We start from the raw sequence: 57,671 nt of genomic DNA on the forward strand, positions 1-57,671 counted from the left end.
GAAATCACCAACTAATGACTTTTGAATGGTTGATTCAAGACTATCTAGAACATATGGAGCACCATATTCAAAAGCAAATTTTATAACGCATTACTCATCACCGGAGGACACAACTATGTTAGCCGCACTACTTCACGGAATCGCCTTAGCCTTTGGATTAATTCTTCCGCTAGGCGCACAAAATGTTTTTGTATTTAACCAAGGAGCTTCACAGCCACAATTTAAAAAGGCCATCCCAGTTATTATTACGGCTGCTTTGTGTGACACCCTTCTAATTTTATTAGCCGTGTTAGGTGTTTCCGTTCTTGTGTTTGCCATCCCTGTTCTGCAGACCGCTTTATTTGCTGTGGGACTTGTATTCCTTTTGTATATGGGATGGTCCATCTGGAGAAGCACACCTACCTCTTCATCCCAAGACGCAGCACCTCTATCTTCAAAAAAACAGATCTTATTTGCGATGTCCGTTTCTTTATTAAATCCACATGCGATCCTAGATACGATTGGGGTTATCGGCACCAGCTCCCTTAGTTACACTGGCATAGACAAAGTTACATTCGCCGTTTCGACTATCCTTGTTTCTTGGATTTGGTTCTTTGGGCTTGCTGTGGCAGGAAAGACCGTAGGACAAATAGATTCAAGCGGCAAAATCATGCTGATCATTAATAAGATCTCTGCGATTATTATTTGGGTCGTTGCAGCATATATTGCTTACAAGCTTTTTCAGATGTAATAGAACAAAGGCCACCCCTATAGGGATGGCCTTTTGTTAATATCTATACATATTCTTGTTCCTACATTCAGTTCATTTTTATGAATCATAAGCCGTACACCAAATCGTCGTATAATTAAGTCCAGTTTACACCATAATGTACTAGAATTTTGACTTCTTGTTCGGAATGCTGTACATTACAAAGTGGACGAACAATAATCAAACAAAAATACTATAATGTTCGCATTTAGAGGTGTATATAATGAAAAAAGTATTCGATTATGAAGATATTCAGTTAATTCCTGCAAAATGTATCGTAAATAGCCGTTCTGAGTGTGATACAACAGTCACCTTGGGTGGTCATACTTTTAAATTACCTGTGGTACCTGCAAATATGCAAACCATCATAGATGAGAAGATCGCCAGCTTCTTAGCCCAAAATGGCTACTTCTACATTATGCATCGTTTTGAACCGGAGAAGCGTACGTCTTTCATCAAGGACATGCACACCCGCGGATTAATCGCATCCATTAGTGTCGGAGTCAAAGAAGAAGAATACGATTTCGTTGAACAATTAGCTAACGAACAATTGATTCCGGAATTCATTACGATCGATATTGCACATGGTCATTCCGAGGCTGTCATTCGAATGATCAAACATATTAAACAATATCTACCTGCTAGTTTCGTTATTGCTGGAAACGTGGGAACTCCTGAAGGCGTTAGAGAATTAGAGAACGCTGGGGCCGACGCTACTAAAGTGGGAATTGGACCAGGGAAAGTATGTATCACGAAGATTAAGACAGGATTCGGAACAGGTGGCTGGCAATTAGCCGCACTACGCTTGTGTGCCAAGGCTGCAAGTAAGCCTATTATCGCTGACGGAGGCATTCGGACACACGGCGATATCGCCAAATCCATTAGATTTGGTGCTTCCATGGTCATGATCGGTTCCCTATTTGCTGGGCATGAAGAATCTCCTGGTGATACCATCGAGATCGATGGAAAGCTGTATAAAGAGTACTTTGGCTCCGCTTCTGAATACCAAAAAGGTGAAAAGAAGAATGTTGAGGGCAAAAAAATAGTTGTCGAACACAAAGGCGCTTTAGCAGAAACGTTGAGAGAGATGGAGCAAGATCTTCAGTCCTCGATTTCTTATGCTGGAGGCAATAAATTAGAAGCTATTCGTAAAGTAGATTATGTTATCGTTAAGAATTCCATTTTTAATGGTGACAAGGTCTATTAACAAGCGTTTAAACGAGAAATATAAGAAAGTATCGTGTGAAACTTATACTTACTTATATTTTAAAAAGAGGTGAGTAAGACGACTTAGGTCGTTCTTGCTCACCTTTTTTAAGTTGTTATGATTTCTGCTATACCACTTTGGGGTAATCATCTAATAGGCTATTAGATTGAACAAGAGAGGATAATCCCTATGCGGCAAGCTATGATTATTATTAACCCCTCATCTGGTAAAGAAGAAGCTGGAGAATATGTCAGATATGCAGAAAGAGTTCTAGCTGATCAAGGCTACTTGGTTACGATTAAGGAGACGGCAAAAGAACTAGATGCAACTCGTTATTGTATCACTGCCTGTGAGGAGTATTACGATCTAGTCGTCTCCATTGGCGGGGATGGCACGCTTCACGAGACCATTAATGGTCTTATGAATCAGAAACAACACCCAAAGTTAGGTATAGTCCCTTTAGGAACGGTTAATGATTTTGCCCGCGCGTTACAGATTCCATTGAATCCCGAAATAGCCATTCAAACCCTTGCTTCCTCTAACGTAAAGACAGTTGATATTGGTTGCTTGAATGACCGCTTATTCGGAAATGTTGTTGCTGTAGGTTCAATCGCCGGATCTTTATCCTCCGTATCAATTGAAGAGAAAACCAAGCTCGGCTCATTGGCATATTTGAAAGAAGGCCTAAAACAACTTACAAGCACTTCGCCCCACCCTCTTGTCATTCATTATGACGAGAAGACGTGGCAAGGCGATTCCCCGCTTTTTCTCGCCGTGTTAACCAACTCCGTTGGCGGATTCGAGAATCTGATACCTGATGCTGCGGTTGACGATGGTCTGCTTCACTGTTTTATTATTCAAGACCTCAGTATACTCAATACCATTACAGCCAGTATTTCTTTACTACTTGGCAGCCTTAAGGATCATAAAGACGTTGTCTATTTCACGGCCCAAAATGTGACTGTGAGCTCTCCAGAAGCCGTAAGAACCAATGTGGATGGTGAAGAAGGTCCGATTTTACCAATTACGCTAAGTGTTCTCCCTCGTCATATCCAAGTCATTGTACCGGAAGTAGACTAACAAATAAAAAGCAGTCCGGAACTCAAAAAGTTCCAGACTGCCATTCATTTATGGATACCCCGTTCCATATCTCCTTCTAATCAAATAACTAAGAAGTAAATTCTATTCCGCTACAATAAACTTTTTACTTAATAACCACATTCCGCCGCTAACCCCTAAGAAATAGATGGGCATCGTCAGTAATGAACCATTATGCAGGGCGCTCATTCCCCATGTCGCCAAACTAACTAATAAGTAATATCCCAAACTGAAGATCGCACCTGCTGTTCCCACAACATCCTGAAAATTGACAAGCGCAAGACTTAGACAATTAGGTAAAGCGATACCGGCCCCCATTAACATGACAAAAAGGGTTATTAGAATGCATACCATCAACATCATATTCGGCAACGAGGCAAGGCTGCTTACGATTGTTAATAGCAAAGCCCCACTGGTCATCACTAGACAGCCGATGTGAATTATTTTTTCTGCGGCATAGAGACTCAATAATCTCTTGGACATCATTGCTCCCACTATCGATGCCAAAGCCACAACAATGCCTAGAAAACCATATACTCCCGGTGAAATGTTAAAGTGTTCAATAAATATAAAGGGTGCTTCCGCATAGTAGCTAAATAAAACTCCATTAATGCCCCCGATCAATAACCCAAACACTAGTACACGTGGCAATGAGAGCATTCTTTTAACGATAGGTAGAATAGCCACCTTTTTTCTCGCGGAAACATCAGTCGTTTCTGGCAGCTTCCAAAAAGCATACACAAATAACAACACACTCATCATCACTAATGTAAAGAAAACCGCTCGAAAACCAAAAGCTTGATCCACCCATCCGCCAATAAGCGGCCCTACTGCTGGAGTAAAAGCAATCACCGCCGAGATTTGGGCAAACATGGCATGCCGCTTATTCCCGGATACACTCTCCCGAAGAATGGTTTGCGTAATGATAGAGCCAGTTGCTGCTCCAAACGCTTGAATGAAACGGCTGACCAGAAGTAGAGTAATGGATTCCGAGTAAAAACACATCAAGCTTCCAACACCATATACAATGAGGCCACCCAGCATGGCAGGTCTCCGTCCGATGAAATCAGAGAGCCAACCCCAACACAAAACACCTAAAGCAAATCCGATAAAATATATACTTAATGTTAACTGTACAGAACTATTAGAGACCCCAAGTGCCACCGCAATATCCGGCAACGATGGAGTGTAGATCGTCTCACTAATTTGCGGAAAAGCCACAAGAACAATCATTAAAAGTAAAGATGGTACTGCATATTTTTTCATATTAAATTCGCCCTCCTACAAGCTTATATCCTCGAACAATAACAAGAATATGAGCCTAGCTAGGGAAATGGGGGCATCATTATAGCAAGACGACTATAGATCATCATGTTCGAAATTACCTTTCATTGTTAAGTTATTTTTGTTATATAGGAGGGTTTCAATGATTCAACTAAAATATCATTATATACGGTAATAGAAAAGCTCTCAATCGAAACGCTTCGCCTGAGGGCATATTTATGTTACGAGTTTTGTTCCGATAATCCATGTACAGTTAAAGACTCTAGTCATGTTGTGCCGGAGGAGGCAAAGTTGCCGTCGCACATGGATTAATGTTATCATTCTGATGAAGTTATCTTACTTTAAATATGAAGGAGGAATACCTGATGAAAAAGAGATCGCTAAAATATTTGTCCTTTGGTATTGGGTATTCTACGGCTGTTTTTTTCTAGAATTAATGATGGATAGGATAAGTCTGTCAAAAATTAAAACTAAAAAACAGTGGAGATATATAATCCAGATATCGTTATGTATTCTCTATTTAAAGGAGACTTCATAAAAATGAACTTAAATAATAATATTGTTACAAGATATAATCCAGAGAATATTGCGAAGCCCGTTGGTAACTATAGTCATGTAACAAAAATAAGCAGAAACGCGGAAATGTATGTATTTTCTGGTCAAATTGGCATCGATCAAAACAGTAATATCCCTACAGATTTTAATCAACAAGTAATAAACACGATGAGTAATATTGTGGAAGTCCTCTCTTCTCAAAAGTTGACTCCCGATAACGTAATCAAAATCAACATTTGGGCCACAGAAGAAATCGATTGGGATCATTTCTATGGAATTTGGAATAAAGTATTCGGGATGACGCCTCCTTCAATGACCATTGCTTATGTTAAAGGATTAGGTTTACCTGAATTAAAAATCGAATTAGATGTTTGGGCTGCAGGATAAACTAAATTAAGCAGGACTAATTTAAAATACTGTACGCAAAACGAGCCTTAGAAGCAATTCTAAAGGCTCGTTTTTGTAATCTGACAGCAAAAAGAGCTCAGTCTCCTGAGCCCTTCAAATACATTTCTATCTTTTTATATCTGAAGAATTGTCCCAACCTTCAACGTTCTCGAGCCCCGGAATGCTGTCTTTATAGAAAACAGGATCCTTCCCTTCTCGTTTCTGCTTTTTATAATCCTTCAAGGCGGCAAAGGCCACTTTAGATAATAGCAGGATGGCAATCAAATTCACGATAACCATGAAGCCCATAAATAAGTCGGCCAAATCCCATACCAATTGAACCTTTGCTACGGAACCAAAAATAATCATCGCCAAAACACTGTATCTATAGAATAGTAATACCTTTTTGTTGGAATTCAAAAATTCTATATTGGTTTCACCGTAATAATAATTTCCAATTAACGTGCTGAAAGCAAACAAAAAAATCATAATCGCTAGTGATCCAGATGCCCACGAACCAATATGCTCACTTAATGCGGCTTGTGTCAGCTTGATTCCGTCCAGCCCTGGCTGCTTATAGGCATCAGACAACAAGATAATGAACGCCGTACTCGAACAAATAAGTAACGTATCTGTGAGTACGCCTAGCGCTTGCATTAGCCCTTGCTTCACCGGATGACTCGTGGTTGCCGTTGCCGCGGCATTAGGCGCACTACCCATACCCGCTTCGTTAGAGAACAGTCCACGCTTCACGCCCTGTAGAATTACTGCACCAAGAGAGCCACCAGCGACTTGTTCAAGTCCGAAGGCACTCTTCACTATGAGTGCGATAACTGCCGGGAGTTCTGTAATATTAATCAGCATAATAATAAGAGCAGCCCCAATGTAGATTCCTGCCATTACCACTACAATATATTCGGACATTCTTGCGATACGCTTAACACCGCCAAAGATAACCAGTGCAAAGGCAGCAGCCATTACAAGTCCAAGAATAGCCCGATTGGTGCCAAATGAATTCTCAAAGGCCACTGTGACCGTATTCGATTGGACCGCGTTAAATACAAGCCCGAAGGATAATGTAATCAGAACCGCGAATATCGCTCCCATCCAGCGCTTGTTCAGGCCTTTCTCCATATAATAGGCAGGCCCACCGCGAAATCCAGTCTTATCCTTCACTTTATATACCTGTGCCAAAGTGCTTTCTATAAAACCGGACGCTGATCCAATAATGGCAATCACCCACATCCAGAAGATAGCCCCTGGACCACCTATGGCAATAGCAATTGCGATTCCCGTTATGTTACCTGTCCCTACCCTCGCCGCCATACTAATGCAGAAGGCCTGGAAGGATGAAATACTATCTTTTGACCTTTCATTGGATCCTTTAAGAACCCGAAACATTTCTTTGAACATACCAAACTGTACAAATTTCGATCTTACGGTGAAATAAAGTCCACAAACAATAAGAAGGATCACCAATATTTTCGACCACAAAAAATCATTTGTTACGCTAATCATACTATCTAAAAATTGTTGCATGTAATTCCGCCTCTCCATTCTGTCGATACCAAGTTGCTAAGCTTATAACACATAGTATTTTCAAATATAACAGTCATTATTTCAAATGCCAATAAAAATTGTAACTTTCATAACATCTCTTGTCAGTGGGTTTCGCACACTTTTCAGAATTATGGTAGAAAATACTATTCATATCTGAAGAGAGGATCGAAACCCAGACAATTATTTTGCGAGGTCGAACAGGTCGCTTTCGGGACTGGAGTTCTAGTAGACGGTCTGGACTTCTCGGATGACAAGCTGCTACAAGGCCGGACGTTCTCCTATTCGGATACTCAGCGGCACCGGGTGGGCGCCAACTACATTCAATTACCGATCAATGCTCCAAAGACAAGGGTAGCGACGAATCAGCGGGATGGGCAAATGACTTTGGTCAAGCTGGTGATACCTTTCGCAAGTTCGAGGATTGGGAACGGGATGAATTGATTCATAACCTGGTCGATGCCCTAAAAATATGTGCGCCTGTGATTCAGAATAATATGATCGAGCACTTCACAAAGGCTGATCCAGACTATGGGCGTCGAGTGGCTGAAGGTCTTGCTCAAGCCAAAGCCGACCACAAGCATCTAGGTACTTCAGAGAATCGAGACGGCGCGGAAATTGCGGAGCAATCCGGTAAACAAACCGATGGCTATTAGAAGTTAAATGAAGGGTTAAGGGGCCTGTTATAAGGGTTCTTTAACCTTTTTTTGATTTTGAGAGCTTTCGCTTTGCCATATTCACGTAACATATGAACACTATGATTATTATGTAGCTAAGATCATAGGAGGAACAAACCGTGCAAAATACAACCATATTAATTACCGGTGGAACCGGATCTTGGGGACGACAACTCGTGAAACGGTTATTGGAAAGAGACCCAAAAGAAATCAGAATATTTTCCCGCAATGAGTCACTTCAAGTAGAACTACAACAGGAATATCATCATAATCCCAAACTAACGTTCATCATCGGTGATATACGTGATAAGCAAGAACTGATGCAAGCTTGCCATCAGATAGATTATATCTATCATTTAGCGGCCTTGAAGCATGTTCCGATCTGCGAACAACAACCAGACAGTGCGATGAAGACTAACGTACTCGGAACTCAGCATGTGATTCAAGCCGCTATTAAACACGGCGTAAAAAAAGTAGTCTATGTCTCAACCGATAAAGCAGCGCAACCATCGAGCACCTACGGAATGACAAAATCACTCGGTGAAAAGCTAATGGTCCATGCCAATCTCAGACAAACCAAAACTCAGTTTGTATGTGTGAGAAGTGGCAATGTACTTGGCTCAACGGGTAGCGTGGTGCCTATTTTCAAACAAAGTATTGTGGATGGAGTAGACATTTCCCTTACAGATGCTAGAATGACTCGTTTTTTCTTAACCATAGATGATGCAATTACCCTACTCCTTAAAGCAACAGAAGAAAGCAGAGGCGGAGAAGTCTTTGTGACCAAAATGCCTGCTTGCAGCATTAAGGATCTTGCCCAGGTCTTAATTGACGACTTATCAACTAGCACGATCCAAATCAAGGAAACGGGGATACGTCCCGGTGAAAGCTTAAGTGAGGCCCTAATTTCGGAATTCGAGAGTGCTTCTTCTATTCATCTGGATGATCACTATTATGTGATTCTCCCTCCTTTTCCTATAGAAGGTTTACAAGAAGCCTATGCCTCTTGCCCGCCTGTGGACTTCCAGAGCTATGATTCGAATCATGTGTTGATGAGCAAAGCTGCGATAAAAGAAATGTTACAACAAGGTGGGTTTCTAGCATGAGTACCTCAATCGTATTTACAGGTGGAGGCTCCGCTGGCCATGTATCCGGCAACCTCGTGTTGATCCCTAAGTGTCTAGCAGAGGATTGGGACGTCCATTATATAGGCTCCGAACAAGGGATTGAGCGCAAGCTTTTGTCTGACTACAAGGAGGAAGTGACCTACCATCCCATTTCCACAGGGAAATTGAGACGCTACTTCGATTGGAAGAATGTAACTGATGTATTCAAAATCATGAAGGGCATCTTTCAATCCTACCGACTCCTACGAACCATCAAACCTGGTGTGGTTTTTTCTAAAGGTGGATTTGTTTCTGTACCGGTCGTGATTGGAGCCAAACTCAACAAAGTGCCCATCATTATTTATGAACCAGACTTAAATCTTGGACTAGCTAATAAAATCTCACTTCCGTTTGCCACTCATCTGTGTACAAATTTTCTGGATACTGTAACCAAATCTGCTTCCCTCAAAGCCGTTCATGTCGGTCCGATCTTGAAGGAGCAATTCATATTCGCTGATAAACAACGCGGTTTTGCCTTTTGCGGATTTACCTCTGTTAAGCCTGTTCTTCTCATTATGGGAGGAAGCCAAGGGTCACACAGCATTAACCAAATGGTGAACAATGTACTCGCTGAGTTGATAGACAAATTTCAAGTGGTTCATATTTGCGGGGAGGGAAAGGTCGATTATCACCTCTCTATGTCAGGCTACAAATCGTATGAATTCATTACAAGCTGTGAGCTGCCGCATTTATTAGCTATGGCGGATGTTGTCGTATCCCGTGCAGGCTCAAATTCTATGATGGAGCTTCTTTCTATGCAAAAGCCAATGTTATTAATTCCTCACACGAATGGTGGCAGCCGCTCTGGTCAACTTGCCCAAGCGCAGTATTTTCAACAAATTGGACTCGCTGAAATATTACTTGAAGAAGAGATGACTAATCAAACCTTTGTTCATTCGATTATGACGCTATACGAGAACCGCTCTACTTACAAAGATAAGATGAAGCCTTATGAGAACGGCAGAGGAGCCTATAAGGTAATGAACTTAATCAAACAAGTAAGCGGCGAGGATTTAACAATGATCAAGGCAGGTACGGTTTAGATGGGAATGAAGCTAGCGAATTGGTTACTCCTCTGCTTTATCGCTGTCGTCTGTATTTTGGTTTATTTTGGACAAAGGATCCTATAATAAACATCTCTAAATTGTACCGAACGTTTTTGGAATGGGTATAATTAAAGCATCTATAATCTTAGGGGGAGAAACTCATGGAGAAACATCCGACGTTAGAAATGTATGACTACAATGTATGGGCTAATCTAACGATCATCCATCGCTTAATGGAATTGCCTAAGGACATATACCATAAGGATATTCAGAGCGGTTTTTCTTCGGTAGCGAAGGTTGTGACGCATATTTATGTCGTGGAGAACATTTGGTTTGACTTGATTGAAGGGCGAACTAGGAATGAAGCTAAAGCATCAGCTGCCCAATTAGAGCCCTTATTAGCTATAAAAGATATTGAAGAAATGGATGTCCTCTATCGTGAGCTAACCAGCAAAAATAAAATGGTGCTGGCTAGTCAAATAGATAAGGACCCCACCGTTGTGTTAGATCATCCAACTATGGGATCACTTGAGACATCCATTTCCGGGGCTATTTTCCACATCGTAAACCATGGCAGCTATCACCGTGGAAATATCGGGACTATGCTGCGACAAATGGACCACACCTCAGTGCTGCAGGATTATGTCGCCTATCTTTATAACGAGTCCAAATGATCATCGAACTATTATCTTTGAGGCATCAATTAGCTACTGATTTAAAATATTGGTAGACCTGATTTAGCTTTTTGTCATGTTTACCTTTTGGACTCTCCATATTCCCAAACTCGAAAAACTTCACTTTTTTCATACCGCAATATTGAAATAATGCTTTTCTCATCAGCACCTTATGGGAATTGTTTAACCAATATAAAGGATAAAGGGTTGGCCCCTTCATGCTGGAAATACAAACTACTGACTTCCCTTTCAGCAGCCCCTCCGGGATCAGGCCGCCCTTTTCTCTATAAGCAAAATTAGAGGCAAACATTTGATCAATATACCCGAGCAGCATGGCTGGAGGCCGCCCCCACCAGATTGGATACACAAACACAATTTTGTCGGCCTGACGAATCTGCTCACGATACTTCTCAAACTTGGGATCGATATGCATGTCTCTTCTACGTTTATTTTCGTTAAAGACCAGTACCGGATCAAATTGCTCCTCATATAGATCAAGCACCTCGATGTTCGTGATCTTTCGATTTTCATTACTTCCTTGAATGACCTTATTGAGAAAAGCATAACTTAAACTTTTATGATTCGGATGAGTATAGATGACTAAAACGTTCATTGCTCCACCTCTTTAATTATCATTTGATAACAAAATCGTATCACAACCTACATTTAGTTGTCAAATGATAATTGTATTATGATAATTATTTTGTTAAAGTTTACACTAAGAGGTGATCGTTATGGACAAAGAAGCGTTTTTTCATAAATTAGTAACCTTTACGACGGCAGTCCATGAAGTAACATTCGACATAACCAAAGATGTTAGACCGGAAGGTATTACGCCCGTTCAATATAGTATTCTGGAGTATATTGCGGTCAGCCAGCCTGTTACTCTCAGTCAAATTAGTGATTGTAAGAATATCTCTATGCCGAATACGAGCCGTGAGCTCAAGAAATTAACAGAGAAGAATCTTTGTGAAAAGCTGGATGTCGCAGAAGATCGGCGTAAGCAAATGATACGGTTATCTGACGCTGGACAAGCAATGATGAACAAAGCTTTTGAGCAGATCGGAGAACGTTTCTTGGAACGGATTAAGGATTCTTCTACTGATGAACTGGAAGAAATCAGCCGAGCGCTGGACGTACTTCATTCCAAGGTATTTAATAGCGGTCAATGAGTGGGTTAAAATGAAAACAGAGCAGCGGTTCTCCGTTCTTGGAGAATCGTTGCTCTGTTTTTTGGGTCGTTCATTGGCTGATTGTTGACAGATTATCGGCTAGCTAAAGCCTAAGCAGCTTCCTGACATATACGTTCTTTTCATCCGATACCGCTTCTACGTGCGGTAAGCGTTTTTTGATTTTATAGCTCCACGCACCTAATCAATTGCAAAATGATGATTCACATTTACGATAAAATCGTAATTTCTTTATGCTTGTATGAGCAAGCACGCGAAAAGACTATGCGCTCTGGCTTGGTTTCTTGCGGATGCTCGTAAGTTCAAAAGCCTCTTTAGGAATACCCAGTTCTTGAGCCTTCTTCTTTTTAATCACCATAGCTTGTTGTAAGCTAGTGGCTTGAAATTCAATTGTGGTGCCAAGCGGATCTTCAAATGCATAGTAATTTTTTTTATTGGACATTAACTTAGCGCCTCCTCATCTTATTCTCGAATGATTATGCCTGGCCATATTATCTAAAAAAACTCCTTTGAGAAGAGGTAGAAAACCGCAAAGGCCACATGTATATTATCTCGGTGTTTACCCAATTCTCGGGCCGCTGGAGCAGCATCCTTTTGCAATGACGGATGCCGCATGTAACTGGCATCGGGACTGTGAAGAGGTCACCGGCGAGCGTTAAGTAGTCAAGACCAGAGATACCGCCGGAAATGCTGGAGCCAAGTCGCCTCTTTTGCCTGATCGATGGTGTTAGAGTAGGCGAAAGTTGTCTTTCTGACGATTAAAGCTCCTTTCAAAATAAATTCGGCAGATATGACAAATCCCCCTAATAGTGTGCGTCTCATCCTAGAAAACTATACGCGAAGGCCGACCTCATAAATAAACACCGAACTCCAGTCACATTCTGCCAGTTGCAGAGAGAAACATGAATCAGAACTTTACAACAAGTCAAATAAGCCCCCTCTAACCCTAATAGAAAGGCACTCCTGTTAAGGAATGCCTCGGTAATCATATTTCTAATCCAGTTAAATCCACTATTTCACAAGTCCGCCGATAAAGGACTCAAAATTGTCAGCTAAGCGTGTGATCTTGTATCTGTTATCTCGATCTACATGGATAACCTCGGGTTCGCCATCATTTCCAAACTCGCGGTAATCGAGCATGATTACTTCATTCTCAGAAGGACAATCACAAATCACCACGCCAACCTCAGGATAACGTCCATTTTCAATCACAGTCCGGCTGCCTGAAGCTCCACACAGCGACTTATTCTTATCTCGTCCAATTCCAAGGATCCCTGAAATCGTAATAAATTCTTCTGTTCCCGGAATTGGGTACCGATTGTTATGAGGGATTCCCCCATTATGTAGCTTCATCATTTCAACGTAGTATTTTGGCAGCTTAAAAACCAGCTCTTCTTCCACTGAAGCAATCAATGCATCTGTAGGCGATTCAGAGATATATTCTGAGAACGCATACTCGCTGTCATCCCAAAAGTTGGTAGTGTCGATCGCTACTACAGGCTTCTTTGCAGGTTTGCTCACAGGCTTCTTCGCAGCTTTCTTAGCCAATTTGCGTTTGATCCATCCCAAAAACTCCAAGGTGTCCTCATCATCAGGCTCTAACTCGTCTGCAATTGTAAATGCTTTTAAAGCTTCGTCGTACCGCTTCAGATAATAATAGGAAACTCCGATACGGTAATGCCAAAGCGGGTCCCCTTCACCCTCTTCTTCAATGCTCAAATACTGCTCTAAAGCTTCTTCATATTGCCCGAGATTATTAAGCGCTCTGCCCAAATGACTAGTTAGAACATAATCTCTTTCCTCTTCAGGAATTTCCGTTATTGCATCCACGATTTCTTGAAATTCATCCTCTTCATGCCAAGTATCCAATTTTGCCAATAGTTCATCACTCATCATTAATACCTCCTAGTAACGATCGCTCAAAATACCTATTAGAAATTATACCATTTATAGCCTATGCCCAGCCAATCACGCAAGTCCTCCTGCATATCCATATCCTTGAGGCGGTTATACCTAGGAATAGTAGGTCGTAAGAGGATTACAATCACCACAAAAAAAAAGCGCTGTGTCAGCCACAGTCGCTCTTTGATTAGGTTTATAGTACGAAGGCATAATTTATTTATAAACATCTTTTAGAGGGAACAAAGATAACTTACCATCCTCCATCCGGTATACTTTATCACAATATTCAAGCATACGCTCATCGTGAGTAACCATAATCGCTGCTTTCTGGCGTGACTTCACCTCTTGCGCGATTAGACTAACTACTTCATGGGCCCGTTTAGTATCCAAACTTGCTGTAGGCTCGTCCGCTAAGATGACATTAGGGTTATTTATTAAAGCCCGAGCGATGGCTGTCCGTTGCTTCTCCCCACCTGATAACTCTTCTGGAAGACTTGTTAGCTTCGCGCCGAGACCCAGCTCCTCGAGCAGCTTAGTGGCCAATTGCTTATCCTCTCTAGTTACTGTACTCGACATTCTTTTTACTATTAGCAATTGATCCAAAACATTTAAATAAGGAACCAAATTTGAAGATTGCATAATAAATCCGATTTCTTGTAGTCTTATATTCGACAGTTCTTTGGCAGTAAGCGTAGAAATAGTATGCCCATTCAGCTTAACTTCCCCTTCTGAGGCTTCAAGCATCGCTCCAGCAATAGACAAGAACGTACTTTTACCTGAACCCGACGGTCCAACTACAGCCACGAACTCACCCGGCGCGACCGATAGGGTTACATGATCAAGTGCGGCGATACGATTACTTCCTTCAGCATAGTATTTTGTGACATCATTCATTTGTAATCCCTTAGTCATTATTCAACCCTCCCCAATGCCTGTAGCGGATCAATCTTTGTAATCTTTCGAACGGATACCATCGAACTTAACACAGCGATGATTAGTAAGATTAAAGAATAAGTTACGACAAGATTGGTTTCCAGCTTGAAAGGCATACCCTTCGGCATAATGGCGGCTGTTCCATATGTCAGTAAGATTCCAATTACAATACTAGTCAAAGAAATTATAAATACTTGCGATACAATGGCTTTTCCAAGGAATTTGTTACTAGCACCTATAGCTTTCATAATGCCAAACTGATTGGTCTTCTGCATCGTAATTACATAGAAGAACACTCCAAGCACGAATGCTGAGATCGCCAGCAAAAATGCTAGCATCATTAAAATCGTACCATTCTCTTCCTTGTAACCTGGCATCCCTTGAACAGCTCCTGCGCGGGTAACCGTATCCGTACCTGACAAATTGCTATTCATTACTTCTGGATCAATATCCTTGCCTTGGAGCATAATTGCATTAACCGGACCTGGAACTCCTTTATCTGAACCCGGAGCAGCAAAACTAATCTTCCGCCACTCCTCCATCGGAGTAAATACGGAAGCAACGTGGTTATAGGTCTGATCCTTCACAAACCCGATAATCTTCAATGATTCCGTTGTACCGTCTAACTGAAAAGTATCACCGAGGCTATAGCCCTCATCCTTCATGGTCGAGTTCACAAGTACACCAGTAGAATTCTCAGAAGTTAAGCTCTTCCCTTCCACGATAGCCGGCTCCAAGAAACTTCCTGGATTAATTCCTATAATCGCGATGTCTACCTTATCCTCATTCTTAGTACCTTGCCCTTTCAGCGCTGTTGCCATTGTACTTCCCATCGGTGCTGCAGCCCTAACATTTGGCAATAGCTCCAATTCAGCCAATAACTGCTCAGACAGAAGGGACTTGCTCATCGAAGACTGCGACCCTTCTTCAAAAACTACATAATCAGCCTTCATAGTCTTGAATGTGGATGCAGCTAGTGTAGATAATCCAGTACCTAAACCTGATAAAATGAATACCAACCAAGCAATTAATACAAAAATAATGGTAATCATTGAAAACTTCATTTTACTATGCATCAATTCCTTCATAGCTAAGAACATTATCTTTTTCAGCTCCCTTTATATTAATTGACACATGTGTCAAATTAATAACACCGACACGTTTGTCTCGTTTATTAAACAATATAAATGACACATGTGTCAAATTTTATTCAAAATTAGATCAGCTCTTTGCGCCCCCAATCCACATTTGAAATAACACCTTACCCCAATCAGGTGTTGGGATATTTAGCATGTTAGGTGTATTAATTAGGTTAAAAAAAACACCAATAAGTACAGGAAGTGGGATATCCTGCCGTAGGCTCTTTTCCTGCTGTGCGCGTGCGAATAAACCAGATAACTGAATTTTAAGAGTCTTATGTGCTTCTTCAATAAATTCAAGGTCCCTCGCCGCTGCAGCAGAATTGGCTGTGTTTATTTTGCTGGCATCTCCCAGGAGCTGATGAAGCGAAGATTCTTCAACATAAATGAGAAGTAACTGCTCGAGAGCGTCCATGGGATTTGCCTCGTTAATTGTTAATGCCTTATCTAATACCGCTGCGATTACGCGCTTCATACAAGCGGCAACGATCTCTTCTTTATTAGCATAATATTGATAAATGGTACTTCGGGCGCCGGACAGATGCTGCGAGAGCAGCTTGAGATGAAAGCCATCGTAGCCATGATCCAATACTAATTTTTTTGTCATATCAAGCAGCTCGGCTTCAGTAAAAGATTGTTTTCTACCCATGATTCATCCCCTCTTCATTATTATCAGTTTAGCACACGCAAAAAGTAATGCGTAGGTCATAATAAATAGACAGACTGTCCATAAGCAGTACTCTCACCTGCGGACAGTCCTTTCAAAAATACTTCGATATTCTATTTAACGATATGTTTTGCCCTCACGACTACATCCCGTCTTCAATCCTCTTCATAAACTCTTCAACGGCGCTATAGCCAAGCTGCTTCAGATACCAGTTGTTAGCAGCAGCTTCGATTAGTCCAGCTACGTCACGGCCGGGCTGAAGCTGGATTTCAATATGTGGAATTTGGACACCGAGATAATCTGTGAACTTCGGCTCCAGTTCGAGCTCATTATTCAAGGAATTCTCTCGCCAAGGAGACAACTCGATGTCGAGTACAATTCGCGTCTCATCCTGAAAAGCTCTACGCCCATACTGGCGTACAACATTGATCAGACCAATACTGCGCAGCGCTAGGAATTCGCGGGTCGTCTCATTATGTGTTCCGAGAAGCGTCGCTGGTCCCAGCTTCTTCAGAACCACGATGTCATCTGCCACAAACCGATGACCTCTTCTAATAAGCGTATGTGCGGTTTCGCTTTTTCCGATCCCTGACTTGCCCCTGAGTAGGACACCTATACCAGACACGTTTACACATACCCCATGAATTGAAAGCTCTGGCGCTAGCGCCTTCACTAGATAGGTGTCAATCTTTGCGATGATCTCTGTCGTCGTCTCCTGCGTCCGAAGCAACGGGATGCCCTCTTCTTCGCAGAATAGAGTTAAATAAGGAATCTCCTGCTGACCTGTCGTCACAATAAAGCATGGCGGATGATACTTGACGATATTACCAATATGTAACTTGCGTTCTTCAACGCTCAGCGTTAATAGATAATTGATTTCCTTACAGCCCAATACTTGTACCCGCTTCGTTGGGAAAAAATCAAAGTAACCCACGAACTCCAGACCAGGTCTATGTGCTTTTGACCGAGTGATTTCGCGATCCATGCAGCTAGCACCTGCCAGCACTTCCAGCTTAAACGTCTCCGTAAGGCTTTGAACAGTAGTCGATTTCAATGTTATTCCCTCCTGTGGCTGCGTATCTTGAATACGCAATACGGTTAACGGGATATATTCAACGACAAATGGGATGATTCCTGCAACAACGCTACTGTAGGCTTGCAATGTCATCGTATTGAATACAATTGTTTCTATGGACCGTCACACTGCTCCATACTTTGTATGACTTTTTTGACAAAAAGCCATACTAATTCTCACAGACTATGACTATCCCGAAGGAGAATACTCATGAGAGAACAACAATGGCTAATTCCAGCAACCGAGGGATTGGCTTTCAAGTTGGACAAGGGGCAGATCGTCCGGGTAACCGATGTAGAAGGAGAACAGGTAGCAGATTTCGCTGCTTATAACGCCGTTCGCCCTAATGAACGGATTGACCCCGGTGTAACGATAGATGCTCTAGGTAAGATGAATGTGCTCCCGGGCGACATCCTCTATTCCAACCAATACAGACCGCTGCTTACGATTATTAAGGATACTGTGGGCCGTCATGACTTCATTAACTCTGCATGCCGTCCCGAGATGTATGAGGTGCTATATAATAAAAAGGATCACGCCAGCTGCTACAATAACCTGAATGAAGCGCTGGCGGAGTTTGGCCTTCCCTCTCCCGATCAGCATTATACATTTAATCTTTTTATGAATACTGTCATTGACCCTTCTGGAAAAGTCAGCGTGGACCGGCCGCTTTCTAAAGCCGGGGATTATATTGAGCTGCGGGCTGAGACGGATCTGATCATTGCTATATCAGCTTGTCCCTGCTCCGAAAGTGTCTGCAATGGGTACAAGTGCACACCGATTGCCGTAGATATTTTTTAGAGTATGTCGCAAAGAGAATAGCGCCCACCAGGCTCGTCTTCTAACTGGCTCACTTCTTGAATAGAATGACTTGTACAAATTAACATCTCATTCAAGGAGCGATGACCATGAATAGCTTTATTACCTATATAGTACTCGGCATTTCGTTATCTGCACCGATTGGTCCCATCAATGCAGCCCAACTCGACCGGGGAGCGCGGATGGGATTTTTCCAATCCTGGATGATCGGACTGGGGGCTATGTGTGCGGATTTAGTGTATATGCTACTCATTTACTTTGGACTAGCCCACTTTCTGAATACCCCGTTTATGAAAACCTTCCTGTGGACATTCGGCAGCTTCGTTCTCCTTTATACCGGAATTGACACCTTAAAAAATATCAATGCTATGCCTGGATCCGCCTCACGAGGTGCACAGACCGGCACTAGCGCCTTCCGTTCAGGCTTTTTGATGGCACTAATGAACCCACTCAGCATTCTGTTCTGGTTAGGTATCTACGGCTCCATTCTGGCCAAAAGCATAGAAAATCAACATTTCGATCAGGTGCTGTGGAACAGCATTGGTATTTTTGTCGGCATCCTACTCTGGGATGTAGTGATGGCGATGCTGTCTAGCTTCCTTCATCGGTTCACCGGCCCTTCTATGCTCCGGTTCATTTCCCTTGCCGCGGGAATCTTCCTTCTTGGTTTTGGTATCTACTTCGGTTTTCAGGCTTTTATACAGTTGTTTGGCTAATACGTTTAACAGGTAAGAGCTTTCCTAGGCTTTCACCCATCTCCCTCCCTTCGCATAGGATGTTTTGAACTTAACGAGGAGGGTGTTTTTGGATGGCCCATTTGAACACAAAGGTCTGGCTGGATGAACATCTGGCTGAGTTGCCGTACTGGCAGCAGGATGCTTTTCGTCAATTTACATCTATGATTGCAGATCCCGAAGGCAAATATCCCTGTATTCCGGGACGTCAAGGGTTTCTGTCTAATCATTTGCGTTTTGGCTTCGTAGCTGATCCACGAAGTGAAGGGTCTGCAATAGAGGTCGCTCAATTACTTCGTCAATATGGGGAATGCTCGCGGGATACCGGCAAATATGCTTCCCTTGTTCTATTTTTTGAAACTGCGGAAGATTTGGCGGAAGGTTTCTCCATTGAGGAATATGAGAATTTGTTCTGGTCCATTCTGGGCCGCGTCAGCGCGGTAGACACGGCGCCTTGGCCGAATGAAATTTCTACAGACCCCTCCCATCCTTCGTGGGAGTTCTGTTTTGATGGGCACCCGTATTTCGCGTTCTGCGCAACCCCGGCACATGAGCTGCGGAGAAGCCGCCATACCCCTTACTTTCTCATTGCCTTTCAGCCGCGTTGGGTATTTGAGAATATTAACGATTCTACCGCATTTGGCCGCAATATGAAGAGGCAGATCCGTAAGAAGCTTGCTGACTACGACAGTGTTCCCGCACATCCTTCCCTTCAATGGTATGGGCAGGAGAGCAATTTAGAATGGAAGCAATATTTTCTACGAGATGACGAAAGTGCGCCGTCTAAATGTCCCTATACTTATATGAAGAACAAATTCAAAGCAATAGGAACCAAATTCCACTCTTAAGCGCTTATGAGGTTTGTCCGCGTTTTTTCAAAAGGTGCTCCCTAAACCAGGTAATCAACGCAATGACACAGATCAGAAGGCTGGACCTGAAGCCGAGACGGCCGCTGTGGTGATATGCTCAAAAATTTGCTTTGGCAGAAACAAGCTCAGTGCAATTGTCACGCACAGGCCCAGCATAGTCGAGACCGCATACAATGAAGCCACTAAAATAGAGAACCCGGCCACCATTACCCCGTTCAGTACATATACAAGAATAGGTGTCCTATCGACAGTACTTACAGCAGGGTCACGCCCAGCCGCATAAACCTGCCTGCATTCAGAGCTTCTTTGGAGTCCCGGAGGTCCGACGCCATAAAGCCCATGACCTCAATACACCCAAAAGCATAGAACGCATAAAGTAACCCTTTCCAAGCACCCTCCATCCTTTATTCAACCATGCTGCCGAACTGTGAACCGTATCCCAATTCCCTCTATGCAGGATCCTCAAAAAGGTTCTTTTCGTAGTTATGCCAAGGAGGCTTTTGGCCGCTGGGCCGGCTTTGGCATGGGTTGGATCTATTGGTGCTCAGATACACCAATAATCCGCTTTTACGGATAGCGATGCTGGAGCCAAGGAAGAATCCCGTGCCAATCGTGCAGCCTACACCAAATAGAGTAAGCTGCCACCAGGGCAGCTTGCCAGTTGGAGTACCCATATGTATATCCCCTCCGTCTGGTGTTACTATGCGTTATCGGGTGTTATTTTATTCTGTTATAGGCTTAGGCAAGCAAAAGAAGACCCGACTTCCTGTTTCAACAACAAACAAGTCGGGTCTTCTAAAGTTAGAAATGGTCAGCGTCCTAGTTATTTACGGGCATCTCAGGAGATCCGGCAGCCGGAACATAGGCATCCAGCATCTGCTGTATTACTGAACCCTGAAGCTGCGGAACCTGATAATAGGCATGTTTGTTCTGATAAAGGAACAACTCATATCCCATTTCAATAAAATGCTGCACCTGTGAAGCCAGCACCCGACGCAGCGCTGGGTTTGTCACTTCGGGTGAAGACATGGCCAGCAGTGAGGCATGGGATTTGATTAGACCCAGCATATACCCGCTGACGCCCGCATCTTTCACATCCGCCAGTGACGAGTTAGGCTTCTTGGGCGGGGCCGGCTGGAGGCCGTAAACCGGCTGTGTCATATTCGGGATAAGATAGGTAGCCGTTTCCTGGTCTGGCTTTTGCCCTGTCTTAAAGCATTGGCAGGTCAAGTTGTACTGATCCAGCATGAAATTGTACTGCCGATCCAAGATAGACAAAAGCTCTTGATCCTGTACAAAGGTTCTGAACATCATGAACTGGTCCAGTAAATTGATCTGGCAGGACATTACCTCGTGCACATCGAACATTTCGTGGGCGCCGTGGCCTAGCTGCTGTCCGCCCATCTTCATGCTTCCTGACTGTAATTGCTGCTGCAAAGTATATTCTCCTTTGTTCTTAGATGAGTACCCTCTATAATATGAAGGACAAGGTAGCCAATTATGCATGAACCTTCTTATTATCAATCAGAAGCTTCCTTCTATGTGTCGTGAATAATCCGAAGTAACCTATCGTTACGAGGATACAGATTATAACATCAACAACAATCAAGTTCTGATAATCCCCAAAATAATCAAAGGATAGGCCTCCAATTAATGCACCTACTATACCGCCGCCCTGATGCATGAGAAGTAGAACACCGGTTTGTTTTCCTTTACCCTTTGCAAGCTCATTAATAACTAGCATTCCACCTGGTAATGCGCTTAAGTAGGTAATTCCGAACGCTATAGCAAAAAGAATTGGTGAACTTCCTAAGTGCATAAAGAGGAAAGCAAAACCTACAATACGTATGCCATACAATAGAGACATCATCATTAATTTATTGTATCGGTCCAGAAAATAGCCGCAAATGAGCGCCCCCGTGATTTCCATAATTCCAAGTATGCTCATAGATAGGGCGATCATGCTTGGTGATACATCTGCCAACTGATGTATGGCTACCAAATTCATCTCGACGGATCCCATATTGATACCGCAGGTGAACAGCGCAATGGCGACCACGACAAAAATAGGAAGATGGATAAATTTCTTGGGCGATGGAGTTATTCTAGTTAATATGCCTTGCCCTTCGACCTCTATTGAATGATTCGATTCATCTTTGTCCTTATTCTTCTGTTGTGGAGCCTTAATTCCTAGCCAAATTACGGGAAGTGACACACAAACACCTAGGATAAAAGAAGCCATAAAGGCGTTCTTCCACGTCAGCCAGTCCACGGATACGAAAATGGGCGTAATAATCGCTAATCCTACAGAAGAGGCACTCGCCAGCAAAGCCATTGCTTTAGCCCGATGATGCCTAAACCATTCAAACATCAATATATAATTCGTCGTCGCCCCAATACCTGCCAAACCAGAGATAACACCGTATCCAATAAAAAAGACAATAGGATGGTGGCCTAACACGACAATACCAGTACCCAAAGTACTCAAAATTGCACTTAACATTAGTATCCTCTTTGTACCATAACGATCGACGAGCCAGCCCCCCAAAGGTGCACATACAGCTACGATGAATAAATTGGTGGACCATGCCATTGAGATAAATCCCCTGCTAATCTGTAAATCCGTCGATATTTGCACCTGAAAAAAAGACAAGCTAAAGCGGGTCAATGCACCAATAAATCCAATAATCCAGAGAGATCCTAATCCAATCCATGAATACCTGGATTCCTTAAACCATGTCGTTTCCATTATGGTTTCCACCCTTGTCTAATATAAAAGATACCGATCGGTATCTTTTATATTAGCATAAATGCTTTTTTTTGCAACAGAATAATTTCATTTGTTATACTACGTGTACATATACAATTAAGGACGGAGGATGATAATGGAAAAGGGGGAGAAGACTCGCAATTACATCATAGCTAAAGCCGCTGAACTGTTTAACCAGAAAGGATATTCGGGCTCATCCTTATCTGATATAACTGAATTGACAGGCATTAAGAAAGGTGGCATTTATCGTCATTTTTCCAGTAAGGATGAGATTGCATATGAAGCCTTTAGCTATGCGGGTAGTATTGTGGGGGCCCAACTAGCTCATGCCATTAGTCAGCAAGAAACGGCCTCTGGAAAGCTGTTAGCATATTTACATGTGTACGAGAAAGTAGTTGAAGCACCACCTTTCATTGGGGGTTGTCCGCTCCTCAACACGGCTATTGAAAGCGACGACAGTCATCCAGGCTTACGTGAAAGAGCCCAGCAAGCCCTAATAGGCACACTAGAATCCAAAAAGAAAATCATATCCGAAGGTGTTCAAAGCGGTGAATTCAAAGCAGACCTTGATATTGAGGCATTAGCTACCTTCTCCCTTTCCATCATGGAGGGCGGTATCATGATGAGCAAGCTCGAAGGCAATAATCGGCACATACGGATGAATATCAAGAGCTTTGCTGCTTATTTAAAAAATGAGTGCCTGCGCGAGCCCAGTTAGTTCCTTCAAAACTTTGTTAACATACAAAGATTTTAAAATAAAAAGGAGCTTCGTCATTACTCACGAGGCTCCTTTGGCTTAATCTTAGTTCCTTAACTTTATTTATGCTCTAACCACTGACAATCTGTGATTTCTAATTCTGTGAATGTTGCTTTAAATGACGAATCTTCTGGGCTACAAGCATATAAACCAAAATTGATATGCTCGCTCCCTTCAAACAAATGAAAAATACGCATCTGTTTAAATGTAATCCCATCAAGAGAATTTTCAACACAGAAGTCACTCTCACGCCGACTTAATCTGTAATACATTGTTTTTATTGTTGCATCGATATCTGTTGTAGCCCAATCCGAATATCCGTGATTCGTAACCACACTACCCAATCTTTGATATTCTTCATTCTCATATTCGATTGATGCCTTGAACCAATTGTCACTGTCCTGATAGACAATTACTCCACACTGGTCAAATCTATGAGCGCTATCAAAATCAGTCTTCACTATAAAAGAAAAATATTTCTCATCAGTCTTCATCAGTAGTGCAGGTGCATTATCATTTCTAAACCCATAATAGGTGCGTTGCCAAAAATCAGTATTAGGCTTAGTTACAATTTCAATCTTGTTATCTGTAATAGAAGAAGTGCCTGTTGGATGTTGCCAAAAGAGATTTTCTTTTATAAAGCTCATTTCACTGCTCCTTATCTTGGTCCCTCTTTACCCTTGAATGTCCCTCCTGGCATCTTGCTCGGCGAGAATCTCTTTGTCCTCCGCGTTATCTCTCGTCACTTTCTGAACGCCAACGGCGCTATATGAAATCAACAGAATAACAGCTATATAATACCCCTTTACATTCAATTGAAATGGAGCATTGTACAGACCAATAAAGAACATTACATACCCAATAACCAAGCCTGCAAAAGCCATAATTGTGAAAGCCCCTGTATTTCTCATCCTGTGTTTCGGATTTTCCAGCTTAATTTCCTTATCCTCTGAATTGTCTCTAACGACCTTTTGCACAACGATACAACTAATCGTAATTAACACCATACAAAGCAAATAATACCCTTTCACGTTCAATTCCCAGTCGTCGTTGTACACCCCCAAACAGAATAGAAAAAGACCTGCAGCCAATGCAAAATACGATACCCCTGTGAAAGCAGCTGTGTTGCGTTTACGATACCTCTGATTCATCTGACGTTCCTCTCCCAATACAGAATTGAATGGTGTTATAACCTTCTTCACTATACCGTGGAACATCGGTAAAATTCTACCATTAATTAGGTTGTTTTGGGAAAACGCAAAGAAAACGGTCTCAGTCCCAGGAAATACAGGACTAAAGCCGCCTCTTACATTTTCTGCAACCTTATAATTTAGAAAAAATGCTATTCCCTCTCCTGATCCACCAATTGCTGCTGTGCGAGCCGAATCATCTCACGGACCATCGATCCACCAATTTTTCCGCCAATCTGACCCACTGATTCTGTACTCAAATGTCCATTCTCACCGTGTTCCAATGGGATTCCAAGTTCTTTTGCGACTTCATATTTCACATCATCAGGCCGCTCCGGATCTACATCATAACCCTCGCGCCGCATCACCTCGGCTTTAAACGTTTGCATTCCGCGATTAACTCCCGGCACTGCATATTTCCTGTTTCTTCTTGACATCCCTTATCCCCTCCTAACATGTTTTAAGTAACATGCCCGGAAATCGGAACCTCCACCCCTGATGAGTTGCTCCGATTATTTCCAAGAAGGGCGAAGGGCCAACTGCGGTCAGGGTACCGATGAAATGGTACAGGTTGTGCAAGAGAATGATGCACTCTTGATTTAAGTCAATGCCCGCCATACAACTCCTAATTACAATGAAAATAAAAGGTCCTTTAGGAGGGTATCTTATGGCTATCTCAGAAAAAGTCCTATCGAGTCAGCGAAAATCGGCTTTAACTGCTGGAATCTCACTTATTATCATGACCCTTGCCTCATTTTTTTCGTATGGGTTTGTCCATGGGAATCTTGTTGTTGAGGGCGATGCCAGCGTCACATTCAATAACATTGTGTCATCCACTAACCTTTTCAAAGGCGAAATTTTGGGTTGGATCATCATTATGATTACTGACATCCTGGTTGCCTGGGCGTTTTATGTGTTTCTAGAACCTATTAATCAAAAGCTTTCATTACTCGGCGCATGGCTTCGTCTAACCTATTCCGCTTTATTGGGAATAGCTATACTAAACTTGATAGTTGTGCTACTGCTCACGGGAAATACGATAGACTTTTCCTCATTAAAAATCGAACAGAATCAAGCATTTGTAATGTTATTTCTGGATGCATTTCAATGGATTTGGTCTATGGGGTTGGTCGTTTTTGGCGGGCATCTGTTAATTGTGGGCTATGTAGCTTTAAAATCTGACATCATCCCTAAAGTAATCGGCATCTTATTGCTGCTTGCTTCAATAGGTTATATGATCATTCATCTAAGCAAAATATTTCTTCCACAATACGAAGGGGTCATTACAACATTAAATTACGTTTTCATTATTCCTATGGTTGTAGGAGAACTAGGCTTTGGGATATGGCTGCTGCTTAGAGGAGGAAAACTCCACAAAAGTATATGACTTTCTTTTTAGTTATCACTGGAATGAACCCGCTTCTTAATCCTGCTTAATGACTCTGGTGTCATCCCCAGATAGCTGGCCAATTGATGCTGAGGTACGCGAGTGAGTAAGTGAGGTCTTTTTCGCAACAAGGCTTTGTAACGTTCTTCAGGATTGGAAGCGATAAATGAAGTTAATTCGTCCTGTACCTCACCTAAGTTTTCCTCTACCATTTTGCGGATCATCGTTTCCAATTGCGAGTGTTTGTGAAGCATGTCTTGTTCCGCATTAAGTTCACCAACCACCAATGTGCTATCTTCCAGACAGGTTAAGGTGTACGCAGAGGGCTTACTTTCTTGATGCCGATTAAAAATCGAAGCCGCTTGCTCTTCCGTGTAGAAATTAGATGTGACTTCTTTTCCCGATTCATCTATCGAGTACTGCCTAACACAACCCTTTAGCACGAAAAAACATTTTGTGGGAACATCTCCTTGTCTAAGAAGCACTGTCCCCTTTTTAAATTCCTCTATAAGGATACCTTCAACAATATCCTGCTGTTCTTCTTCGTTAAGAGATGTAAATTTACTCATATACTTATACAATATGTTTTTCATATCTCTCTCCAATCTCCGAAGCTAATGGCCCGCTTATGATGCGCTTGAAGCTATTTAGGCTCCCGAGAGGGAGCTTCTTTCCTTATTATACTAGCTCATACAAAGACAAATCCAACCTTTCAACTCTTCATACGCCGCACAGCAGTGTCCACTAGTAAGCCTTATATTCGGACGATCCCCAAAACAGGGAGGCCCAACAGCCATTTTATGACTGTTGGGCCTCCACTATCCTGTGTCTTATTTGTTCGCTAAGAAAGCATCGATTTGTGCTTGCAGCTCAGCTTGGATTTTATCAATGCCAGCTGATTTCAGCTGTTTGTTCAAATCTGCAAGGCCTTTATCGATATCTTTAATTACGCCATACTCGAGCGGAATGGCATAGCGGAGCATTACATTACCCACATTAGCAATTTCCGTCTTCACTTTGCTATTGTCGAATACAAAGGTTTCAAGGGCATAGTGGTAGACGTTAGCTTCCCAGCCCTTCGCCAGATCGTTAGCTTCTTGCGGGAATGCTTCATTGTCAAGGTTGAGTGGCGAGTTGAAGTTCCAATTAGAGAAGCCGGTAAAGTTCGGATTTTTGTCGAGTGCTTTATATTTGGTGTCGCCAACCGGTTCATAGTGCACGCCACTAATTCCGTACATCATCAGGTCGTGCAGTTCTTTATCATTCTGCATCAGATCGATCAGCATCAAGGAACGTTCTACATTTTTGGAAGTCGCATGAATCGACGTACCGTTTTGTGTAGAAATCGCCACTGATTTTTTCTTCCCTTGGTTGATGTCGGCTAGTGCCACTTCATAAGGAGAATTTTCTTGGCGCATCAAGGCCATAAGTGCTCCAAGTGTTCCGTTATTATGCGTAATCGAGGCCGTTTTGCCTGCTTTAAAATCCGCCTGATGATCATTTTTGCTATTCAGAACGTTTTTCGACCAGGCATTATTATCAGCGAGATCTTTGTAATACACGAGTAGATCCTTGAACTCTTGCGTTTCATAGACGTTAAAGACTTTGCCTGTTTCATCGGTCAATTTGAAGGCAAACGGAAGATCCAGGTCAAACATATTCCATTCGTTTTGCTGCTTCAGTAATACACGGTCCAAGTTATGATACTTCCAGTCTCCCGTTTCCGGAGTGAAAGGTGTAATTCCTTTTTCCTTCTCAGCTATCGTCTTCAAATAGGTAGCATATGCTTCCGGGCTGTTGATTTCAGGAAGATTATATTTCTTACGCAAATCTTCACGATATAGAATCAGCTTTTCAACAGACTCTCCTCTGTTTTGCGGAACCATATACAGCTTACCGTTTACTTTTGCCTGATCCCAGCTCACATCTGACATAGCTTCCTTAGTTTGCGGCATATATTTGGTAAGCAGCTCGTCGGTCAATTCTAGAAATCCGCCTTTCAGCGCCTGATCATTATAACCAGCCCAGTTTGCCGAATAGATGAGATCAAAATCTTCATTTGCCGCCAGCTTCAGTGGATATTTTTGAGCCCAGTCAGACCAGTCCAAGAACTCGCCCTCAAGGGTCGCATTAATTTTTTCTTTCAGTTTCTTGTTAATTTCAGCAAAAACACTATCATAGTCTATCGGTTTAGGCCCAACGAAGATCATTTTCAACTTTACTTCTTTAGAGGTGTCTATGGTATCTGAAGTTTCGGCTGCATTCGTTGCACTCGCTGTTTCTGTGGGCTCACTTGTTACCTCAGCGGCATTATTGGTAGCCTTAGCGGGTGTATTGGCATTGTTGTTGCCACCACCACATGCGCTCAAAATCATTACGAAGGTTAAAACGAGTGCGAGCATAATGAATCTATTTTTTCTCAGCATTTCAAGCCTTCCCCCTTGTATTAATTATATTGATAAACCGGATTTCCCCGGGCTCATCCTTTCACCGCGCCAATCGTCAAGCCTTGAACGAAATATCTCTGAACGAATGGATAAGCGAGCAGAATCGGACCTGTAGCTACAACCGTCATTGCCATCTTCAAGCTCTCGCTTGGGATCGATGTGGTTACGACTGCTCCTGCACCCATCATGGCTTTTCGCATGCCATCCATATTGCCAAGCATTTTGTACAAATAATATTGAAGCGGCATCAGCTTCTCATCGGAAATAAATAGAAGGGCATTGTACCAGTCGTTCCAATAGGCAAGAGCCAGAAACAAACCAATAGTCGCTAGCGCCGGCTTAGAGAGAGGCAAGATTAGACGAGCGTAGATCTTAAAATCGCCTGCACCGTCTATTTTAGCCGATTCTACGATTGCTTCCGGAATGCTGCCCATAAACGACTTCATAACAATGATGTAGAAGACATTGAGCATCATCGGAATTACTAAAGCCAGCAATGTATCTTTGATATGGAGGTAATTGACCATAAGCAGATACCAAGGAACCAGACCCCCGTTAAATAAAGTTGTAAAGAAAAAGAAGAACGAAAATTTATTACGCCATTTAAAATCTTTTCTGGATAGCGCATAAGCCGTCATCGAAGTCAGAAACAAACCAAACAGTGTGCCTATTATAGTAACGCCTATGGTCACCATATAGGCTTGAATCATCTGGTCGGGATACTTAAACAAAATGCTGTAGGCTTCTGTTGAGAAGGCCGTAGGTATAAATTGATAGCCATCTGTTAATATTTTTGACTCTTCCGTCAGCGATGAAGATACGACAAGTATAAACGGGAATATACATAAAATTGCGAGAACGATTAGGGATACATAACCAATACCCGAGAATATTTTACGATCGAGCTGCTTCATATCGTTACCTCCATTATGAAAACTGTACCTCTGATGCGGTTAGAATAAGGCGCGGTCTTTATCGTATTTACGAACAGCATAGTTCACAGTCATGATCGTTGCGAAGCCAAGAACGGACTGGAAAACGCCAGCCGCAGCCGACATGCCGATATCATTCGAAGTAATCAGCGATCTGAACACGAAAGTATCGATAACGTCCGTCGAAGAGAACAACAAACCGTTATTGCCGATCATGTTATAAAACATCCCGAAATCACCGCGGAAAATATTCCCGACCGCCAGCAGCACCAAAATAATAATCGTCGGGTAAAGATTTGGAATCGTCACTTTCCGGATCCGCTGAAAAATATTGGCGCCATCGATTTCAGCTGCCTCATACTGTTCAGTATCTATGCCCGTAATCGCGGCCAAGTACATTACCGTTCCGTATCCAAGGCCTTTCCAAGCGGAAACGAGAACTAGGATATACGGCCAGTAGGCAGGCGTATTGTAAATATCAACAGGCTCTAACCCGAGTCCTCTAAGGAGTGCATTCACAGTACCAATATCATAATTGAGCAGGTTATAGGCAATCGCGCCGACAACTACCCATGAAATAAAGTAGGGAAGAAACAACGCCGATTGCGTAATTTTGCGGAACCATTTGCCACCGACCTCAAACAACATAATGGCTGCAAAAATTTGCAAAGAGTTATTTACAACGATGAATGCAATATTGTACAATGCTGTATTCCGTGTTACCCGCCAGGCATCTCCTGATTCAAAGAAAAAGCGGAAGTTATCAAGCCCGTTCCAGGCACTTCCAAAAATACCGCCCGCGTAATCATAATGCTTGAAGGCAATAATAATGCCCGCCATTGGGACATAGGCAAACAAAAGAAAAAAAGCAACCGCCGGAGCCAGCATCAGCAACAGAACCCTATAGTTTTTTAAATCGCTCCAAAATGTATGCCCTTTCATCTTTGCACCCCTTTCTTCTCTATATCTCTCATTATAAAAGGACGGCGGCGGTGAGATAATTCAGCGAAACAACTAAACATAATACTAATTCAACGATTCATAAACAATTTCGATAAAAAAGAAGCCCCTGTTCCATATAGAACATGAGCCTCCTCAATAAGTAATCGATTCAGATTTTATTTTTCTTCCGGTACTCGCCGGGCGACATGCCCATATATTGCTTGAACTGCCTATTGAAATAAATAATGTTTTTATATCCGGCTTGTTCCGCAATCTCATATACTTTTTTCGTTGGATCCTCGAGCAGCTCGCATACCCGCTTCATACGCAATTCACTTAGAAAATCGCTGAAGAGACTATTGGTTTCGACCTTGAACAGATGCCCCAGATAGTTAGGGGTAAAGTCGAAATGTGCGGCGACCTCGTTTAGCGTTATTTTTTGATCTAATCTTTCTTTCACATACTCCGTGATTTCATCAATTAACTTGCGCTTTTGCCTTTGGCGCTTCAAATAAAGCAGCTCCGACAGTTCAAAGAATCTTCTTCTCAGCCACGAAAGGATATCATGCACCGTTTCGAACTGAAACAGCACAAAAGGATGATGAGAATCCCAATTCAAAATCTCGTACAAATGCTCATTCATTTGCTGCAGATCAGCATGAAGCTTAGAGGTAATCCGGATAATGATATCGTAGATGTCGTTTTTCTGGGAGATCGGGCTGTCTCCGGCAAATAGCTGAAGCAAGCAATCATCAATAGTGGTAAGGTCGTAGTCGAGCATAGCTTTAAGCATACGATCCACAATAACCTCTAAGTCCGAAGCCATCTTTTCCTTTGGAGACCATTCCGAGGCATCTTGGATCAACCTATTCTTCCCTACGATCCATTTAATGCTTAGAGCGGCCTGCGCCTGCCGATAGGAGTCATGTAGCTTGACCAGGTCGGTTGTGTACATTCCTCTTCCGATCGTAATCGAACAGGAGAACTCCTGATAGAACGCCCGAATCAACTCTTCCAGCAAAGCAGTAAAATATTGTTCCTGAACCGCAGCAAGGATCACAAAGTGATAGTCATAAGTCGTAATCACCATGCCCAAATTTTGATCCTGAGCAAACTTCCGGATATACTGATTGGCAGTGCTGCTCCATAAACTCCGCTCTTCTTCCGTCCAAGTTTGGATTTTTCGCGCCATGTCGTCGATCTCAATGATGGCAACCGCTGATGCACCTTGTAAGTATGGCGTGAGAACGTTGTGAATGTGCGTTTCAACCTGTCCCGGTGCAGCCTCGTTAAACCAACGCAGCAGTAGCTCCTGATTAACAAGCGTCAGCGTTTCCGACAAGGAAGTACGCTGTGTCCTCTCTTTCTCAATCTTTGTGCAGAGTTCGGTCAGCGTCTCGTTCAGCTCGTCATCATCCACAGGCTTAAGCAAATAACTGTATGCATTCAATTGAATCGCTTCCTTGGCATAATTGAAATCCTGGTGTCCGCTAATAAATAGAATATGGACCTCTGGATTAATCTCCTTCGCTTTCCGTGCAAATTCCACGCCTGACATAATCGGCATACCGATATCAGAGAGAATGATATCAACAGGGTGCTGCTCCATCATTTTCAGAGCGGCAAACCCGCTTGTTGCCGTTCTCACGCTATGCAAAGGCAAATGATCACTGCCGGCTACACGCCGTCTAAGCCATTCTAAATCGATTACTTCATCATCCACCAGCAGAACATTGATCTCCATCGCCATACTCTTCACTCCCCCATCACTTCTCTGATCTCTGCATTTTCCACCGGTAAAATAATTTGAACTGTCGTTCCCGCTCCAAAATAGCTACCGATTTGAATGCCGAAATCGCTCCCGTATCGCAGTTTAATTCGTTCTTCCACGTTTCTCAGACCGTAGCTGCCTGGTTGATACGCGCTTGATCGCATGTTTTGAAGTGTCTCCGGCCGCATGCCGATCCCGTTATCAATGACCTTGAGTTCGATGCGGTCACCCAGCCGCTTTCCAGTAATACGAATCGCGATAGTCTCCCCGAACCAGGCGTGCTTGAATATATTCTCCACAAACGGCTGTAAAATCAGCTTAATAATAGGCACCTGTAAAATTTCCGGATCGACATCATAATAAATCTCAAAAGCGTCCGCATACTTCACTCTCTGAATTTCCAGATACATCCTCACCTGCTCCAGCTCATTTTCAAGGGAGATATATACATGCCCATCGTTTAATGTGAGTCGATAAAATTTGGAGAGACCTTGTACCATCTGCGTAACCTTCTCCACTTCCCCCAAATTGGCCAGACTGCCGATGGTCGACAGCGTATTGTACAAAAAATGCGGACTGATCTGGGCTTGAAGCACATCCAGCTCCGCTTGCTTTTTCTGAATGCCCTGCACATAGACGTTCCGGATGAGTTCCTGAATGCTGGTCGCCATTTGATTGAAGCTATTAGCGATATAGACAAATTCATCGTTCCCCGGAAATCCGATTCTTTTATAAAAATTCCCCTCCTGAAACGATCGAACCAAATACACAATCCGCTTGATCTTCTTGCCAGATATACGTGCAACTAGAAAACCGATAATAGCCATCACCAAAAAACTGATGGAACAAACGGTACTAATCACTTTCCGCATTCTACTAGCATCTTTGTTCAAATAAGAGTGAGGTACGCGCGCCTCAATGACATAGCTTGATACCGGAATATCTTCACTAATAATTAAATAAGCATCTTGTTTCGTATCTTCAGCAGCAACACCTTGTTCATACAAAGTCATTCCTGTAGCCCTATCCAACAAACGAAGTTCAATCCCCTGTTCAATCGGAAAAGTATCAAAATTACCAAATAGCTCATCAATCCTCGCCGTAACGCGAATATATCCGATAATCGCAGGTGCTGCCTTGGAAGAAACAAGCTTGCGGAAATATGAAATATTACCTAGCTCACGGTCGGTATCCGCTTGAAGCCACAAACTGTCTTGATTATTCGCAACAATCGACTTAAACCACTCCGTATTCTCGATCACCTGATCAGAAAGAACATAATAATCACTTCGACCGATAGGTGTCGACATATCATCACCGGTAATTTCAAGCATCGTCTCATTGACCGTAAAAAGCGCAAGTCTCAGCTTGTTCCCATACAGTTGCAGAGGGGCCTTCATATAAGGAACGATATCATCTCTCATTTTGAGCATGTTTTCCAAAGGATCTCCCCTGAACTGAAGGGCATTCTGAAAATTCGTATTTAGAAACAGCGAGTTGGTCATACGTTTGATTTCATCTGTCTGGTATTCGATGTTGTTCCTCGTCTGCTTCAATGCAGTCCGGACATTCGTTTCCGCCATTTCAGTCCTGGACTCTACGAGCATTGTATAGGCTATATAGCCAACCAGCACATCTGTCAGCAATACAAGAATGAGATACGGAATCATCATCTTGTATGTGAATGGAATATACTTTTTACTAGACCCTTTCCTCTCCATGAGCATGCTCCTTTTATACGTATCCACACGACTGCTATTTTGACCCATTTTACAATGAAAAGAAAGCGGTTACTATATCTTGTATTTGGAAACTTCGCTTTAGAGTAGCACTCTGTTCTCCAAAATATTTTTCAAGCTTATATGCGATTTGGAAGGTCCGAACTTTATAAGGTGATCTTGAAATTCAGCAAGCGCCTCAATCGTTGAGGTCTGTACCTTAATGAGATAATTATATTCTCCACTAATGCGGAACAAATCGGTAACTTCCATAGCATCGTTGCAAAAATCGGTGAGCTCTTGGCAATGTTCTGTTTTGATTAGAATAAAAGTAGTCGTACCCCGGTTCAGATCCCGCAAATTAAAAGCTGTGTGATACCCCGATATGATGTTCCTTTCCTTCAACTTAATGATTCTTTCTTTAACGGATGGTTGTGACATCGAAACCTCTTTGCTGATTTGTGAAATGGGCATTCGAGCATTGTACTGCAATAATTGCATAATCTTTTTATCAATATCATCCATAAGATGTTCCATATTAAGCGCCTCCTAGCTCTTTTTAATAAAAATAAACCCATTCAACTAAAATACCTTATATTCAATAACCGTGTCAGTATAAAACACTTATCTTATATATGTATCTCCTATTTTAATCCAACTATAATAAATAGTACATTAGATATAGGAGCGATTAAAAATGAGCGTAAAAGGTTTTGCACATATAGCGATTCAAGCCAAAGATTATAAAGCAACAATTTCATTTTACATTGACGCCTTAGGATTTAAGTTAGGTCATCATTGGAGTCTGCCCTCCTTTCAAATCAAAGAAGCTTCGATGCTTATTTCACCTGATCAAAGAACTTGCATAGAGATTTTTGATAACGATGCAGTCATTGCCGCCCAAGGGAAAAAAGCCTTGTACGAAGAGGATATAGCTCACGGAGCACTCTTACATTTCGCCTTCTATGTGGATAACGTAGATGAAATGTACCAAAAAGCCCTTGCTCATGGAGCAAAGGCTTTTATAGAACCAGATTCGCTTTCTCTTGGTGAACCGCCTCTTCTGATCAAGAACGCGATCGTTCACAGCCCCAATGGGGAAGTTATCGAATTTCTTGAAGAGGTTGATTTTGATATGTCTAATTACAATTCCTCATACAAAGAGGTATCCAAGGCTTGAATAAAGTCCGACCAATCGCCTGTCGTGTATAGCAGAAGCCGATGCATCGCGCGCGTACAAGCTGTATAAAAGAGTTTACGTTCGCTCTCCCGATGATAAGTCTGCGTAGAAGCATCGTAAATTAGCACGGCGTCGAATTCTACGCCCTTAGCAAGATACGCAGGAATAATTAGCGTTCCCTTCTCAAAGGTGAGCGTCTCCTTCGTAATAAGCCGCAGATTCTCGCCCCCCTGAGCAAGCAATGCTTCATAGGCTTCGCGGCTTTCCGCAGCAGTCTTAGTAATAACGGCGATGGAGTCGAGACCTTCGGCCATAAGCGCCGCAAGATCCTCTTTTATCTGCACCGCCCGCTCCACCTCATTGCTAGCCTTCAATAGGTGCGGCTTCTTGCCGCCCCTGTCAAAAGGCACGATCTCTTCATTAGGTAGCAGCGCCTTCGTAAACTTCACAATCTCACGAGTCGAACGATAGCTTCGGATTAAACGAAATAGGTTCGTTTCCTCTTCACCATAAAGCCGGATCAAAGGAGAATCCACCTCTTGCAGATTCGTCGCTTGCGGGAATATCGCTTGACTGAAATCGCCGAGTACTGTCATGCTGGCGCGGGGAAACAATTGCTTGAGAAACGCGAATTGGAACGGCGAATAATCCTGTCCCTCGTCAATAAATAAATGCCGCACCATTGTATTCGTGCGAGAACCCTCGATAAGCTCTTTTAAATACAGGAATGGGGTCTCATCTTCATAAAACAGCTCGGTATGGCTCAACTTTTCCTTCGTTTGCATACAGATTTCTGGCCACTCCTCAGGTACTTCGGTCTCACCCGTCATTGTCTGATAAGTGGCTTCATCCCTAAATAACTGCTCGTATAATCCAAGCGTATCTATGAATTTCAACCGTTTGGCATCCCGTCTTAGCGGTTTGAAGTGCTCCTTCACGATCATACGACGCAGCAACTCATCTTCCTGCGAACTAAAGTCAAAGACATTCTCTTCCCCGTCCTTCTGAGTACGAAAATCGCCATAGATTTCAAGATATTGCTCTGTAAAATCGAAGACAGCTTCCTCTCGTCGGTACTTCTTAAGCACCTCACTGTAAGCTTCGGCATATTGATCGTTATCGAGGTAATCGACTTCATCTTGAACCCAGGGCGCTTCCATTTCCTGACGCTCTAGCTTAGTCAGCTCACGCAGCAGCCATTCACGTAGTAAAGCAACACGATTAGCCAATCGGATAGAGCTGTCGTAGCTGTAAAATTGCGATTTCATTTGCTCCGCAGTAATCAACTCGCGGTCCCGGAAACGGATACTGTGGAACAGCATACCTTCTTTGCCTAACCATAACGCGTAGCTTTGAAGAGCATGCAGGAAAGCCTCAGAAGCCTTATATTGCATCCCCGTTAACCGTGCCTCATACCCCTGTGAGGATTGTGATGTCAGAACATATTCAATCTGCTCAAAGGGGTCCTCCAAATTCATCGTGGATCCGAGCCAATAGGCAAGATACTCCTGAAAGGTCGTTTGCTGCATATTCTCTTCGCCGAGCTCTGGGAGCACCGTCGATACATAACTGTTAAACATCGGATTTGGCGAAAAAAGAACGATCTGGTCGGCCTTGAGCCTATCGCGGTGTTTGTATAATAAATACGCTACCCGTTGCAGCGCAGCGGACGTTTTTCCGCTGCCAGCCGCTCCTTGCACAATAAGCATACGGCTTTTGTCATTACGGATGATGGCGTTCTGTTCCTTCTGGATGGTCGCCACAATGCTCTTCATTTGTGAATCTGCGCCTTTACCAAGCACCTGCTGAAGCAATTCGTCCCCGATCGTTAAGCTCGTATCGAACACGTTCTGGAGCTGACCGGAACGGATCTGATATTGCCGCTTCAGCGTCATTTCACCTGTAATTTGTCCTCCCGGCGTTTCATAAGTAGATGGCCCTGGGGAATGATCATAGTACATGCTTGCAATAGGCGTTCGCCAGTCATACACCAGAAAGTCCACACCGTCTGCATCAACGAAAGAAGCCACTCCGATATAAATTTTCTCACTTGCGCTCAAGCCGTCTTCTTGAAAATCCATTCGCCCAAAATAGGGGGATGGCAGTAGCCGTTTCATATTTTTAAAACGCTGTACCCGTTGCCGGTGACTGCGTTCCCGCTCGGAGAGCAACGCTTCTTGCTGCTTTATGCTGTAAAAGGTCTCCTCGAAATCTTCGTCTGTGCTCGTATTGACCGTGACTTCTTCCCAAAACCGCTTGCGAATGTCCACCACCTGATCACGTAACCCAGTCACTTCTGGTTCTAGTTCTGCGATTCTTAATTGCAGCTTTTCCGTAACCAAATCAAGCCGATCTTGTTCTTGCTGCCAATCCATTACGTTTACCATCTTCACGAACACGCTCCTTTTCATTCTTGTTATAAAGAAGCAAAAATTAAAATTTGACAAACTGTTAATCCACATGGTATTATAATATTGTAGATAAGATGTTACACTTATGTGTAAATTCGTGAAATCAACAGTGATTATTTTATAATATCACGATCTTTCTTTGCATGCAAATTATTTATATAAGTAAGAAGAACCAGCAGAGTCTGCTAGTTCTTCTTTTTTTGAATGCCAAGCTTGGGCGCATATAGAGAATAGACAAAAAGACCGTCCTTAGGACGGTCTTTTTCTTACTACAGTAAGCTTACTATTTAGTTTGTAGCAGATTCATGATAATGGTTACTGCCTCTGCTCTTGTTGCGGTCTCATTTGGTGCAAATACATTACCGTTACGTCCGCTCACAATGCCTGATTTCTTCACGGCTGCAACCGCGTCCTTTGCCCATGCAGGAATTTGGCTATCATCAGCAAAGCCTGTTGATGCCGCCGTTGTTAAATCTACCCCTGCTGCTCTAGCGATCATAACTGCTAGCTCCGAACGTGTTATGCTCGCTGCCGGACGGAAGGTAACATCCTCATAGCCGAGTATAATCTTCGCCTCTAAGGCTTGTGCAATGGACTTCTCGGCCCAAGCAGGGATTGTATCTGTGAAGCCCAGTTCCACACCTTTTCCAGTTGGCTTCAGCGCATTCATCAGCATCACCGCAAATTCAGCACGTGTCACCGCACCATTCGGTTTGAACGTTCCGTCGGTATAACCCTTGACGATCCCTGTGCTCACCGCTTTCTTAATATTGGCCTGTGCCCAATGTCCCGAGATATCGCTAAATTGAGCCTCTGTTGTCGGTTCAGTAGATGCATTGGTTACCGGTAATCCAGTCGCTTGATCCACTACGAGTACAGCAAACTTCGTAAAGTGATCCACATCTGCAGCAATGCAATTTCCATCTATTTTGCCGCCGTTAACTTTCACCCAGCTCTTCTTCACTTCATCATAATAAAAGATCGCTACAGTTTGGCCGCTCTTCACTTGTCCTGAATCGAACACAAAGGTTAGCGTGACTGGTTTACTAAAGTTCTCCGCGAAGTTTTTTAGAACTTCATAGATCGGGCTTACGAGAATCTCATGATTGCGGAGAAGATTCTGCGAATCGAGCACTTTCTCAATCGTTAATACCAACTGCTTGCCTGAAGCATTAGCTGGAATTGAAATCACAAGCCCATTATCCAATCTGACTTCACCCGTTTGACCTACAGGAAGCGTCAGTTTCCCATTGGAGGAGATGACCGGAAGTACGACATTAGAGGCACTATCACCATCATTACCACCGTTTCCATTACCATCAGAACCGTTATCTTGCGCAGCTTTCGTTATTGTTACTGTGTATCTCGTACCTGTGCCGTCTTGGGCAATTACGGATAACTCCAATCGGTTACTACCTACTTCAAGGGGAAGCTCTATGCTTGTTGCCCCACTTGCCAAACTTATCGGACCGGCCACAAGTGTATTGGCACTATTGTACATACTCACTGTCAAGGTACCATAGACAGCATCGCTGGCCGTTGCCGTCACTGTGAAGTTAGATAAAGAATACGGTACTCTCGCTGTATAGTCGTATACACTTCCGCTCACTGTTTGATCCAATGTTATGCCGCTCAAATCCAAGCTATTCAAGCTTGCACTAGAACTTAATGTTGTAAACGTAATCTCTTGTCCGTAGCTTACTCCGGTTGCATTCACTGCGTAGGCACGTACATGATAGGTAGATCCAGATTGAAGTCCTGCAAGACTTACTGAAAAGGCTCCTGTTCCACCTGATTCAGCTATAACTTTACCATCCTCAATTGTCGGATTGGCACTAGTAGAGTATACGATTCCTCGCTCTGTAACCTTAGCGCCACCGTCTGAAGTGATATTTCCTCCAACCGTAGCTGTCATAGAAGTGATGTTTTGTACTTCTGCATCCGTATCAACAATAGCAGGTTCCTCAATACCTTTGACAAAGCTTAGATAGAAATCATCAATCGATCCCCATGCGCCGCCGTCTGCTTTGATATTAGCTCCGATTGTAAGGGTTCCATCGGTAACGAGAATATCCTGGATTTCAGGATTATTCCACTGTGCCCATCCTTTCACACCGGTGTTTATTTTCACTTCCTTACCATCCGTTACAGCAAATAGATTCATGTTGGGGTTTACAGCATCTCCCCCTTGAATAAACATTGAAAGATTATAATATCCCGGCTTCAGCCCAGAAATAGTCTGCTCCACTCTAAAGTCCACTGCTTTCGCAGAGTAGAAATGTAGTGAATAGTTGCCCGTCTTTGCATCTGAGACTTTGTTTTGGAAGTCTGTGTGTGGTTCTTTAGCGTTAGCATAGGTGATTTTCCACATGCTTTTATCACTATTTTCAAAGCCACTATTGACGATAAAGTTCTCCTTTTTAATGATTAGAAAAGCCTTAACCGCTTGACCGCCTTCTACCGTTCCACCGATCACATAGCTGCCCGCTCCCTGGCTAATGGCTTGCTCAAGCGCAACCTGATCCCACGTTACTGGAATCACTGCCGAACTTCCATCATTGTAAATAACACTTACGTCTTTTGGCAGATGGATTGGCTCCCCAGCAATCGCCGTGACCGTTACATCTTTTACTTCATCTACAGCAATCGGGGCAACAGCACCTGTATTAACGTATTTAAATACATTCAGTGAAGCAAGCGGATGTCCGTTAAAATCAAACAAAGCCTGATTGTCAACAGCACTTCCTCCATACCATTCCCCTGCATCTTTTGGATCATATTCCTTGGCGTAGCTAGATGCCCAGCCAGAACCGTATTTTTCCCAAATCGACTTGTTCTGCTCCAAATTATCTTTCGGACCTACCGGAAGCCACGCAGGCTCCCAATAAAACACACCTATTCCCGCTTCACCCACATTCGCAACAGCTTCGATCACGTCTCTAACCGAGTTGGCCTGACCTTGAACGCTGATCGGGTAGTTTAGAGTTTGACCCGAGCTTTGAGGCGCTGTATTTCCATGTCCATCTCCATCCTCAGCGGTATACGCGTACGAGGTTTCGGCTACCATTACTTTTTTTCCATAAGTATCAGCCACTTGCGTCAACACGGATGTCAAATTGCTTAAAGTGCCGTGCCAGAACGGATAATAAGAACTTGCAAATACATCATAGTCTACATTATTATTCTGCAAGGTTTTCGCATAGGAAGCATATCTGCCTGCCCCCTCAGGATTTGTAAAATGCAGAGCGATCAGAATATTAGAATCGATCTCTCGAATCGCTTTACTTCCCGCACTAAACAATTGGCTAATCTTCGTCCAATCAGATTCACCGACAAATTGTCCATTCGTCTCATTACCAACCTGAACCATACCAACATCAATATCTGCATCAAGCAGAGCTTCCAGACTTACTTTGGTATATTCGTAAAGCGCGGTCTTCTTATCTTCAAAACTCAAGTTTGCCCACGCCTTAGGCGTATGCTGTTTGGCTGGATCGGCCCAAAAGTCGGAATAATGGAAGTCGACCAATAGCTTCATGCCGTTTGCAGTCGCCCTTTTCCCGATTTCGATAGCGGTTGCCAGATCATTATTACCACCACCATAACCATTACCAGTTGTATCAAAAGGATCATTCCATATCCGTACCCGAACGTAGTTAACCCCGGCTTCATGTACGGTTGTAAATATATCCTGCACCTCTCCGTTTTCATTGTAAAACTTGACTCCGCTATTCTCTAAAGTAATGATACTGGAAATATCCACGCCTTTAATAAAATCAGGCTGGAGTCCTTCTACCTTCTTCACAAAAATATCCGCCGGCAACGGCAGGGTCGTATCCGTACTCAACTGTTTCAACTCAAAGCTGTCCAAAAATCCATATGCGCTTGGAGCGCCGCTTATGTTCGCACCGACCTCAAGACTCGGGGTATCCTGCTTCAAGATAAATTTCAGGCTGAGCGTTCCCCAAGCATTATAGCCAGTGGTAGCAACAGCGGATGCCTTCTCGTCACCCGCAAACAACTCAACATTCCCCGTTTCCTTGTCAGTACCGCCCATCGACTTGACTGAGAGCTCATAACTTCCCGCAGGGAGACTCGTTATGGTCTGCTTAAGCGCGATGGTCTGGTTTCCAGTAGCAGCTTTGTTAATCCAATATTTGAAAGCATGAGCACCTTCATCTGGATTTAGCCAAGTATCATCGGCATATGCAAAATGCTTAATTTCTACTTGATCCCAATCTGTCGTATCGACACTCCATGATCCATCTTCCCAGAAACTGTCCTCAAAACCGCCATTTACTATTAAAGAACTGTTCGAATTTGCAGCCAAAGCACTCCTCATGTTGAATGAGAATGAACTTAGCAGCAACAACACTGCTAAAAATGCAGAGATACCCTTTTGATTAACTCTCACGTTCTGATCACCTTCCATTCTTAATTTTTAGATGCATATGTGTGCGTTCTAAGTTATGTAAGCACTTACAAATCAATATACCAATAGTTAAAATATTTAGTAACGGATGAAAAGATAACATTTTGTATGCTTAAGCAAGCTTTATAGGCTTTAATCTTCATTTTCCATTATTCTGGAATAGATGATATTAAATAGATTTCAGATTTTTTTATCCAAATATAACTTTTTGTATGCCTTCTCCATCTAATCATACAGAGGGCCCTCAAGGAGGAAAAATCATTTGCTGGAAAACGAACTGGATATCAAAAAAGCGCAGAAAGGCGACCACGAGGCGTTTACCCGTCTTTTCAGGCAACTGGAACCCCAGTTGTACAAATTAGCCAAAACCATTCTGCTAAAAGATGAAGATTGCGCGGATGCTCTTCAGGAAACGACACTGAAGGTGTATAAAGGCCTCACCAACCTTAAACAGCCTAAGTTTTTTAAAACCTGGGTTATACGCATCCTGATTAATGAATGCAATCAGTTACTTCGTATGCGAGAGCGAACTATAGCTGTGGCGGAAATCCCCGAAGAACCGGTCGATTCCTATGTACTAAAGTTTTCTCTTAAGCAAGCAGGAGTAGTGCGTAGCATTCAGCTACCAGCTTTAAAGAAAGACAATCAATTTGAAATCAAAACCACTCGTGTTGCTGCGGGAGAGACTTCTGTGCGCATTGCTTTAGCGGTTAAAGGGGTTGCTACCCAAGCACAGGCTTTAGGTTATGACATTTATGATAATCTGGGAAATGAATTAGAATATATTGCACGGGAATCTGTTGCAACAACCCAGAATACTGTTTCTGAAGATTTATTGTTCGAGGCGCTTCGCCCGGCCGCAGAATATCTCATTATCAGACCTTATCAAGCGGTGTTTGAAAAAGGCACTGCAGGGGCTTATAAAGTAGATGCCAAAGGTAATGTAGTTAAAAATTACAACAAGCAACTAGAGATCAAAATTCCTCTGAAATAATAATCGTTATCGCTGCAACAGATCCATATGTATGAGGAAAAGGGGATTACCTGTTGGCCGTAAGGCCTGAGGTAATCCCCTTTTGCATGGATGAAGCGTAATTGTACTACTAGTCATCCATAGACAAGTCCAGTGTATTCCCTTTACTAATGAAGACCTTGTAATTAGCAATTTTGTCGTTCAGCATCTTCTCTGTCTCTGTTAAATGTCTGATTTGATCCTGAATTGAGCTTCTATGATCTTCCAGAAGGTTCAAGCGGGCTGGGCTTGTATGCTCGCCTTCTAAGTATAACTGGGCATATTCCCTGATTTGGGAGATGGGCATTTGGGTTTGTTTCAACCTCAGTACAAATCGCAGCCAAGCAAGATGAGTATCCTCATATACCCTTTCTCCATTGGCATTGCGTATCGGAGCAACGATCCCTTCTTTTTCATAATATCTCAGTGTATATGTGGTGATCGCCAATAACTTGGATACCTCGCTAATCGTGTACATGCATATCCTCTAATCTATTTTATTTTGAAGGTCACCCTGATTATAAAAAACATTTGCCTTAGAGTAAACTCTAACCTATATAATCAAATCGTTGTAAGATCGAATTACATTCTCGTAGAAAAAATAGGAGGAAATCACATGAAATACACTGTAATTACCGGCGCTAGTTCAGGGATAGGTTATGAAGCTGCCCTAGCCTTTGCTTCTCGTGGAAAAAACTTAATCCTTGTGGCCCGCAGAAAGGAACAGCTAGCGGAATTACAGTCTGAAATCGCACGGATTCATCCTGATGTAGAGGTTGTCATTCAAACGACTGACTTATCTGTTATCGAGAATGCTTATACATTGTATGAAACCCTGCAAGGATATGCCATCGAAACCTGGATCAACAATGCCGGTTTTGGGAACTTCGCTTCAGTGGCCGAGCAAGATTTAAATAAAATAACTACAATGCTACATCTGAACATAGAAGCGTTGACTATACTCTCCTCTCTATTCGTTCGAGACTACTCCACTATTGAAGGCACGCAATTAATTAACGTTTCATCTGGTGGCGGTTATACGATTGTGGGCAATGCTATAACCTACTGTGCGAGCAAGTTTTATGTAAGTGCATTTACTGAAGGACTATCTCATGAGTTGAAGAGTCAAGGTGCACCTATGCAGGCTAAAGTGTTGGCACCTGCCGCAACAGAAACAGAATTCGCGAAGCGTGCTTTCGATGTCACGAATTTCGAATATCACGGCACTGTGCGGAAATTTCATACCGCGAAGGAAATGGCTGGCTTTATGCTTGATCTGTATGACAGCAATCATGTGGTGGGACTTGTGAATGGCGTGACGTACGAGTTTGAGTTGAGAGATGCTATTTTTAATTATGTGGAAAGTACGCGGTAGGCTTGTCTCGAAAGCTAAACAAATATGGCCATCCTTCAACGGATGGCCATGCACACTAACCAGGATATTGACACTTCCATTCGAAAATCTCATCAACAGCTTGATGAGGTCCACCGGAGGTCCGAAAGGAATCTTTAGTCGTTGCAACAGCTTTTTGGAATGACGGAAGGGTGAGCACACGCTCTACAGCTTCACGCAGTTCAGTTGCAGTTAACCCTTGCATTTGTAATTTAATGCCCGCTCCAAGATTGACGACTTGCTCCGCAATGATCGGCTGATCCGCACTTTGTGGGATTACAATTAGCGGAACCCCATAGTAGAGACCCTCATGCGCACTATTCATTCCACCATGTGTAATGAATATTTTTGTGTACTGTAATATATCCGTCTGTGGAACATAGTTTTTAACTATGAAGTTGGGAGGAATTTCTCCCAAATCATAGATCTGCACTTTGTTCCCAATGGACATAACAACCGTATGCTCCGTATTCCCGAATGCCTCAAAACAAAGCTTATAGAAATCACTTGCTTGGTTGAAGACCGTACCCATTGAAATGTAAATTAGGTCCTTCCCCTTGATTGCAGAAAATTCAAAATGGTCTGACGTTAATCGTGAAGAGATGGAAGGACCAACGAATTTATATGATGGGTCGAAGGCTTGTCCATAAGGTTGAAACTCCCTTGTCGTATACACGATGGTAAGTGGTGCAGGATTACAGAACACTTCATAAGGAGAGTGAATCTGTACACCGTATTGTTCCTTTATTTTTAAGGTCAGACTTTGAAATCTATCGTCTACAGCTTTTACTATTTCTGCAGGGGCTTCTGTGTAGAATCGTTCCATGATTTGATCAAATGATTCCTTTGTCTGTGCAAAAGAAGTACAAGAGTTGATTGCAGGAAGATTAAGAATTTGAGCCAGTAAACGTCCACAACCAAACATCGAATCATGGATGATGTAATCGAAATGCTCCCCCTTAATCTGTTCAAGAACGCTTGGTATAATGATATCCGCCGTAAGTAAAAGCCCATTGATTCTTTCAAGCAGATAATCTCTCCCACCTGAAATAAAGGCCTTTATAAATTGTTGAGCGTCCAATGTCCGTACTATAGCACCTGTCTCCTCCATACGCTCCCGAAAAGCTTCTATAGTGAAGTACACTATCTCTTCCCCACGAGAAATAAGCTCCTGTACAACGCCAATCGTTGGATTGATATGTCCCTCTGATCCAGCATTAATAAATAAGACACGTGCCATGCCTACCCCTCCTCAGTTATGACCTAAGTTACGATGTATGTAGCTCCCTCTTTTGTCCTTTTCGATGTAACCATTATACGTTTATCTAAGAAGCGACTTCTACTTATCAAAATCCCCAGTCGATATTCTACTCCTAATTTTACCTAATTTTGCTATAATAATGAAATCATAGTTAGCAAAAAATGGAGAGTGATGAAAACATGGACCGGATTCTGATCGTCGATGATGAACCCGACATTCGTGAGCTTATTCGCTTACATCTGGAACGTGCCGGATGGGACATCGCCGAAGCGGAGTCTGGGCGGCAGGCGATCTTACAGCTACAAGCGCAGCCTTTCTCACTGATCGTTCTGGACATCATGATGGACGACGGTAACGGTTTCGAAGTTCTACGCTACTTGCGGGAACATCGTCCGGAAACGCTGGTCATTGCGCTTAGTGCGAGAAGAGAAGTGGAAGACAGAATCGACGCACTTGGACTGGGAGCCGACGATTACATGACCAAGCCCTTCAGTCCAATGGAGCTGCTAGCACGGATACAGGCCCATTTCCGCAGGCGCCATCCTGAGACATTTAGCCGGCCCCATGTGATTCAATTGAATAAACTTATTCTGGATATCGACAATTATGTACTACATAATGATGGGCAACAACATGGACTGACTCCAGTCGAATGCCATCTACTGCAAGTGTTCATGCTCAATCCTGATCGCGTACTAACAAAAGGAGAAATCTACAAACAAGTCTGGCAGCATGAAAACTATGACGCCAACAACCTCAGCGTCTTCATCAGCCGCATTCGAAAAATACTTGAAAGCGCACCCGGGTCCCAATCTAATCTTCATACCATTCGCGGCATCGGCTACCGCCTCTCAGGTGACGGACGATGAAGAGACGAACTAAGCTATGGCTGATGATGCTATCCAGTGCCGCAGGAAGCATCGTCTTGTTTATTACGATTACCCTAATGACCGGGAAGACTTGGACCCCGGGATATGATCTGAAGACGTTAAACGCCATCTCACAAGAAGCACTTACGGCTATAGAACGGCAAGACGCCTACTCGGGACCAGAGGTTCAACCCATTCTGGAAGAAGTACTACGCCCGCATTCCAAGATCCGCCTAGAGTGGCTGACTGAGGACGGTTCGACGCTGTATGATTCCGCCGGCGAGAATAATTCCTACGACTTCCGCAAATTAGCCGACCGTGTTGACCATATGCCAAATAATCTTTGGGGTGAAAATACTCCGATCACTCTTACTTATTCCGTTGCCCATGATCATCGATCCTATTACATGTTATTGAGTTTATCCAGCGAAGACATGACATCTGGACAAATATATTTTTTTCTCCGAACGTATAAGGCTTTACTAACATTTATTTTACCTCTGTTACTGGCGTTGTTGCTTCCCTATCTCCTTTCCTTATGGTTCTTCTCTTCCACCGATCGTCGCATTACAAAACTGAACAACGCGCTGAACCAAGTCGGAATCCGAAGCGATGTCATCGTGCTGGAAGATAAGTCGAGGGACGAGATCGCTCAGCTAACCCATCACTACAATTCAATGGCAATGCGTATCCAGAGCCAGTCTGCCCAAATCGAACAGTTAGAACATCGGCGAAGACTGCTCTTATCGGACCTGTCCCACGATTTGCGAACGCCGTTAACTATGATTTTGGGTTATGCCGAGATGATCCGTACCGGTGCGTACAAGAATGAGAACGAGCTTCAGTCCGGGGCCAAAATCATCCTGCAGCGTTCTCGCTACATGGATAAGCTGCTTGATCAGTTACTCGACATTACCCGTCAAGAAGAGCATTTACTTCGGCTTCAGCTTGCTCCGCATAACCTGTCGGAATTAATGCGAAAGATCGCAGCCGAGTACCTCTTATTCCTGGACGATAAGAACATCGTGTTGGAGGCAGACATCCAAGATACGGATATCGAGGTTATGATCGATGCACCGCTGATCGAACGTGCTTTGCGCAACTTGCTGGACAATGCCGTTCGTTACGGTGAAGAAGGACACTATCTGGGAATTGGATTGACGAAGGAACAAGAGGCAGTGGTTCTCACGGTCAAAAACCGGGGTAAAGGGATCGCACGAGAGGATCGCGAGCGTATCTTCGAGCGTTTCTACCGCGCCGACGGTGGAAGAAAAGGCGAGGGACTTGGCATCGGGCTCTCGATCGTCAAGGAAATCGCGGAATTGCACCATGGCAGCGTGCGTTTGCTGGACGAAGCTGTGACGGAAACCATTTTTCAGATTAGAATTCCTAAGAAGTCTCCTAGTGAACATGAAAATTAACGTCGATCAAAGCTACGTTTTTCTGCGTGCTTCTACGAATAAATAGAAGGAGGCGACGAGAGCGCCCAATGCTCCGCAAATGAGGTAGAGAATCACAAAAAGACTCCCGTGACATTCCCTTAAGGGGAAATACACGGGAGCCTTGAGCGATCCAATCAGCCCTTACATCGCTTTTTCAGCCAAATCGTTAACTAAATTCCTCATCCACTTCCGGGAGTAAATCCGGGCGTAACCGAAGCCAAAACGGACAACCTCCTCAAGTGATATGACGAGATATACAAGGTAGACTGGCTGCTTCCAGACGTATGACAGTAACAGTCCGGAGGGGACACCTATCAGCCATGTCGCGGTCGATTCCATGCTGAACACGAACTTGCTGTCTCCCCCACTGTTTAGAATGCCGCCTGCTATAATCATATTGGAAACTTTGGCCCAAAGAAATCCAGCGAATACGATAACGATATATATGCTCATCTGTTTAGCATCCTCGGAGATATTGAACGCGGAGACATAAAGCTTCGAGCCTGCCGCAATGATAACCCCGACAATTAGAGAGATGATAATGCCAAGACGAATGAACTTTTTCGCATGATCGAGTGCGATATCCGTTTCGTTCGCGCCCAAACGGTTGCCGACCAAAACCCCAGCTGCACTAGCCAGACCGGACAATAAGCCGATGCAAAGCCCTTGCAATGGGAAGGTAATGGTCATCGCCGTCATCTCCATCGTCCCCATGCGGCTATAGATGATCGCATATGCCGTTTCACCCAATACCCAGACCAATTCAGTCAGCAGCAGCGGATACGTCGTTCCAAAAAACTTGCGGATGAGCGGTTTAGGAATGATGAACAAGTTCTTTAACCCAACAGCGCCCGGTAAACGATATCGGTACACGGCACCAATGATCAACAAACATTCTATTACCCTGGAAATAAGGGTAGCAATAGCCGCACCCTTCAGACCAAGCGCTGGAGCGCCGAAGTTCCCGTAAATAAGTACGTAATTCAGTATAATATTCAACACAACAGTAATTAAGCTTACATACATCGGCCATTTGGCATGGCCCGTACTACGCAAAATCGCGGAATACATCATCGTGAGCATGACAGGTACAAAGCCGATCGACATGATCTGCAGAAAAATATACCCATCATCTATTACATTCGCATCTGTCGTGAACATGCTCAGAAAAAGCGGCGAATCGATGAAGACAGCCGCAGAAAATAAGAACGAGAACGCGAAGCCGACGATCAGTCCAAGGCCCAGCACCTGGGAGACGCTTTTGGAATCTTTGTTCCCCCAAAACTGGGCTGCATAAATAGATACTCCCGTCGATAAACCAGCCAAGACAACCGCGATGATCCCATATATTTTGGTGGACATCCCCACTGAGGCAATCGCCACATCTCCAAGCTGCCCGACCATCAACTGATCCGTCAAATTGAGCAATGCCATCAGTAAGCTTTGAAGCGTAACGGGTACAGCGATTTTATACACACTTTTGTAGAAGTTCTCTTTCTCTGACATGGATCATTCACAACCCCCATATTCTCGATTTTACCGCGTCCATAGCCATTCGCAGTCTATGACTTCGTGTGAGGTTATATCACTTTTTTGTAGCGCATGAGCGTATAATTATCTTTTGGCTGAATTTCTACAACTTTGAACTTTTTCGCAAAGCACAATTGCTGATATCCGTCTCCATCCACTAAAGTAATGTTCGTGGAACCGCCTATGATGATCGGAAGCTGCATCAGAATAATTTCATCAACGATGTCCTGATCGAAGATATGCCAGTTCAAAAAGCCGCCGCCCTCGACCATCAAGCTGGTAATCCCGAAGTTGTCTTCCAACTGACGTTCAAGCTCCACGAAATCGACTTTATCCTCACCGCAGATGAGGCACTCCTTCCCTCTTTCCCGGATCTGCTTGATTTTATATTCATCCCGTCCTTTCTCGGTTGTGACAATAATCGTCCTCCCCTCATCCGAGAGCACATTGCTGTCCAGCGGAATATCCAAGGTAGTTGTCGGAATGATACGGATTGGATTCTTATTCTCCTCATACCGATTAGTAAGAAAGGGATTATCCGTCAAAATTGTATTTTTGCCAACCATAATGCCTTGCACATTCCCCCGAAATAGATGAATGAATTCCATATCCTCACTGGAAAACAAAGAAAAAAGCTCCTTACTCGAATTACCTGCTCCCATAGTGAGCTTTCCGTCAATCGAAATTTGGCTGAATATCGTTGTTTTCATTTGTCTTCTCCCCGTCTCTTTTTAGCTTTTATATGCACCCCAGAATGCTTGGATGGTCTGTTCTATTTTTTTCAATGCTTGTTCAGGACCGCTTAAGGGCAGCTCGGTTAAACCCGCATTTAGCGCCTCCCATACATGAATCATGAAGGGGTACGTCGGCATCGGCCGTGCGTGATCCAACAGCGATAAAATCATCTTTTTGTTAGGCGCAGCAGAGGCAGCTAGACGGTTCAGCACCTCTTCCTGAGCTGGAATCCGCTGCACACCCAGCGTCCACATGGTTTGGCATTCATCACTCAGCATAAAATGCGTGAACGATAAGATATCTTCCCGCTCCTCCGACGTTAACGAATGATTGGGGTAAATCAGGCCGATAGAAGAAGACATGGATAGCGATTGCTGGCCTTCTATGACCGGAAGCTGGCAGACCGCAAGCCTGTTGTTCATCTGCTTGTCCAGATGGTTATAAATCCACTCTCCACAAATAATGGCGCCAATCTTACCGTCAATAAACTGTTCTAGAAGTCCTGTGGAACCGTCGAGACTGACGAGCACGCCTTGATCCATCTTGTCATGGATGAACTCAAGTGCTCGCTTCATTTCAGGGGTTACGATATCCGGCTTTCCATGCTGAACAGGCCAACCACCGAAAGCTGTAAGAAACGGAATAAACCAATAACCCTGCTGTAAATCTGCTCCAATCGGTATGATACCTTGAGCGGATAACCTCTCTGCCGCCTCTTCGAACACGTCCCATGTCGTCGGCGCACTGGCGTAAATCTCCGGATTGTAATACATAACCAGATGATTGCCCCTTAATACCGGGATACCATACTGAACACTATCCAGTTGCATCGTTGAAAGTGCCCCTTCAGTGAGTGCATCATCAAACAGCCAGCCCGGTACCTCAGAGTAAAGGCCATTCTCAACATAGGAGGACATATCGGCAGGAACCATCGCCAGATGCGGACCTTGATGGGTGTCCTTAATTTGGTTCAGGCGCGCAGTCAACTCCGTAATGTTCATCACTTGTGGCGTAATTTGTACGCCGAAGCGCTCTGTATACAGCTTGCAAATTCCCTCCAACACCTCAATCGAGGTATCTCCTGGACCGTCAAACTCATGCCATAACACGATTTCTTTGTTCTTCTTTTCCATCGCTGCCTCTCTCCCTTAACTAACTTGTCTATGATTGTTTACGAGCACTAAAGCCTGATTTGGTGCAAGCAGTAAGCTGTCTAACGTCTGACCTACGATGCTGCCCGTTAAGGAACTATCCAGTGTCACAGTCATTGGGTACCGCCCAGGTACCGCAGCCTTCAAATCAACTTGGCAGGAAGCATCAGCACTCAAGTTAAAGCAGCAGAGCAGCGTCTGTTCGCCATGCATATACCCGTACAGAACTGTACCTTCCGGGGATTGAGCCACGAAAAAGTTTTCTGGCTTCACTAGCTGGGACCAATCTTTCTTAAATTCACTTAACTCTGTCAGCAACGGCAGCATCGGTGCAGGATTAGTCCAATTAATTTGCATGACGTTAAAAAAAGCGCGGGAAATCTCCTCTCCGTTCGTATTGTCGCCAAGACCACAGTTGAGGGGCTGCTCCTCATTCATTTCATAGCCTGTGGTCACGTATGGAATTGCGTTCGGAAGAAATTGATTGAATACTGCAATCATTCGAGCAACCTCTACACCGCCACGGCTCGTGATCCGGGGAGTATCTGCCGTTTCTGCACAGGCAAATACATGAATATTCAACTCAGGCAGCTCCTCTAAGAATGAAACGAGATTCTCCTTAGTAATCTGCGTCATAACGTTCCATCCGCTGCCAAGCATAATGTTGTAGCCGGTGCTCGCCGCCTTCTTGTGATTGCGATTGAACAAATCTTCGCTGATTAAGATCGCATTCGGATTCAGCGCTTTAATGGTGTCAAAAATACGAGTCAACAACGGAATAGGAAGCACATGTCCGATGTCGATGCGGAAGCCGTCAATCCCGTACTGTTCGAGATTAAAGCGTACAGCGGCCTCCAGAACATCCCACAGCTCTTGATTTGGCTCTTCACCCGGGTAGTCATTGCATTTAATCGTGTCAAAAAGGACATATGGCGCCTGATCCGAACTTATAAGATGTCTCACTTGCGGAGAGAAATCCTTGTAGAGGCGCAAGAACGTAATGTCTGTCCAAATGGGCTGCACATCATTAATCCAGTCAGAATGCGCTGGAGCAGTCGTTATCCCCATCTCTTGCTCCACCAGAGTTAATAGCTCATCTCCAGTTTTAGCAGCCCTCTCTTTTAACTGCTGCCAAAGGATTGGATGAAGTTCATTGGGCGGCGGTGAGAACTTCCGCAGAAATGCTGCAGTTTCCTGGCTGTGGTAGACCGTCTCCAATTTGTCAGGCGTACACTCCTCAAAGAATCCAAGCTCAGGAATGGATGGCGGTGCAAAGCCTTCTAATTCCTGCATTTTGATCCAATACACCCATTCAGGATGTTCAGTAATGAACGCACTGTTTTTCGCCGTTACACGGGGAATGAAATCAACAACAGTCTTAATATCAAGTAAATGACAAGCTTCTACCAAAGCGCTGAGCTCATCGTGGATCGTAAACTCCTCCATACCATCCAGCAGGCTGTCGTGTAGGTTCTGATCCAAGTGGAATAACGATTGCACCGCGTAAGGTGACCCGATATCTCCCTTCAGATTCAACTTGCTGTACTGGTTCACTGGAAGCATATACAGAATATTGATGCCCATTTTTTTAAGTAGCGGCAGAAGAATAAGGAATCGTAAAAAAGTACCGGATTCAATTGTTCCATCATGGTTGTAATCCCAAGCCGTCGAATAACGAATTAAGGAAGAATAGATCGCGCTGTCGTCTAAATTCGTGCGTTCCTTGAGCATATACCTCCACGAAAGCTTGTCTAAATACTTCAAATGCTCTGTCATAAAATCATACGGATGTACACAAATTTCACCGTCTCTTTCGTAGAGAACACGCTCAAATTTGCACTCATTCCACACAGCAGGTATCCAAATTGGCGCTACGTCTTTATCTTTGTGTGTAGACAAGTAATCCTGAACTAGTCTAAATTTGCTTTCTTTGCTCATTAACAGATCCACCTCTCGTTGATTGCAGTTCTACGTTTAGGGAACAAAAACCGTCTTTACGGTGTCACTCCCAACCACCTTCAAAGAGTTCAATTCATAGCCGATCAATTCGTTTATTGCTGCCTCGTGCTGATTGAGCTTAACTTTTCTGGTCACCAGTTTCTCCAGTTCAGGTGTCTCAGCGGCAAACCGCAAAGCTTCCTCGAACATGTAGCGGTATTCGCCCGCTGCGATAATTTTGATGGCATGCTGTACGAATTTGGTAGGGGAAAAGGTGTACCGATACTTCGCATTAATACCAAAAGGCACGATGCGCCCTCCACGCTCAATCCATTCCTCCGCCACTTCGAGCTGAGTGCCCACCGTATCGATAATCACATCAAACTTATGTCCCTCGCAGATTTCATCTACGGTAGCTTGATTTAATTGGGATGGTGTTAGAGCAAAATCCGAGATTTCTCTAGCAAAATCGAGCCGATAGGGATTAATTTCCGTCGCTACCGTGAGCGCAGCTTTTGATTTACTCACCATTTGACTTAACAGTCCCATTGGACCCGATCCAAGAATGAGCACCCTATCGTCAGCCGTGACATTAGCTTCTTTGAAATTGTGCAGCACACAGGCAAGCGGCTCGATTAATACCCCCGTCTCCCAGCTCATATGATCAGGTAAAAGGTGTGCAAACGTTTGTACAGTTGAGAAAAAAAAAGTGAATGTCCCATTTCGATTCAAACCAGCAATAGGCATCCCATTTCCATCGGAGCCTATACATAAGTGCGGCTGTTCTTTCAAGCAAAAATAACATTCATTGCAGCTTTGATTCGGATCGATAACTACACGGTCCCCCACCTTAACACGGTCAACATTACTGCCAATTTGAATTACGGTCCCCACAGCCTCATGACCGCGAATGATTCCTGTAACTCCTTCCTCTTTACCGGTTATGACCGCTAGATCTGTTCCACAAATGCCTGTCATCTCAATCCGAATCTTAACTTCATCCGGGGTTACGATCTGTGGCTCTTCCCATTCGCAGAGCTCTAGCTTATCATTGGATGTCCACACCAGCGCTTCCATACGCATTCTTCCTTTCACTTTTCCTATTATCCATTTTCCACCAGAATATATCATACCTCCCATGTAAAAGTAAGGTGAATATTGTCGTAAAATGTTATTGTTTACATTTTTATAAATATTTCATTTGAGTAAACGCTTTAAACAATAGAAACGATCCTCTCTTCCCACATAAAAAAATATGTTACTCTTACCGAGTACGTGAACATATTGATTCTGAACTATTGCTCTCTGTAATCTAAAAAAAATAGGACGGTGCATCATATGGTATTTGCATTTCTGTTTATATTCGCTATGTACGCGGCAAGTAACTATTACATCGCGAGAAAAATTTTTAAATGGTTACAAAATGTATTTCCAAATATTAATGGGATTATATACGGAGTTATCTACAGCTTGTGTGCGGTAACAATCATTATTAATTTACTATTGTCCTCTTCGGCTATGACGACCGATTCAGGTATTGTTAATTTTATTGGTCAATTCGGGGACTATTGGATGGGGATCTACTTCTATTTGTTCTTGCTGTTACTCCTTTCCGATGTAATCTTACTTATTAGTAAATGGATCAAAATCACCCCCTCCCCTGCGCCAAAACGTGTTATTTTCCATACAAGATCGGTAGTATTTATTCTAGTCATAGGATTGGTGTCCTATGGGATTTATAACGCCAATCAGATAAAAGAAGTTACTTATCCGATCCAAATACATAAAAGCACGTCATTAGATCATTTAAATATTGTGCTGATCAGTGACTTACATTTAGGCTACGTAAATGATGTAAAGTTTATTGAAGACGTTGTTGATCGTATTAATAACATGCAGCCGGATATTGTGTTGATGTCAGGAGATATATTCAATGGTAACTACCATGCGCTCTCTAATCCTTCCAAAGGAATAGAGTTATTAAATACTATTCAGTCCACCTATGGGGTTTATGCTTGTTTAGGTAACCATGATGCAGGACGATCATACGATGAGATTGTGAACTTTATAGATAAGAGTAACATTAAACTTCTAAATGATGAGCATGTCGTTATTGATAATCAATTCGTTGTAGTTGGCAGGAGAGATTCATCTCCTATTGGTGATCAAGGAAACGCTAGAGCTGTTACTTCAGAAGTGATGAGTAACATTGATACAACTATGCCCGTTATCGTAATGGATCATCAACCATCGAATATGATTGAATACGGAGATGACGTCGATTTGATACTTAGCGGACATACGCATCAAGGACAAGTATTCCCTGCAAATCTAATCACCAATGCTATGTTCACAGTAGATTACGGACACTATCAGAAGAATTTAGACAGTCCTCACGTCATCGTTACATCTGGTGTAGGGACTTGGGGGCCGCCATTACGCATTGGTACGAACAGTGAGATAGCCCAGATCAAGGTTGATTTTAAATAATATGATTTGAAAAAAGCGGACAGCCTTTGGACGAGAAGTAACGTCCTAGACTGCCGCTTTTTATAGTTTTACCTAAGGCTGGTGCAGGGATTATCTGTTATCTTGAAATTTGTATCTCTATATCATACAACGGTTTTTACCCATGTCCTCCTATAGCGCAGTCTAACACTTATAAATACCTTCTTTTATACATCAAGGTGATTTGCCCCGCTATGTATTCTGCGCTATATTGGCTGCCATCCTTAATCCACCACATAATAATTCCTAATAGTGATGATGCAATAATATCAAGGGAAACTACCTCTTTAGTGGAATCTATATTTCTCACGTTTCTTCGTTTTTCGATCGTATTTTTTAATAGGTTGGTTAATTGGTTTTTGAAGCCTTTGTGCTCTACCAATACAGCAAAGATCTGCCGGTATTCATAAAAATAACTTAAAAATGTGACCAACTGCTCCTGTTCGATACTGCTCTTCACTTGTAATAACGGTTCAACCTTCATGGACAGGTCATCAAAGATTTCATGTACGATCTGGCGCAATAAATCGTTAATATCCTCATAATGCAAATAAAACGTTGCACGATTGAGCTCAGCACGGTTGGCGATTTTTTGGACAGTCAATTGAGGAATCTCCACATTCTCGGCCAATAATGAAAAAACAGCATTTTTCAGCATCTTTTTTGAGCGAATGGCTCGTGGATCAACTCTTTTATGTTCGGACATTTCATCCCTCTATTATCGTTTATATAGTATTTCATCAACTAATTTACCCATTCTGTCGATTAGTCGACACTTTCAATGAAATTGCAAATAGGAATACTGTTTAAATGCTGATATGATTTATTTTATCGACACTATGTCGAAAAAGCAATGAAGAGAGGCCTGCACCATGCAAGAAGATATTAAGAAAATAAATAAAGGAATCCTACTAACCATTCTAATTTTTGGTTGTTTCTTATCTACACTCAATCAGACGCTTTTAAATGTCGCCTTAAGTAGTCTGATGGATGTATTTGATGTCACGGCAACAACTGTACAATGGATTTCAACAGGTTTTATGCTGGTCAACGGGATATTGATTCCGATTACAGCCTATTTAATGAAACGGTTTACAACACGTCAATTATTTATAAGTGCCATGTCATTTTTATTAATTGGCTCAATCATTTGTGCAGCAGCGCCGAGCTTTAGTCTACTCTTAGTCGGACGGATGATCCAAGCTGCAGGTGCCGGTATTATAATGCCGCTCATGATGAGCGTTGTGCTCGCTATTTTCCCTGTTGAAAAACGCGGCAGTGCTATGGGACTGCTTGGACTGGCGATGATATTTGCTCCTGCTATTGGCCCGACGCTTGCGGGATTTATTGTTGAATATCACTCTTGGCGCTGGTTATTTATCGGCCTCATTCCACTCGTCATCCTTGTTATAGCGTTGGCATTCAAGTATTTAGTGAATGTATCCGAGACGTCTAAGTCTAAGCTTGATGTAGTAAGTGTTCTTTTATCAACCGTTGGATTTGGCTTAATTTTATACGGCTTCAGTAGTGCAGGCAGTAAAGGCTGGGACGATGGAATAGTAATTCTGACCTTAGGGATCGGGATCGCTGTTACGGCCGTATTCTGTCTTCGACAAATCAAGTCTGATGATCCACTGCTGAACCTGTCTGTCTTCAAAAATAAAGTTTTTACGATGACTTCTCTTATTAACGTATTAATCACGATGATGATGTACGCAGATATGATTTTATTGCCTATTTATCTGCAGAATGGCCGTGGTTTTACAGCATTTGATGCAGGACTACTATTGCTGCCAGGGGCGCTCGTAAATGCGTTCATGTCACCCGTCACCGGTAAATTATACGACCGTTTTGGTGCTAAACCACTGTTCATTATTGGTTTACTGTTTATTATTCCATCTATGTGGGCGGTAACTGATCTATCTGAATCTACAACGTATACGTATCTAATGATTCGTACCATTGGCCTGCGAATTGGACTAAGCTTCATCACTATGCCACTCAATACGGCTGGACTAAATGCACTGCCCAAACAACTCGGCACGCATGGTACAGCTGTGAACAATACCGTTCGCCAAATTGCCGGAGCCATCGGTACTGCTGTCGTAATTACGATTTATACAGTACAGGCAACAAATCATGCGGCCACAGTGATGCAGAGCAATCCC

At 43.2% G+C, this 57,671-nt stretch carries 53 protein-coding genes and 3 pseudogenes (2 of these 56 cut by a window edge); 22 read left to right on the top strand and 34 right to left on the bottom strand.

The genetic code is table 11. The features are described from left to right. From ACWNM1_RS01470 to ACWNM1_RS01485, 4 genes are all read left to right on the top strand, one after another. Positions 1-86 carry the end of a DinB family protein gene (locus tag ACWNM1_RS01470; protein ID WP_449599302.1) on the top strand. It extends 376 nt beyond the left edge of the window, so only the last 86 of its 462 coding nucleotides appear in the window; the start codon falls outside the window, past its left edge; its stop codon occupies positions 84-86. 29 nt (positions 87-115) lie between these two features. Beyond that, the gene (locus tag ACWNM1_RS01475) at positions 116-730 is read left to right on the top strand and encodes a LysE/ArgO family amino acid transporter (RefSeq protein WP_339244041.1); all 615 of its coding nucleotides are present in this window, start codon (positions 116-118) and stop codon (positions 728-730) included. Between the two features lie 241 nt (positions 731-971). After that, a complete protein-coding gene (gene guaC / locus ACWNM1_RS01480; RefSeq protein ID WP_042192907.1) occupies positions 972-1,955 on the top strand; it encodes a GMP reductase in 984 nt (327 codons plus the stop codon). 189 nt (positions 1,956-2,144) lie between these two features. Further along, positions 2,145-3,035 (top strand): diacylglycerol/lipid kinase family protein, encoded by an 891-nt coding sequence (locus ACWNM1_RS01485; RefSeq protein WP_449599303.1) that lies wholly within the window; start codon positions 2,145-2,147, stop codon positions 3,033-3,035. Positions 3,036-3,137: 102 nt separating this feature from the next. Here the strand turns inward: ACWNM1_RS01485 and ACWNM1_RS01490 are convergent, their stop codons facing one another. After that, positions 3,138-4,319, bottom strand: coding sequence for a multidrug effflux MFS transporter (locus ACWNM1_RS01490; RefSeq protein WP_449599304.1), 1,182 nt, complete (start codon positions 4,317-4,319; stop codon positions 3,138-3,140). A gap of 558 nt (positions 4,320-4,877) precedes the next feature. Here ACWNM1_RS01490 and ACWNM1_RS01495 point away from each other — a divergent pair. Next, entirely contained in the window at positions 4,878-5,279 is a 402-nt protein-coding gene (locus tag ACWNM1_RS01495) for a RidA family protein (RefSeq protein WP_449599306.1), read from the top strand. Between the two features lie 126 nt (positions 5,280-5,405). Here the strand turns inward: ACWNM1_RS01495 and ACWNM1_RS01500 are convergent, their stop codons facing one another. After that, positions 5,406-6,818: an alanine/glycine:cation symporter family protein gene (locus ACWNM1_RS01500; RefSeq protein WP_449599308.1), complete on the bottom strand. Its 1,413-nt coding sequence runs from the start codon at positions 6,816-6,818 to the stop codon at positions 5,406-5,408. 184 nt (positions 6,819-7,002) lie between these two features. On the opposite strand from ACWNM1_RS01500, the pseudogene ACWNM1_RS01505 reads away from it, so the two are divergent. The 4 genes and pseudogenes from ACWNM1_RS01505 to ACWNM1_RS01520 form a co-directional block, all read left to right on the top strand. Then, positions 7,003-7,492: pseudogene (locus ACWNM1_RS01505) on the top strand (catalase); the annotation flags it as partial. Between the two features lie 140 nt (positions 7,493-7,632). Further along, a complete protein-coding gene (locus ACWNM1_RS01510) occupies positions 7,633-8,619 on the top strand; it encodes an SDR family NAD(P)-dependent oxidoreductase (protein WP_449599310.1) in 987 nt (328 codons plus the stop codon). Further along, the gene (locus tag ACWNM1_RS01515) at positions 8,616-9,722 is read left to right on the top strand and encodes an undecaprenyldiphospho-muramoylpentapeptide beta-N-acetylglucosaminyltransferase (RefSeq protein WP_449599311.1); all 1,107 of its coding nucleotides are present in this window, start codon (positions 8,616-8,618) and stop codon (positions 9,720-9,722) included. Before ACWNM1_RS01510 ends, ACWNM1_RS01515 begins: the two co-directional genes overlap by 4 nt. Before the next feature lie 164 nt (positions 9,723-9,886). Further along, a complete protein-coding gene (locus tag ACWNM1_RS01520; protein WP_449599312.1) occupies positions 9,887-10,399 on the top strand; it encodes a DinB family protein in 513 nt (170 codons plus the stop codon). Positions 10,400-10,424: 25 nt separating this feature from the next. On the opposite strand, the gene ACWNM1_RS01525 is transcribed toward ACWNM1_RS01520, so the two are convergent. Then, entirely contained in the window at positions 10,425-11,012 is a 588-nt protein-coding gene (locus ACWNM1_RS01525; RefSeq protein WP_149645498.1) for an NAD(P)H-dependent oxidoreductase, read from the bottom strand. Between the two features lie 121 nt (positions 11,013-11,133). On the opposite strand from ACWNM1_RS01525, the gene ACWNM1_RS01530 reads away from it, so the two are divergent. Continuing rightward, positions 11,134-11,571, top strand: coding sequence for a MarR family winged helix-turn-helix transcriptional regulator (locus ACWNM1_RS01530; protein ID WP_449599314.1), 438 nt, complete (start codon positions 11,134-11,136; stop codon positions 11,569-11,571). 280 nt (positions 11,572-11,851) lie between these two features. Here ACWNM1_RS01530 and ACWNM1_RS01535 read toward each other — a convergent pair whose 3' ends face one another. The 6 genes from ACWNM1_RS01535 to hprK all read right to left on the bottom strand — a co-directional run bounded on the left by ACWNM1_RS01535 (position 11,852) and on the right by hprK (position 17,284). Then, positions 11,852-12,031: a hypothetical protein gene (locus ACWNM1_RS01535; RefSeq protein WP_449599315.1), complete on the bottom strand. Its 180-nt coding sequence runs from the start codon at positions 12,029-12,031 to the stop codon at positions 11,852-11,854. A 569-nt stretch (positions 12,032-12,600) separates the two neighbouring features. Then, positions 12,601-13,482: an SMI1/KNR4 family protein gene (locus ACWNM1_RS01540; protein WP_449599412.1), complete on the bottom strand. Its 882-nt coding sequence runs from the start codon at positions 13,480-13,482 to the stop codon at positions 12,601-12,603. Positions 13,483-13,704: 222 nt separating this feature from the next. Further along, a complete protein-coding gene (locus ACWNM1_RS01545) occupies positions 13,705-14,403 on the bottom strand; it encodes an ABC transporter ATP-binding protein (RefSeq protein ID WP_449599317.1) in 699 nt (232 codons plus the stop codon). Beyond that, positions 14,403-15,524 carry an ABC transporter permease gene (locus tag ACWNM1_RS01550; protein ID WP_449599318.1) on the bottom strand — a complete coding sequence of 374 codons (1,122 nt, stop codon included), beginning with the start codon at positions 15,522-15,524 and terminating at the stop codon, positions 14,403-14,405. Before ACWNM1_RS01550 ends, ACWNM1_RS01545 begins: the two co-directional genes overlap by 1 nt. Positions 15,525-15,645: 121 nt before the next feature. After that, a complete protein-coding gene (locus tag ACWNM1_RS01555; protein ID WP_449599319.1) occupies positions 15,646-16,212 on the bottom strand; it encodes a TetR/AcrR family transcriptional regulator in 567 nt (188 codons plus the stop codon). Positions 16,213-16,372: 160 nt separating this feature from the next. Further along, entirely contained in the window at positions 16,373-17,284 is a 912-nt protein-coding gene (gene hprK, locus ACWNM1_RS01560) for an HPr(Ser) kinase/phosphatase (RefSeq protein ID WP_449599320.1), read from the bottom strand. Between the two features lie 231 nt (positions 17,285-17,515). Between hprK and ACWNM1_RS01565 the strand changes: the two genes are divergently transcribed. The 3 genes from ACWNM1_RS01565 to ACWNM1_RS01575 all read left to right on the top strand — a co-directional run bounded on the left by ACWNM1_RS01565 (position 17,516) and on the right by ACWNM1_RS01575 (position 19,706). After that, a complete protein-coding gene (locus tag ACWNM1_RS01565; RefSeq protein WP_449599322.1) occupies positions 17,516-18,106 on the top strand; it encodes a DUF1989 domain-containing protein in 591 nt (196 codons plus the stop codon). A 107-nt stretch (positions 18,107-18,213) separates the two neighbouring features. After that, positions 18,214-18,840: a LysE family transporter gene (locus ACWNM1_RS01570; RefSeq protein ID WP_449599323.1), complete on the top strand. Its 627-nt coding sequence runs from the start codon at positions 18,214-18,216 to the stop codon at positions 18,838-18,840. 92 nt (positions 18,841-18,932) lie between these two features. Next, positions 18,933-19,706, top strand: a complete 774-nt coding sequence (locus ACWNM1_RS01575) for a YqcI/YcgG family protein (RefSeq protein ID WP_449599325.1) — start codon at positions 18,933-18,935, stop codon at positions 19,704-19,706. A gap of 275 nt (positions 19,707-19,981) precedes the next feature. On the opposite strand, the gene ACWNM1_RS01580 is transcribed toward ACWNM1_RS01575, so the two are convergent. From ACWNM1_RS01580 to ACWNM1_RS01595, 4 genes and pseudogenes are all read right to left on the bottom strand, one after another. Continuing rightward, positions 19,982-20,128 (bottom strand): hypothetical protein, encoded by a 147-nt coding sequence (locus ACWNM1_RS01580; protein ID WP_449599326.1) that lies wholly within the window; start codon positions 20,126-20,128, stop codon positions 19,982-19,984. A 141-nt stretch (positions 20,129-20,269) separates the two neighbouring features. After that, positions 20,270-20,401, bottom strand: a pseudogene (locus ACWNM1_RS01585) (hypothetical protein); the annotation flags it as partial. A gap of 145 nt (positions 20,402-20,546) precedes the next feature. Beyond that, complete coding sequence (locus ACWNM1_RS01590; protein WP_449599414.1) at positions 20,547-21,137, bottom strand: spore coat protein; 591 nt, start codon at positions 21,135-21,137, stop codon at positions 20,547-20,549. A gap of 88 nt (positions 21,138-21,225) precedes the next feature. Further along, entirely contained in the window at positions 21,226-22,476 is a 1,251-nt protein-coding gene (locus ACWNM1_RS01595; protein ID WP_449599327.1) for an MFS transporter, read from the bottom strand. A 136-nt stretch (positions 22,477-22,612) separates the two neighbouring features. Between ACWNM1_RS01595 and ACWNM1_RS01600 the strand changes: the two genes are divergently transcribed. Beyond that, complete coding sequence (locus ACWNM1_RS01600; protein WP_449599328.1) at positions 22,613-23,215, top strand: TetR/AcrR family transcriptional regulator; 603 nt, start codon at positions 22,613-22,615, stop codon at positions 23,213-23,215. Between the two features lie 98 nt (positions 23,216-23,313). Here the strand turns inward: ACWNM1_RS01600 and ACWNM1_RS01605 are convergent, their stop codons facing one another. From ACWNM1_RS01605 to ACWNM1_RS01620, 4 genes and pseudogenes are all read right to left on the bottom strand, one after another. Next, positions 23,314-23,901, bottom strand: a complete 588-nt coding sequence (locus ACWNM1_RS01605; RefSeq protein ID WP_449599330.1) for a DUF1349 domain-containing protein — start codon at positions 23,899-23,901, stop codon at positions 23,314-23,316. Positions 23,902-23,928: 27 nt separating this feature from the next. Next, positions 23,929-24,165 carry a YiaA/YiaB family inner membrane protein gene (locus tag ACWNM1_RS01610; protein WP_306035596.1) on the bottom strand — a complete coding sequence of 79 codons (237 nt, stop codon included), beginning with the start codon at positions 24,163-24,165 and terminating at the stop codon, positions 23,929-23,931. A 57-nt stretch (positions 24,166-24,222) separates the two neighbouring features. Continuing rightward, positions 24,223-24,471, bottom strand: a pseudogene (locus ACWNM1_RS01615) (YiaA/YiaB family inner membrane protein); the annotation flags it as partial. 125 nt (positions 24,472-24,596) lie between these two features. Beyond that, the gene (locus ACWNM1_RS01620; RefSeq protein WP_076285007.1) at positions 24,597-24,881 is read right to left on the bottom strand and encodes an alpha/beta-type small acid-soluble spore protein; all 285 of its coding nucleotides are present in this window, start codon (positions 24,879-24,881) and stop codon (positions 24,597-24,599) included. A 230-nt stretch (positions 24,882-25,111) separates the two neighbouring features. On the opposite strand from ACWNM1_RS01620, the gene ACWNM1_RS01625 reads away from it, so the two are divergent. Then, positions 25,112-25,831: a DUF4386 domain-containing protein gene (locus ACWNM1_RS01625; RefSeq protein WP_449599331.1), complete on the top strand. Its 720-nt coding sequence runs from the start codon at positions 25,112-25,114 to the stop codon at positions 25,829-25,831. Positions 25,832-25,839: 8 nt separating this feature from the next. Here ACWNM1_RS01625 and ACWNM1_RS01630 read toward each other — a convergent pair whose 3' ends face one another. From ACWNM1_RS01630 to ACWNM1_RS01660, 7 genes are all read right to left on the bottom strand, one after another. Then, positions 25,840-26,424, bottom strand: coding sequence for a Crp/Fnr family transcriptional regulator (locus ACWNM1_RS01630; protein ID WP_449599333.1), 585 nt, complete (start codon positions 26,422-26,424; stop codon positions 25,840-25,842). A 237-nt stretch (positions 26,425-26,661) separates the two neighbouring features. Continuing rightward, positions 26,662-28,257, bottom strand: a complete 1,596-nt coding sequence (locus ACWNM1_RS01635; protein WP_076285012.1) for an ABC transporter substrate-binding protein — start codon at positions 28,255-28,257, stop codon at positions 26,662-26,664. A gap of 53 nt (positions 28,258-28,310) precedes the next feature. After that, a complete protein-coding gene (locus ACWNM1_RS01640; RefSeq protein WP_449599335.1) occupies positions 28,311-29,192 on the bottom strand; it encodes a carbohydrate ABC transporter permease in 882 nt (293 codons plus the stop codon). A 39-nt stretch (positions 29,193-29,231) separates the two neighbouring features. Then, entirely contained in the window at positions 29,232-30,152 is a 921-nt protein-coding gene (locus tag ACWNM1_RS01645) for an ABC transporter permease (RefSeq protein ID WP_449599336.1), read from the bottom strand. 169 nt (positions 30,153-30,321) lie between these two features. Next, the gene (locus ACWNM1_RS01650; protein WP_449599338.1) at positions 30,322-31,902 is read right to left on the bottom strand and encodes a response regulator; all 1,581 of its coding nucleotides are present in this window, start codon (positions 31,900-31,902) and stop codon (positions 30,322-30,324) included. A gap of 5 nt (positions 31,903-31,907) precedes the next feature. After that, positions 31,908-33,644, bottom strand: coding sequence for a sensor histidine kinase (locus tag ACWNM1_RS01655; RefSeq protein WP_449599339.1), 1,737 nt, complete (start codon positions 33,642-33,644; stop codon positions 31,908-31,910). A gap of 99 nt (positions 33,645-33,743) precedes the next feature. Next, entirely contained in the window at positions 33,744-34,178 is a 435-nt protein-coding gene (locus ACWNM1_RS01660) for an Lrp/AsnC family transcriptional regulator (protein WP_449599341.1), read from the bottom strand. A gap of 160 nt (positions 34,179-34,338) precedes the next feature. Between ACWNM1_RS01660 and ACWNM1_RS01665 the strand changes: the two genes are divergently transcribed. Continuing rightward, a complete protein-coding gene (locus tag ACWNM1_RS01665; protein ID WP_449599342.1) occupies positions 34,339-34,821 on the top strand; it encodes a VOC family protein in 483 nt (160 codons plus the stop codon). Here ACWNM1_RS01665 and helD read toward each other — a convergent pair. Beyond that, positions 34,785-37,208 (bottom strand): RNA polymerase recycling motor HelD, encoded by a 2,424-nt coding sequence (gene helD, locus ACWNM1_RS01670; RefSeq protein WP_449599416.1) that lies wholly within the window; start codon positions 37,206-37,208, stop codon positions 34,785-34,787. The genes ACWNM1_RS01665 and helD overlap by 37 nt on opposite strands. Before the next feature lie 307 nt (positions 37,209-37,515). After that, positions 37,516-41,574: a glycosyl hydrolase 53 family protein gene (locus tag ACWNM1_RS01675; RefSeq protein WP_449599418.1), complete on the bottom strand. Its 4,059-nt coding sequence runs from the start codon at positions 41,572-41,574 to the stop codon at positions 37,516-37,518. 352 nt (positions 41,575-41,926) lie between these two features. Here ACWNM1_RS01675 and ACWNM1_RS01680 point away from each other — a divergent pair, with 352 nt between their 5' ends. Beyond that, on the top strand, positions 41,927-42,658 hold the full coding sequence (locus tag ACWNM1_RS01680) for a DUF5643 domain-containing protein (protein ID WP_449599344.1): 732 nt from the start codon (positions 41,927-41,929) through the stop codon (positions 42,656-42,658). Positions 42,659-42,767: 109 nt separating this feature from the next. Here the strand turns inward: ACWNM1_RS01680 and ACWNM1_RS01685 are convergent, their stop codons facing one another. Continuing rightward, positions 42,768-43,154, bottom strand: a complete 387-nt coding sequence (locus tag ACWNM1_RS01685; protein WP_449599345.1) for a MerR family transcriptional regulator — start codon at positions 43,152-43,154, stop codon at positions 42,768-42,770. Positions 43,155-43,292: 138 nt separating this feature from the next. On the opposite strand from ACWNM1_RS01685, the gene ACWNM1_RS01690 reads away from it, so the two are divergent. Then, on the top strand, positions 43,293-44,051 hold the full coding sequence (locus tag ACWNM1_RS01690) for an SDR family NAD(P)-dependent oxidoreductase (protein WP_449599347.1): 759 nt from the start codon (positions 43,293-43,295) through the stop codon (positions 44,049-44,051). Between the two features lie 55 nt (positions 44,052-44,106). Here ACWNM1_RS01690 and ACWNM1_RS01695 read toward each other — a convergent pair whose 3' ends face one another. Then, positions 44,107-45,309, bottom strand: a complete 1,203-nt coding sequence (locus tag ACWNM1_RS01695; RefSeq protein WP_449599348.1) for a macrolide family glycosyltransferase — start codon at positions 45,307-45,309, stop codon at positions 44,107-44,109. Between the two features lie 200 nt (positions 45,310-45,509). Between ACWNM1_RS01695 and ACWNM1_RS01700 the strand changes: the two genes are divergently transcribed. Both ACWNM1_RS01700 and ACWNM1_RS01705 read left to right on the top strand, forming a co-directional pair. Beyond that, on the top strand, positions 45,510-46,199 hold the full coding sequence (locus tag ACWNM1_RS01700; protein ID WP_449599349.1) for a response regulator transcription factor: 690 nt from the start codon (positions 45,510-45,512) through the stop codon (positions 46,197-46,199). After that, a complete protein-coding gene (locus tag ACWNM1_RS01705; RefSeq protein ID WP_449599351.1) occupies positions 46,196-47,620 on the top strand; it encodes a HAMP domain-containing sensor histidine kinase in 1,425 nt (474 codons plus the stop codon). Before ACWNM1_RS01700 ends, ACWNM1_RS01705 begins: the two co-directional genes overlap by 4 nt. 162 nt (positions 47,621-47,782) lie before the next feature. Here the strand turns inward: ACWNM1_RS01705 and ACWNM1_RS01710 are convergent, their stop codons facing one another. From ACWNM1_RS01710 to ACWNM1_RS01730, 5 genes are all read right to left on the bottom strand, one after another. Further along, positions 47,783-49,147: an MATE family efflux transporter gene (locus ACWNM1_RS01710; RefSeq protein WP_449599352.1), complete on the bottom strand. Its 1,365-nt coding sequence runs from the start codon at positions 49,145-49,147 to the stop codon at positions 47,783-47,785. A gap of 74 nt (positions 49,148-49,221) precedes the next feature. Next, the gene (locus ACWNM1_RS01715) at positions 49,222-49,881 is read right to left on the bottom strand and encodes a dihydrofolate reductase family protein (protein ID WP_042193005.1); all 660 of its coding nucleotides are present in this window, start codon (positions 49,879-49,881) and stop codon (positions 49,222-49,224) included. A gap of 21 nt (positions 49,882-49,902) precedes the next feature. Then, positions 49,903-51,039, bottom strand: coding sequence for a sugar ABC transporter substrate-binding protein (locus ACWNM1_RS01720; RefSeq protein WP_449599353.1), 1,137 nt, complete (start codon positions 51,037-51,039; stop codon positions 49,903-49,905). 15 nt (positions 51,040-51,054) lie between these two features. Next, positions 51,055-52,995 (bottom strand): alpha-amylase, encoded by a 1,941-nt coding sequence (locus ACWNM1_RS01725; protein WP_449599355.1) that lies wholly within the window; start codon positions 52,993-52,995, stop codon positions 51,055-51,057. A 36-nt stretch (positions 52,996-53,031) separates the two neighbouring features. Then, positions 53,032-54,072 (bottom strand): zinc-dependent alcohol dehydrogenase, encoded by a 1,041-nt coding sequence (locus ACWNM1_RS01730; RefSeq protein ID WP_449599357.1) that lies wholly within the window; start codon positions 54,070-54,072, stop codon positions 53,032-53,034. Positions 54,073-54,333: 261 nt separating this feature from the next. Between ACWNM1_RS01730 and ACWNM1_RS01735 the strand changes: the two genes are divergently transcribed. Next, the gene (locus ACWNM1_RS01735; protein ID WP_449599358.1) at positions 54,334-55,485 is read left to right on the top strand and encodes a metallophosphoesterase; all 1,152 of its coding nucleotides are present in this window, start codon (positions 54,334-54,336) and stop codon (positions 55,483-55,485) included. A 169-nt stretch (positions 55,486-55,654) separates the two neighbouring features. On the opposite strand, the gene ACWNM1_RS01740 is transcribed toward ACWNM1_RS01735, so the two are convergent. Next, a complete protein-coding gene (locus tag ACWNM1_RS01740; RefSeq protein WP_449599360.1) occupies positions 55,655-56,209 on the bottom strand; it encodes a TetR/AcrR family transcriptional regulator in 555 nt (184 codons plus the stop codon). Between the two features lie 166 nt (positions 56,210-56,375). Between ACWNM1_RS01740 and ACWNM1_RS01745 the strand changes: the two genes are divergently transcribed. Next, positions 56,376-57,671, top strand: partial view of a DHA2 family efflux MFS transporter permease subunit gene (locus ACWNM1_RS01745; protein ID WP_449599362.1) — the 5' portion only. Its footprint extends 168 nt past the window's final position; the window shows 1,296 of its 1,464 coding nt (coding positions 1-1,296); the start codon lies at positions 56,376-56,378; its stop codon lies off the right edge, out of view.

Source organism: Paenibacillus sp. Marseille-Q9583 (assembly GCF_976954365.1).

What these genes read in the sequence shown, in the direction of transcription:
- ACWNM1_RS01620 (WP_076285007.1), bottom strand. Translation starts at nt 24,881, where the DNA reads ATGTCAAGAAGAAACAGGAAATATGCAGTGCCGGGAGTTAATCGCGGA.
- ACWNM1_RS01605 (WP_449599330.1), bottom strand. Translation starts at nt 23,901, where the DNA reads ATGAGCTTTATAAAAGAAAATCTCTTTTGGCAACATCCAACAGGCACT.
- ACWNM1_RS01500 (WP_449599308.1), bottom strand. Translation starts at nt 6,818, where the DNA reads ATGCAACAATTTTTAGATAGTATGATTAGCGTAACAAATGATTTTTTG.
- ACWNM1_RS01525 (WP_149645498.1), bottom strand. Translation starts at nt 11,012, where the DNA reads ATGAACGTTTTAGTCATCTATACTCATCCGAATCATAAAAGTTTAAGT.
- ACWNM1_RS01570 (WP_449599323.1), top strand. Translation starts at nt 18,214, where the DNA reads ATGAATAGCTTTATTACCTATATAGTACTCGGCATTTCGTTATCTGCA.
- ACWNM1_RS01530 (WP_449599314.1), top strand. Translation starts at nt 11,134, where the DNA reads ATGGACAAAGAAGCGTTTTTTCATAAATTAGTAACCTTTACGACGGCA.
- ACWNM1_RS01710 (WP_449599352.1), bottom strand. Translation starts at nt 49,147, where the DNA reads ATGTCAGAGAAAGAGAACTTCTACAAAAGTGTGTATAAAATCGCTGTA.
- ACWNM1_RS01700 (WP_449599349.1), top strand. Translation starts at nt 45,510, where the DNA reads ATGGACCGGATTCTGATCGTCGATGATGAACCCGACATTCGTGAGCTT.
- ACWNM1_RS01565 (WP_449599322.1), top strand. Translation starts at nt 17,516, where the DNA reads ATGAGAGAACAACAATGGCTAATTCCAGCAACCGAGGGATTGGCTTTC.
- ACWNM1_RS01655 (WP_449599339.1), bottom strand. Translation starts at nt 33,644, where the DNA reads ATGGAGAGGAAAGGGTCTAGTAAAAAGTATATTCCATTCACATACAAG.
- ACWNM1_RS01515 (WP_449599311.1), top strand. Translation starts at nt 8,616, where the DNA reads ATGAGTACCTCAATCGTATTTACAGGTGGAGGCTCCGCTGGCCATGTA.
- ACWNM1_RS01735 (WP_449599358.1), top strand. Translation starts at nt 54,334, where the DNA reads ATGGTATTTGCATTTCTGTTTATATTCGCTATGTACGCGGCAAGTAAC.
- ACWNM1_RS01600 (WP_449599328.1), top strand. Translation starts at nt 22,613, where the DNA reads ATGGAAAAGGGGGAGAAGACTCGCAATTACATCATAGCTAAAGCCGCT.
- ACWNM1_RS01475 (WP_339244041.1), top strand. Translation starts at nt 116, where the DNA reads ATGTTAGCCGCACTACTTCACGGAATCGCCTTAGCCTTTGGATTAATT.
- ACWNM1_RS01635 (WP_076285012.1), bottom strand. Translation starts at nt 28,257, where the DNA reads ATGCTGAGAAAAAATAGATTCATTATGCTCGCACTCGTTTTAACCTTC.
- ACWNM1_RS01660 (WP_449599341.1), bottom strand. Translation starts at nt 34,178, where the DNA reads ATGGAACATCTTATGGATGATATTGATAAAAAGATTATGCAATTATTG.
- ACWNM1_RS01485 (WP_449599303.1), top strand. Translation starts at nt 2,145, where the DNA reads ATGCGGCAAGCTATGATTATTATTAACCCCTCATCTGGTAAAGAAGAA.
- ACWNM1_RS01715 (WP_042193005.1), bottom strand. Translation starts at nt 49,881, where the DNA reads ATGAAAACAACGATATTCAGCCAAATTTCGATTGACGGAAAGCTCACT.
- ACWNM1_RS01650 (WP_449599338.1), bottom strand. Translation starts at nt 31,902, where the DNA reads ATGGCGATGGAGATCAATGTTCTGCTGGTGGATGATGAAGTAATCGAT.
- ACWNM1_RS01490 (WP_449599304.1), bottom strand. Translation starts at nt 4,319, where the DNA reads ATGAAAAAATATGCAGTACCATCTTTACTTTTAATGATTGTTCTTGTG.
- ACWNM1_RS01540 (WP_449599412.1), bottom strand. Translation starts at nt 13,482, where the DNA reads ATGAGTGATGAACTATTGGCAAAATTGGATACTTGGCATGAAGAGGAT.
- helD (WP_449599416.1), bottom strand. Translation starts at nt 37,208, where the DNA reads ATGGTAAACGTAATGGATTGGCAGCAAGAACAAGATCGGCTTGATTTG.
- ACWNM1_RS01720 (WP_449599353.1), bottom strand. Translation starts at nt 51,039, where the DNA reads ATGGAAAAGAAGAACAAAGAAATCGTGTTATGGCATGAGTTTGACGGT.
- ACWNM1_RS01695 (WP_449599348.1), bottom strand. Translation starts at nt 45,309, where the DNA reads ATGGCACGTGTCTTATTTATTAATGCTGGATCAGAGGGACATATCAAT.
- ACWNM1_RS01520 (WP_449599312.1), top strand. Translation starts at nt 9,887, where the DNA reads ATGGAGAAACATCCGACGTTAGAAATGTATGACTACAATGTATGGGCT.
- ACWNM1_RS01610 (WP_306035596.1), bottom strand. Translation starts at nt 24,165, where the DNA reads ATGAGAAATACAGGGGCTTTCACAATTATGGCTTTTGCAGGCTTGGTT.
- ACWNM1_RS01555 (WP_449599319.1), bottom strand. Translation starts at nt 16,212, where the DNA reads ATGGGTAGAAAACAATCTTTTACTGAAGCCGAGCTGCTTGATATGACA.
- ACWNM1_RS01725 (WP_449599355.1), bottom strand. Translation starts at nt 52,995, where the DNA reads ATGAGCAAAGAAAGCAAATTTAGACTAGTTCAGGATTACTTGTCTACA.
- ACWNM1_RS01730 (WP_449599357.1), bottom strand. Translation starts at nt 54,072, where the DNA reads ATGGAAGCGCTGGTGTGGACATCCAATGATAAGCTAGAGCTCTGCGAA.
- ACWNM1_RS01675 (WP_449599418.1), bottom strand. Translation starts at nt 41,574, where the DNA reads ATGAGGAGTGCTTTGGCTGCAAATTCGAACAGTTCTTTAATAGTAAAT.
- ACWNM1_RS01630 (WP_449599333.1), bottom strand. Translation starts at nt 26,424, where the DNA reads ATGAAAAACATATTGTATAAGTATATGAGTAAATTTACATCTCTTAAC.
- ACWNM1_RS01625 (WP_449599331.1), top strand. Translation starts at nt 25,112, where the DNA reads ATGGCTATCTCAGAAAAAGTCCTATCGAGTCAGCGAAAATCGGCTTTA.
- ACWNM1_RS01690 (WP_449599347.1), top strand. Translation starts at nt 43,293, where the DNA reads ATGAAATACACTGTAATTACCGGCGCTAGTTCAGGGATAGGTTATGAA.
- ACWNM1_RS01580 (WP_449599326.1), bottom strand. Translation starts at nt 20,128, where the DNA reads ATGGAGGGTGCTTGGAAAGGGTTACTTTATGCGTTCTATGCTTTTGGG.
- ACWNM1_RS01685 (WP_449599345.1), bottom strand. Translation starts at nt 43,154, where the DNA reads ATGTACACGATTAGCGAGGTATCCAAGTTATTGGCGATCACCACATAT.
- ACWNM1_RS01535 (WP_449599315.1), bottom strand. Translation starts at nt 12,031, where the DNA reads ATGTCCAATAAAAAAAATTACTATGCATTTGAAGATCCGCTTGGCACC.
- ACWNM1_RS01590 (WP_449599414.1), bottom strand. Translation starts at nt 21,137, where the DNA reads ATGAAGATGGGCGGACAGCAGCTAGGCCACGGCGCCCACGAAATGTTC.
- ACWNM1_RS01665 (WP_449599342.1), top strand. Translation starts at nt 34,339, where the DNA reads ATGAGCGTAAAAGGTTTTGCACATATAGCGATTCAAGCCAAAGATTAT.
- ACWNM1_RS01575 (WP_449599325.1), top strand. Translation starts at nt 18,933, where the DNA reads ATGGCCCATTTGAACACAAAGGTCTGGCTGGATGAACATCTGGCTGAG.
- ACWNM1_RS01640 (WP_449599335.1), bottom strand. Translation starts at nt 29,192, where the DNA reads ATGAAGCAGCTCGATCGTAAAATATTCTCGGGTATTGGTTATGTATCC.
- ACWNM1_RS01545 (WP_449599317.1), bottom strand. Translation starts at nt 14,403, where the DNA reads ATGACTAAGGGATTACAAATGAATGATGTCACAAAATACTATGCTGAA.
- ACWNM1_RS01740 (WP_449599360.1), bottom strand. Translation starts at nt 56,209, where the DNA reads ATGTCCGAACATAAAAGAGTTGATCCACGAGCCATTCGCTCAAAAAAG.
- ACWNM1_RS01595 (WP_449599327.1), bottom strand. Translation starts at nt 22,476, where the DNA reads ATGGAAACGACATGGTTTAAGGAATCCAGGTATTCATGGATTGGATTA.
- ACWNM1_RS01705 (WP_449599351.1), top strand. Translation starts at nt 46,196, where the DNA reads ATGAAGAGACGAACTAAGCTATGGCTGATGATGCTATCCAGTGCCGCA.
- guaC (WP_042192907.1), top strand. Translation starts at nt 972, where the DNA reads ATGAAAAAAGTATTCGATTATGAAGATATTCAGTTAATTCCTGCAAAA.
- ACWNM1_RS01550 (WP_449599318.1), bottom strand. Translation starts at nt 15,524, where the DNA reads ATGTTCTTAGCTATGAAGGAATTGATGCATAGTAAAATGAAGTTTTCA.
- ACWNM1_RS01645 (WP_449599336.1), bottom strand. Translation starts at nt 30,152, where the DNA reads ATGAAAGGGCATACATTTTGGAGCGATTTAAAAAACTATAGGGTTCTG.
- ACWNM1_RS01495 (WP_449599306.1), top strand. Translation starts at nt 4,878, where the DNA reads ATGAACTTAAATAATAATATTGTTACAAGATATAATCCAGAGAATATT.